The 57,671-nt window shown below is 44.5% G+C and carries 46 protein-coding genes (2 of these 46 cut by a window edge); 17 read left to right on the top strand and 29 right to left on the bottom strand.

Translation table 11 applies throughout. From position 1 onward, the window contains the following. The 5 genes from DP923_RS16395 to DP923_RS16375 form a co-directional block, all read right to left on the bottom strand. Nucleotides 1–193: the 5' portion of a JAB domain-containing protein gene (locus DP923_RS16395; protein WP_025603952.1), read on the bottom strand. It extends 272 nt beyond the left edge of the window; the window shows 193 of its 465 coding nt (coding positions 1–193); it begins with the start codon at nucleotides 191–193; its stop codon lies off the left edge, out of view. Between the two features lie 1,153 nt (nucleotides 194–1,346). Beyond that, complete coding sequence (locus DP923_RS16390; protein WP_112306912.1) at nucleotides 1,347–2,468, bottom strand: hypothetical protein; 1,122 nt, start codon at nucleotides 2,466–2,468, stop codon at nucleotides 1,347–1,349. Nucleotides 2,469–2,614: 146 nt separating this feature from the next. Beyond that, entirely contained in the window at nucleotides 2,615–2,776 is a 162-nt protein-coding gene (locus tag DP923_RS16765) for a hypothetical protein (RefSeq protein WP_165838219.1), read from the bottom strand. A 71-nt stretch (nucleotides 2,777–2,847) separates the two neighbouring features. Continuing rightward, nucleotides 2,848–3,471, bottom strand: coding sequence for a Fic/DOC family protein (locus DP923_RS16380; protein ID WP_112306910.1), 624 nt, complete (start codon nucleotides 3,469–3,471; stop codon nucleotides 2,848–2,850). Next, nucleotides 3,471–3,881, bottom strand: a complete 411-nt coding sequence (locus DP923_RS16375; protein ID WP_112306909.1) for a hypothetical protein — start codon at nucleotides 3,879–3,881, stop codon at nucleotides 3,471–3,473. Before DP923_RS16375 ends, DP923_RS16380 begins: the two co-directional genes overlap by 1 nt. Nucleotides 3,882–4,403: 522 nt before the next feature. Between DP923_RS16375 and DP923_RS16365 the strand changes: the two genes are divergently transcribed. Continuing rightward, nucleotides 4,404–4,658 (top strand): hypothetical protein, encoded by a 255-nt coding sequence (locus DP923_RS16365; RefSeq protein ID WP_125047765.1) that lies wholly within the window; start codon nucleotides 4,404–4,406, stop codon nucleotides 4,656–4,658. A 466-nt stretch (nucleotides 4,659–5,124) separates the two neighbouring features. On the opposite strand, the gene DP923_RS16360 is transcribed toward DP923_RS16365, so the two are convergent. The 9 genes from DP923_RS16360 to DP923_RS16320 form a co-directional block, all read right to left on the bottom strand. Continuing rightward, nucleotides 5,125–6,330: a DUF3800 domain-containing protein gene (locus DP923_RS16360; RefSeq protein ID WP_112306906.1), complete on the bottom strand. Its 1,206-nt coding sequence runs from the start codon at nucleotides 6,328–6,330 to the stop codon at nucleotides 5,125–5,127. 78 nt (nucleotides 6,331–6,408) lie between these two features. Then, entirely contained in the window at nucleotides 6,409–7,098 is a 690-nt protein-coding gene (locus DP923_RS16355) for a recombinase family protein (RefSeq protein WP_112306905.1), read from the bottom strand. A gap of 167 nt (nucleotides 7,099–7,265) precedes the next feature. Beyond that, entirely contained in the window at nucleotides 7,266–8,108 is an 843-nt protein-coding gene (locus tag DP923_RS16350) for a tetratricopeptide repeat protein (protein ID WP_112306904.1), read from the bottom strand. Nucleotides 8,109–8,163: 55 nt separating this feature from the next. Beyond that, complete coding sequence (locus DP923_RS16345; RefSeq protein WP_112306903.1) at nucleotides 8,164–8,799, bottom strand: hypothetical protein; 636 nt, start codon at nucleotides 8,797–8,799, stop codon at nucleotides 8,164–8,166. A 233-nt stretch (nucleotides 8,800–9,032) separates the two neighbouring features. Beyond that, nucleotides 9,033–10,616, bottom strand: a complete 1,584-nt coding sequence (locus DP923_RS16340) for an ATP-binding protein (RefSeq protein WP_112306902.1) — start codon at nucleotides 10,614–10,616, stop codon at nucleotides 9,033–9,035. A gap of 4 nt (nucleotides 10,617–10,620) precedes the next feature. Continuing rightward, nucleotides 10,621–12,618 (bottom strand): AAA family ATPase, encoded by a 1,998-nt coding sequence (locus DP923_RS16335; protein ID WP_112306901.1) that lies wholly within the window; start codon nucleotides 12,616–12,618, stop codon nucleotides 10,621–10,623. Nucleotides 12,619–12,623: 5 nt separating this feature from the next. Further along, the gene (locus tag DP923_RS16330; RefSeq protein WP_112306900.1) at nucleotides 12,624–12,839 is read right to left on the bottom strand and encodes a DNA modification system-associated small protein; all 216 of its coding nucleotides are present in this window, start codon (nucleotides 12,837–12,839) and stop codon (nucleotides 12,624–12,626) included. 10 nt (nucleotides 12,840–12,849) lie between these two features. After that, on the bottom strand, nucleotides 12,850–15,189 hold the full coding sequence (locus DP923_RS16325) for a DEAD/DEAH box helicase (RefSeq protein WP_112306899.1): 2,340 nt from the start codon (nucleotides 15,187–15,189) through the stop codon (nucleotides 12,850–12,852). Nucleotides 15,190–15,191: 2 nt separating this feature from the next. Further along, complete coding sequence (locus tag DP923_RS16320) at nucleotides 15,192–17,165, bottom strand: site-specific DNA-methyltransferase (RefSeq protein ID WP_165838218.1); 1,974 nt, start codon at nucleotides 17,163–17,165, stop codon at nucleotides 15,192–15,194. Nucleotides 17,166–17,524: 359 nt separating this feature from the next. Between DP923_RS16320 and DP923_RS16315 the strand changes: the two genes are divergently transcribed. The 4 genes from DP923_RS16315 to DP923_RS16300 all read left to right on the top strand — a co-directional run bounded on the left by DP923_RS16315 (nucleotide 17,525) and on the right by DP923_RS16300 (nucleotide 23,272). After that, nucleotides 17,525–19,138, top strand: a complete 1,614-nt coding sequence (locus DP923_RS16315; protein ID WP_112306897.1) for a hypothetical protein — start codon at nucleotides 17,525–17,527, stop codon at nucleotides 19,136–19,138. A gap of 94 nt (nucleotides 19,139–19,232) precedes the next feature. Further along, nucleotides 19,233–21,419 carry a TonB-dependent receptor gene (locus tag DP923_RS16310; RefSeq protein WP_165838217.1) on the top strand — a complete coding sequence of 729 codons (2,187 nt, stop codon included), beginning with the start codon at nucleotides 19,233–19,235 and terminating at the stop codon, nucleotides 21,417–21,419. Next, the gene (locus tag DP923_RS16305; protein WP_112306895.1) at nucleotides 21,401–22,186 is read left to right on the top strand and encodes a DUF4249 family protein; all 786 of its coding nucleotides are present in this window, start codon (nucleotides 21,401–21,403) and stop codon (nucleotides 22,184–22,186) included. The genes DP923_RS16310 and DP923_RS16305 overlap by 19 nt, the downstream gene beginning before the upstream one ends. Nucleotides 22,187–22,321: 135 nt before the next feature. Next, nucleotides 22,322–23,272: a hypothetical protein gene (locus DP923_RS16300; protein WP_112306894.1), complete on the top strand. Its 951-nt coding sequence runs from the start codon at nucleotides 22,322–22,324 to the stop codon at nucleotides 23,270–23,272. A gap of 31 nt (nucleotides 23,273–23,303) precedes the next feature. Here the strand turns inward: DP923_RS16300 and DP923_RS16295 are convergent, their stop codons facing one another. The 3 genes from DP923_RS16295 to DP923_RS16280 form a co-directional block, all read right to left on the bottom strand. Continuing rightward, nucleotides 23,304–24,278: a nucleotidyl transferase AbiEii/AbiGii toxin family protein gene (locus DP923_RS16295; RefSeq protein WP_112306893.1), complete on the bottom strand. Its 975-nt coding sequence runs from the start codon at nucleotides 24,276–24,278 to the stop codon at nucleotides 23,304–23,306. After that, on the bottom strand, nucleotides 24,275–24,991 hold the full coding sequence (locus tag DP923_RS16290) for a type IV toxin-antitoxin system AbiEi family antitoxin domain-containing protein (protein WP_125047762.1): 717 nt from the start codon (nucleotides 24,989–24,991) through the stop codon (nucleotides 24,275–24,277). The genes DP923_RS16295 and DP923_RS16290 overlap by 4 nt, the downstream gene beginning before the upstream one ends. A gap of 1,012 nt (nucleotides 24,992–26,003) precedes the next feature. Further along, a complete protein-coding gene (locus DP923_RS16280) occupies nucleotides 26,004–26,390 on the bottom strand; it encodes a Fic/DOC family N-terminal domain-containing protein (RefSeq protein WP_112306890.1) in 387 nt (128 codons plus the stop codon). A 554-nt stretch (nucleotides 26,391–26,944) separates the two neighbouring features. On the opposite strand from DP923_RS16280, the gene DP923_RS16275 reads away from it, so the two are divergent. Both DP923_RS16275 and DP923_RS16270 read left to right on the top strand, forming a co-directional pair. Further along, entirely contained in the window at nucleotides 26,945–27,856 is a 912-nt protein-coding gene (locus tag DP923_RS16275; RefSeq protein ID WP_165838216.1) for a HamA C-terminal domain-containing protein, read from the top strand. Between the two features lie 42 nt (nucleotides 27,857–27,898). Continuing rightward, a complete protein-coding gene (locus tag DP923_RS16270) occupies nucleotides 27,899–30,424 on the top strand; it encodes a DEAD/DEAH box helicase (protein WP_165838215.1) in 2,526 nt (841 codons plus the stop codon). A gap of 157 nt (nucleotides 30,425–30,581) precedes the next feature. Here DP923_RS16270 and DP923_RS16265 read toward each other — a convergent pair whose 3' ends face one another. Beyond that, complete coding sequence (locus tag DP923_RS16265; protein ID WP_112306887.1) at nucleotides 30,582–31,592, bottom strand: helix-turn-helix transcriptional regulator; 1,011 nt, start codon at nucleotides 31,590–31,592, stop codon at nucleotides 30,582–30,584. Between the two features lie 421 nt (nucleotides 31,593–32,013). On the opposite strand from DP923_RS16265, the gene DP923_RS16260 reads away from it, so the two are divergent. The 5 genes from DP923_RS16260 (at nucleotide 32,014) to DP923_RS16240 (ending at nucleotide 40,464) form a co-directional block, all read left to right on the top strand. Beyond that, a complete protein-coding gene (locus DP923_RS16260) occupies nucleotides 32,014–33,231 on the top strand; it encodes a reverse transcriptase domain-containing protein (RefSeq protein ID WP_112306946.1) in 1,218 nt (405 codons plus the stop codon). Then, nucleotides 33,203–35,812, top strand: coding sequence for a sacsin N-terminal ATP-binding-like domain-containing protein (locus DP923_RS16255; RefSeq protein ID WP_112306886.1), 2,610 nt, complete (start codon nucleotides 33,203–33,205; stop codon nucleotides 35,810–35,812). The genes DP923_RS16260 and DP923_RS16255 overlap by 29 nt, the downstream gene beginning before the upstream one ends. 14 nt (nucleotides 35,813–35,826) lie before the next feature. Beyond that, nucleotides 35,827–36,651 carry a hypothetical protein gene (locus tag DP923_RS16250; RefSeq protein WP_112306885.1) on the top strand — a complete coding sequence of 275 codons (825 nt, stop codon included), beginning with the start codon at nucleotides 35,827–35,829 and terminating at the stop codon, nucleotides 36,649–36,651. A 62-nt stretch (nucleotides 36,652–36,713) separates the two neighbouring features. Continuing rightward, nucleotides 36,714–38,960, top strand: a complete 2,247-nt coding sequence (locus DP923_RS16245; protein ID WP_112306884.1) for an ATP-dependent DNA helicase — start codon at nucleotides 36,714–36,716, stop codon at nucleotides 38,958–38,960. Then, complete coding sequence (locus tag DP923_RS16240; protein ID WP_112306883.1) at nucleotides 38,950–40,464, top strand: tetratricopeptide repeat protein; 1,515 nt, start codon at nucleotides 38,950–38,952, stop codon at nucleotides 40,462–40,464. Before DP923_RS16245 ends, DP923_RS16240 begins: the two co-directional genes overlap by 11 nt. A gap of 325 nt (nucleotides 40,465–40,789) precedes the next feature. Here the strand turns inward: DP923_RS16240 and DP923_RS16235 are convergent, their stop codons facing one another. Both DP923_RS16235 and istA read right to left on the bottom strand, forming a co-directional pair. Next, entirely contained in the window at nucleotides 40,790–41,638 is an 849-nt protein-coding gene (locus tag DP923_RS16235; protein WP_112306945.1) for an ATP-binding protein, read from the bottom strand. A gap of 28 nt (nucleotides 41,639–41,666) precedes the next feature. Next, nucleotides 41,667–43,211 (bottom strand): IS21 family transposase, encoded by a 1,545-nt coding sequence (gene istA / locus DP923_RS16230; RefSeq protein WP_239021071.1) that lies wholly within the window; start codon nucleotides 43,209–43,211, stop codon nucleotides 41,667–41,669. Nucleotides 43,212–43,458: 247 nt separating this feature from the next. Between istA and DP923_RS16225 the strand changes: the two genes are divergently transcribed. From DP923_RS16225 to DP923_RS16210, 4 genes are all read left to right on the top strand, one after another. Next, complete coding sequence (locus tag DP923_RS16225) at nucleotides 43,459–43,815, top strand: LexA family protein (RefSeq protein WP_239021070.1); 357 nt, start codon at nucleotides 43,459–43,461, stop codon at nucleotides 43,813–43,815. After that, nucleotides 43,812–45,080: a Y-family DNA polymerase gene (locus DP923_RS16220; RefSeq protein WP_112306943.1), complete on the top strand. Its 1,269-nt coding sequence runs from the start codon at nucleotides 43,812–43,814 to the stop codon at nucleotides 45,078–45,080. The genes DP923_RS16225 and DP923_RS16220 overlap by 4 nt, the downstream gene beginning before the upstream one ends. A gap of 77 nt (nucleotides 45,081–45,157) precedes the next feature. Next, complete coding sequence (locus DP923_RS16215; protein WP_125047769.1) at nucleotides 45,158–45,487, top strand: hypothetical protein; 330 nt, start codon at nucleotides 45,158–45,160, stop codon at nucleotides 45,485–45,487. A gap of 47 nt (nucleotides 45,488–45,534) precedes the next feature. Next, nucleotides 45,535–45,897: a hypothetical protein gene (locus tag DP923_RS16210; RefSeq protein WP_112306941.1), complete on the top strand. Its 363-nt coding sequence runs from the start codon at nucleotides 45,535–45,537 to the stop codon at nucleotides 45,895–45,897. A gap of 110 nt (nucleotides 45,898–46,007) precedes the next feature. Here DP923_RS16210 and DP923_RS16205 read toward each other — a convergent pair whose 3' ends face one another. The 3 genes from DP923_RS16205 to DP923_RS16195 form a co-directional block, all read right to left on the bottom strand. After that, nucleotides 46,008–46,451, bottom strand: coding sequence for a beta-barrel fold lipoprotein (locus tag DP923_RS16205; protein ID WP_112306940.1), 444 nt, complete (start codon nucleotides 46,449–46,451; stop codon nucleotides 46,008–46,010). A 135-nt stretch (nucleotides 46,452–46,586) separates the two neighbouring features. Continuing rightward, complete coding sequence (locus DP923_RS16200; RefSeq protein ID WP_112306939.1) at nucleotides 46,587–47,681, bottom strand: DUF3991 domain-containing protein; 1,095 nt, start codon at nucleotides 47,679–47,681, stop codon at nucleotides 46,587–46,589. A gap of 7 nt (nucleotides 47,682–47,688) precedes the next feature. Then, nucleotides 47,689–48,321 (bottom strand): DUF4099 domain-containing protein, encoded by a 633-nt coding sequence (locus DP923_RS16195; protein ID WP_112306938.1) that lies wholly within the window; start codon nucleotides 48,319–48,321, stop codon nucleotides 47,689–47,691. A gap of 453 nt (nucleotides 48,322–48,774) precedes the next feature. Here DP923_RS16195 and DP923_RS16190 point away from each other — a divergent pair, with 453 nt between their 5' ends. Further along, a complete protein-coding gene (locus DP923_RS16190; protein ID WP_112306937.1) occupies nucleotides 48,775–53,337 on the top strand; it encodes an SBBP repeat-containing protein in 4,563 nt (1,520 codons plus the stop codon). Nucleotides 53,338–53,452: 115 nt separating this feature from the next. Here the strand turns inward: DP923_RS16190 and DP923_RS16185 are convergent, their stop codons facing one another. From DP923_RS16185 to traM, 6 genes are all read right to left on the bottom strand, one after another. Next, nucleotides 53,453–53,686 carry a hypothetical protein gene (locus DP923_RS16185; protein WP_112306936.1) on the bottom strand — a complete coding sequence of 78 codons (234 nt, stop codon included), beginning with the start codon at nucleotides 53,684–53,686 and terminating at the stop codon, nucleotides 53,453–53,455. Between the two features lie 257 nt (nucleotides 53,687–53,943). Next, nucleotides 53,944–54,294, bottom strand: a complete 351-nt coding sequence (locus DP923_RS16180; RefSeq protein ID WP_112306935.1) for a helix-turn-helix domain-containing protein — start codon at nucleotides 54,292–54,294, stop codon at nucleotides 53,944–53,946. Further along, the gene (locus DP923_RS16175) at nucleotides 54,291–56,258 is read right to left on the bottom strand and encodes a type IV secretory system conjugative DNA transfer family protein (protein ID WP_112306934.1); all 1,968 of its coding nucleotides are present in this window, start codon (nucleotides 56,256–56,258) and stop codon (nucleotides 54,291–54,293) included. Before DP923_RS16175 ends, DP923_RS16180 begins: the two co-directional genes overlap by 4 nt. A gap of 104 nt (nucleotides 56,259–56,362) precedes the next feature. Next, nucleotides 56,363–56,821 (bottom strand): hypothetical protein, encoded by a 459-nt coding sequence (locus DP923_RS16170; protein WP_112306933.1) that lies wholly within the window; start codon nucleotides 56,819–56,821, stop codon nucleotides 56,363–56,365. Continuing rightward, nucleotides 56,818–57,606, bottom strand: coding sequence for a conjugative transposon protein TraN (gene traN / locus DP923_RS16165; protein WP_112306932.1), 789 nt, complete (start codon nucleotides 57,604–57,606; stop codon nucleotides 56,818–56,820). The genes DP923_RS16170 and traN overlap by 4 nt, the downstream gene beginning before the upstream one ends. Nucleotide 57,607: 1 nt before the next feature. Continuing rightward, on the bottom strand, nucleotides 57,608–57,671 hold the 3' portion of the coding sequence (gene traM, locus DP923_RS16160) for a conjugative transposon protein TraM (protein WP_112306931.1). 1,118 nt of this gene lie beyond the right edge of the window; only the last 64 of its 1,182 coding nucleotides appear in the window; its start codon lies off the right edge, out of view; its stop codon occupies nucleotides 57,608–57,610.

The following is a 57,671-nucleotide window of genomic DNA, read 5'->3' as shown; positions in this document are numbered from 1 at the left end:
TGTTTGCCCTGCTTAATAACATAACCTTAAATTGCTCGCGGAACTGTATGCTGCCCTCATCCCATAGCTGTAGGAAGAAAGTGTAACTGTCTTTAGAACTCGTAATCTGTGGGCGCTCGGAGGGCTTCACCTGGGGATGGTAGCTGAGCTTTACCTCTGCAATCTGGCTGACGGTTGTTGAAGTCTGTTCCATACACACAAAATTTAAAGGGGTTAATATAAAAGATATATTAATATATACGATATGTATACATAAAGTTACGTTGTGTATACATTATTTTTTATACTTTTAAATTAATTTTGGCAGCCCTGTATATGGAATCTTTAGGCTTCATAGCTAGTCATTAAAGCACTGTATATGTTTTATCCTTTTTTGTGAAGAAATTGTGTAATTTTCGCCGCACAAGTCTCTTTCTCTTCCCTTTTGTTAAATCTTTATTGTTCACGAACCCCTCCGACATTTCAAATTACTATCTATAAGGAAGTATATAGAAGTATATATATTTAGTGGCAATACTTGAACGGCTGCACGGATTAGAGCAAATGGGCTGCATTATGGGTGTGACAATACTTGAATGACCTACTACTACTGAGGCAATACTTGAACAGCTTTGGAAAAGCGTGGCAATACTTGAACGGCTTGAGACAATACTTGAGCAGGTAAAACAGCTATTATTGAGGGAAATAGCCAATTTGTGGCGATACTTGAACGACTTGAGACAATACTTGAATGGGTTGTGGCAATACTTGAACGGTTCCGGCTACTGAGGCAATACTTGAACGGCTCTGAAAGAGTGTGGCAATACTTGAATAGTAGATATTCCTTTGGCTTAAGAAGCCATCCATAAGGTAAAAGATCGATTCGATACATTAAACCCGCGGCTTCATATGGCTTGCAGTAACGCAACCTGTCCAGATACCCTCAGAAAGAACACCTGTAGCATGCTGGAGACATTCGCAAGGAATTTCTATCATCATTATTCAAGTGCCTTCATTAAGTCTCTGTACAGTAGAGACAAATCGTTCCTGCGCATAATGTCGATTCTCTCCACATTGCACGTTATAGAAGAATTGACTGCTCAGCTTGTCATACACTACTCCGATAACACTGCCTCTTTGGTCACCTAATCCTGTGAGCGTACCGCTTACTTCTACATCTTCTCCAAGCTTGTATTTTGCAAAAGTCATATCTCATCCATATATTAGATTGGCTCTTTATGTTTCGTATGCGTGGCAATACTTGAATAACAGGCTGGAACTCTTGCTTAAAGTCCTTCTGAGGACAATGTAGGGAGTTTCCATCCGGACTCTAGCTTTGCCCTGCGTGACAATACTTGAACAGCTTTTTAATTATCGTCGGAGAATAGACCTCCCCGAATAAGCTTTTTCGCCATTGCCAATGTGATATCCTTGTTGTGCACCTTAAAGTATGCTTTGCAAAGCTCATTTGCCTTGTGTGTCAGGTCTGCGTCCGAATTAGTCAGCCAACGCTGAAAAGTATCTTTCTCTCCTGTGATCTGGACATGATTCCCATATGTATGTTGGAAAAGATCCCGCATACGCTCCAGCAGAGCAATGTAAAAGTTATGATCCTCCTTCGCCTCCATCACCTCGTGGTATACGGAGAAGTCCAGACTAACCCAGTAGAGCTCCTGGTACTTTTTCGTTGGATCCCCCTGAACAAAGGTGTAGTCGAAAGGCAGCTTTCCCTTCTCCCGAATGTAGTCCAGCACCCTCTTCACACTTTTCTTCTTGAACCGAGGTTCCTCTGACTCAATATGGGCAACCGAGGCCAACAGATCTATAGGCAACTTCGTGATGCGTTTACCTGAGCTAAGCAGCTGGTGACGCGTCTTGTAAAGGAAAATGTACAGGCTCTTGCGCCCGTCGCCGCCACGCCCTTTTCCTACATGCTTATAGCCGTTGGTGTCGATGGTATAGTACCTGCGGAAAAACCCTTCCATAAGCTCATCCGATATTCGGACATCGTAAATCTTGATGGTGTTGGTATGTCTGTCGATGCTAACCTTAATATCCTTGAGAATGGCAAAGTTCTTCAGCTCTATCACCTTATCCTGATGCTTATACTCGTAGGAACGAGAGAAGATGATGTTATTGCTCAGCATGTGGAATAAGGCATAGTCAAAGGTTGTCTCAAACCTGTGACCGAAATATTCCGGCACTTCCGCTTTGGGGTTATTTTTGAACTTGGGGTGCACCTCACATAAAGTCTGCTTGTTACGTCCAGTCTCTTTGCAGAACTCCGAAAGCGTGAACCTCGTGAAACCGAAAAGGTCCTTTTTCATTTTCCTCGAAATGAAGACGATGAAATCTTTCACAATACCGGCATCTTCATCAAAGGACTTCTCAATGTCTCTGATGTTATCGGCTACGCTCCTGTCAATCCTACTCAGGAAGTAGGTCGGATCGCTTAAAAGGGCCTCAGAGGGTTTGTTCTCGTGTTGCATAAGTTACTAAAATACAGGTACGAATTGGCAACTCAGCCACTGGTACAGTCCTTCCTCGTCCTTATAAGGAACAGGTTGGTAAAAATCTTTGGGTAAGTTAAATTTTTTCAAAGTTAACAATGTACAAAATATAAGTCTTTACAGAACTAACCTTTCTCGATTCGGATGCTGTACCCGACCTTCTGCAGCGTTTCCTGGGCTTTGATAAGCCTTGCCAAAAAGGTTTGCCTATAGCTCCCCTTCCCACGGCCAACGCCCTCATCCAGCTCTGCCAACTTCTCCCAGGTAAGGTTTGTCTCCTTAAACATAGCCTTCACCTCTGCGCTGATGTGGGTCTTAGGATCACACGCTGCGCATGTCTCGCCTTGGTTGTTCTCACTCATAGTTTGAACCTGATAGATTGCTTATTTGATAACTCGACAGGCTCAAGGGCCTCCTTAAACAGCGGGTAAAAAGGGGAGGGGCCTTTGTTTCCTGCGGCAAAAGATGCCTGCTCTGCCTGTTGGTACTGCTGTGCCGAAACCTTGCGCCAGTCTATTTCATACCCCGCCTGTCGGGACAAAAGGGAAAAGAAAACCTTTAGTGTTCTGGTGTTTCCCTCGCGGAAGGGGTGAATGGCATTCAGTTCCTCAAAAAAATAAGATCCCTTCAATAGGAACTGCTCCCTATCCAGTCCCTTTAAATACCCCGCTGCCTTCAGCTCCTGGAGTAAGTGGTTGGCATAGGGCTCAATCATACGTGGCGCGGCATGTACAGCATTGCCTTTGGAGATCATCACACTCCGTAGCTCCCCTGCCCAGGGATAGACGGTGCCAAAGGTTTCCTTGTGGATCAGCTGCCAAAGCACTAAATTAAACTTTAGCTGGCTGGGCAGTTTACCAGGCAAAGCCAATACATTATGCCTCCAATGAGTGAGCTCTAATTTGCTTAACTTAGCTGCGTCCCTGATGTCAAAATGATTGATCAGCACACTGGTGCCGGGATAGCAGTACCTGTCGTTCATTACAGATACTTTAAGTTGAACACCTCATTCATCTCCTCAGGCGTAATTTGCCCGTTGATATACAGTTCGTCCAGCACCTTGTTGAGTTCCTCCTCCTCGTAGCCCTCGCAAGCAGCTATGTGGTTTGTCTGCCCGAGTTGCTCCCTCCGTTCCTGGCGAACCTTTTCCGATACCACAGGCCTGTCTCTGTACTGAGATAAAAGCTGCTGTACTTTCTGCTCCCTGACCTCCTGCTGCACTGTCTCCAGGCTTCTGATCAGTCCGTTGAAGTACTCTGCTATAGTTCTGTGATTGCGTTGGTTCGTGGCTTCTATGGCTTTGATGAAGTACATATCGTCCACGTTGCTCTGGTCATAGTTTTCCAGTATGATCGTGGTCCCGTTCTGTAAAATGCCTTTTACTCTGTTCATGCTAACTCAAGATAATGCCTGTACTGGTATACAAAATAGGCTTATCAAATGTAACATTATATTGTTACTTATACAAATTAAATTATCCTTTCACTTCTGTCTCAAATTCCTACATTTTCATAAGACCGCTAATCACTAACATATCTAAACTAGAGTCATCTAAGGCTGGAAGCAGTTCATCAAAAAAGGCACTTTGTTCATGTAAATAAGTTGATGCAAACTAAAGATAGCGGTAAATTATTCTGTTGTTAAATCTAACAGTGATACCATGAACTGTAATTGCATTAGGGAAATCAAAGAGCAGATAGAGCGGGAACTTACTATGAAAGGCAAGAATGTTGTGAAGGTGACTGTGCCAACAGAACTTCTCATATGCGAGAACGAGAGGGGGGTGCAAGAAGTCAAGGCGGTGACATTCTCAGAGTTACACGTTCATCTCAAGGGGTTGGAACAACATCAGCAAGCCATTTTTATACATTGCTACTGTCCGTATTGTGGTACCAAAATTCTGTGATACCAGAGATGCCAAAGATAAAGTTAGGCAAAAACACCCTACCCAAAGACGGACAGCATGTCAAATGGCTGGTATGGATAAATGACGTAGAGGCTATCTGGAAAGAAGGGGAGTACCTTGCAAAAGAGCAACTGTTCATCAGAGGGCCATTTAATGGGAATTACAGTTCATTATTAACCATAAGCGATGAAGACTTCGATTCCGCTTGGCACGTGCTGAGATGGGAGGCTGTGAACAGCAGCATCACAGTGCGAGGTAAGTAAGAAATATTTTCCAAAGGAGGTTTACGGAGACATTTTTATTCTCAAGGAAATATAAATTACATACCCAAAGAGTTGATCAATGTTCTGAAGGTCCGGCAGACTAACTTTATAATAGCGTTATTGAGTTCATACTAATAAAATTGCTTAAAACAGTTATTAAAAGGCAAGCAGACCTGATAGCTAAGACTCTTTGTCAAACCCTACAGTTCCCAGAAACAATGCGAAGAAAGTCTTCCTAATAACAGGAGGGAATCATTGCACCAATAAATCTTAAGCTATTATTAGACCACTGGCATTATACATTATAGTCAAGCATCTAAATAAAAGAAATAAATAATATTTATTATATATAGTTCAATATTTAATGCGTAATAATTATTATTCATTATCTATTAAATATTACTTATGTGCTTTGTCTCTAGTCTTGATGATAGTCACTGAACATAAGTAATTATATTATTGAGCCTTATCTAAACGAAAGGCTTCGCTGAGCCTCCATTAAAGAAGCATGCTTCTCCTTATCCAGTGTTTTGATCAGCTCATGCAAAAGCGAATAAGCAGAGTTTGATTGAAGCAGATCCACCTCCTGCACACTATTCACCATCAACTTTCGGTTACAGATATTGATGCGGTTAAGCATCGGAACAATGCTGTTGAGGTAACGGTTATAGAAGCCAGCAATATCTTCCACGCCGTCAGGAAGCTTATAGCCTGACTTACCTTGGATACTTGCGATCAGCACCCCGTTGTCGCGCAGGTGTTGGACACAAACCCGCAGCTGCTGCTCCGAAAAAGTCGGAAATCTTCTTTTTAGCTTATCGATGATCTCCCGTTTCTCGATGAGGCGGTCAGGAGCGGTGCGGAACATCAGGTACAGGTACTGCAACACGGCAAGCGCCTCCTCCGAAAGGCTGTTTCTGCCAGAGAGTGCCTCTTGTGCGGACTCCGAGGCTATTCTTCGTATAAGGTGGTTCTTCTGCCGGTCTTCGGGAGTAGGGGAGAGGAGATAGTCTGTTCTTTCAAAAGGGAAAAAATCAATGAACGTACGGTCGTGCAGCAGATCGAACAGGGCGGATGCCTTTTCATGGCTGTGACTGGTGCAGTAAATCTTGCCCAGGCAGCCAGAAAGAAAATCTGCCAGCTGCACCAGGGGCTCCTCTGCCTTATCCTCCACCAGGCGATAAGAGCGCTCCGGTGTAAACAGATCCCGTTGGATAACCTTAGTTTCAATGTAATGGTGCAGGCTGCGCCGAAACTCTGGCCAGCCAAGCTGATCGGCATGAATCGAAAAAGCAGTGAAGTTTTTGGGAAACTGCTTGAGAAAGATTCTGTTGAAGTATTTATAGAACACATCATTATAATCAAAACCTGCTCCCTCCAGCTTGCTCTTGTTGATGACCATCCCCAGCACCACAAAGTCCAACTGGCGCAGCTCCCTTAATACCTCCAATCTTTTTCGGAAGCCCTTCTCATCATTGGGGATACGGCTGGACTTGATGGGTTGGCCTTGGAAGAAGCGTTGGCTGATCGTATCCCTTAGCAGCCGGGCCTGCTCCAGCTTCGTCTCATCCAGGAGAACAGCTGTCAGAACAAAATGGGAGAAGGTACCGGCTTTATCCAGGTTTAGGCTGGCGTTTCCGAATTCGTCCAGAAAAATATGTACATGTTGCATAGGAGGAGGATAGGGTAATAACTCTTATGCCACATAAGATACAAAAGATGAAGCACTTTCAATATAAATATAGTAAGCCTAAACTACGCTGGTGAGGGCATCCGTTTGAAGCTGCCCTTGTCGGATGTGAAGCCGCTGAACGGTGATGGCAAAGAACTTCTTCCCCCTGCGGGTGGTGAAGCCATGGCTGTTAAGCCGGTCAGCAATTTGCTGATAGGTCATATCCTTTTCCCGATACATCTGGATCAGTTCCGTGGCCTGTCGGTTGGCTTTGTGCGATGCTGCGTTCTCCTGCCGTATCTGAAGTCCTTTTGTCCTGGCTCCCTGGGTCAGGTTCTCAGGCGTACCCAAGGCAAAGCCCTGTAGCTTCTTTTGCTGGAGCGCGGCTCTGGTCCTGGAGCTGATTAACTCCCGCTCATGCTGGGCCAATACGGCGAAGATTCCGATGGTCAGGGTATTGGCATCGGGCATATCCACAGCAAGAAAGTCCACGTGGCTGTCACGCAGCTTAAAGATAAACCCGGCGTTACGACTGAGACGATCCAGTTTGGCAATCAGCAATTGGGCCTGCTCCCGCTTGGCCAGGGCGATGGCCGCCTCCAGTTCCGGACGGTCGTTGCGCTTGCCGCTCTCCACCTCAATGTGCTCGGCAAGTAGTGTGTCGCCGGGCTTGAGGAAGCCCTTCACCATCTCGCGCTGTGACTCCAGACCCAGCCCACTCTGGCCTTGCTTCTTTGTGGAGACCCGGTAGTAAGCCACGTACTTCATCTTCGCTACTCCTTATTATATAGGTGAAACTCGGGTCAAAGTTAGTTATAACATTTTACAAACGGACATTTATAAAGTGTTATACACAAAAATTCACATAGATAAATGTGTTTTCATTTAAAAACTTGTGAAGCCCAAGAGGGGAGAAGGAGAGCTGAGATACTTTTTCATTTTTCAAATGACACCCCATACTTCTTCACGTGTTGCTCATTTAAGTGCTTGAAATCTGACATATCTTTACTATAGCCATCTGTATCCCCTAGCTTTTCTTTGGCTCTAGCGCTTAATGCATAGGACAAAGGGTGGCTCGGGAAAAGAGAGATTAATTTCGTGGCACCATCCAATGAGCCCTGAAAGTCATTTACTGCGAATTTTGCTTCTGCACAGCTTTTTAATGCACCAAATAGCATGGGCTTGTATGCTGGATCCCGCTTAGCTTTACTTTCTTCTATTTCGATGGCTTTTTCCAAATCTGCAATGGCTTCCTTAAAGTCATATAACTCGGCTTTGGCCTCTCCTCTAAATTGATAGGCATATGAGCTGTTATCATTTAAGGAAATTGCCTGACTGCAATCTTCTACTACACCGGTGTAGTCTTTGGCTTTCTTCTTGATAAGCGCTCTTGAGACAAAATTATCAGATGTGGGAGCAAGCTCTATCACTTTCGAATAGTCATCAATCTGGCCAATAAGATCCCCCAAAAGCCCTTTACAAAGCCCTCTTCTATAAAAGGCGTCTTCTAGCTTTGGATTGAGCTCGATCACTTTTGTATAGTAGATAATTGCTTCCTGATAGTTCTTAATATTGAGTCTGAGATTCTGGGCGTGATTGTTCAACGCCTCGATGTAATCTGGTCTCAACTGAATCGCCTTCAGGTAAGACTCGCTCGCTGCTGTATAATTCCTCTGCTTATACTGTAAGTCATTCCCTTCCTGGAAGTAGTGCTCTGCTTCCATTACATAGCGGTTGCTATCACCCTCTTTTAAGAGTACAAAATCATATATTCCCATGTTTCCTTCAACTATTTCCTAAAAGCTGGCACCCAGGCAAAAGCCGATCTTGTGCCTAATTATCCTCTACTTTTAAGACCTCCGTTTTTTGCTCTTTACAAGCTTGCTTTATTATATCCACAACCTGCTTATACTGCTCATCCCTAACAAACTCAAGTTTAGTCGATGCCAACAGAAAAAAGCCCAGATGGCGAAGCACCTCTGCTTTCATGATCCGCTGCTCAGGGTCATTATCATCCAAGATACCCTCCAGTAGGGCCAAGTTTGTTTTCCATATCCTCTCCTCCCGAGGTGAGTTCACCAAGGCTTTACCTCGGCGTACACGATCATTGAATCTCCACCACAACTGTCTCCTCAGGTATAGCTCATCTTCCTTACTGCGGCTAAGCTTCCTCCTTAGTGCTTTGTCGTAATCCGTAATGGATAGGAACCGCACTGAGGGAATTTCCTTTTCACCGGGAAGCAGAGGCATAGGAAAGTACTCGCCTACTTCTTCCGCTTCATCTATCCAGAACAATTCTTTACAGGCTGGGCACTTAGTGATCTGCGGGAGCTCCGGGAGCATCGGTGCTTCCATCTTTCCATCAGTATAGTAAGCAGCGCCAAAGGTATTGCCAGAGTAAAGGACCTGCTTTTTCATCTGGTTCCCACACTTGGGGCACCTGATAACAATGGGTAGGGAGGGCATCATAACATTCGCATTTTAACCTGGCAGCCAATACTGCTCCAGCTCCCAAAAACACTCCAGATCAAACCGATGTCTAAGGGAACTGATCAACGTGAAATAATCCGCTTCATTAGTTTTGGCTCGACCAAATAAGGGTAGGCTGTCGTATCCTACTATAAAACCGCTTTTATCTCTACTTCAATAGGAACAGGAAAACCTGTTGGCTGCCACTTGGTTAAATTGAGAAATCAGTATTCTTAAATAAGGTGACTTACTTTAATCTTTTTATACTTTTTGCCCATACCAAGCGCAATGGCAGTTGGGTTTTTCAGTAAGATCTCTCCCTTTTGAAGCCCGGATATGGCTTGCTTTATCTCCTGGAACTCACCACCAGACACCCCGAAAAGATCCTTTATAACCCCATCATTAATGGACTGCTGCTTCATGATGAGCGGGTACTGCGCATTGGCATAGAAGTCAAAGTGCTCGCTCTTAAAGCTATCCATGTTCTGTGTAGCAAGTATAATACTTAGTCCTTTGTTACGGCCAACCGCAATCAGGTCACGGAGAGGTTTGTTATCAAAGCCCAGCATGTAATGTGCCTCATCAATGATAGTGAAATGCCGAAGTTCCACCAGGTCATTCTCTACTGCCTGTTTGGGGAGTTTCTCATAAAGCGTATTAAGCTTCGAGATAATGAAGTAAACTATGGCTTTCGCAATAGGTCCCTCCTTTGGAAAGCCATCCATTTTGATAATCAGGCTTTCCTGCACCAGGTCTAGCCGATCCTCTTTTATGAAAAGGTTACTTCGGATCAGTTGTTTCAGCACAGAGCTGATACTATCATCTTCATCCTGCTTTTTGTCGGGGCGTAGGCTATTGTAGGCTTTCAGTATCTGCTCAAAATCAATAGGCGCATTGCCGTTCAATTTGTATGCTTTGATGATAGCCTCTGCCAGGCGGTTGTTCATATTGGCGCTGATACGAGCGCTATCAATGGCCATCAAGGCATTGGATAGTTCGGTAGAGTAGAGGTTGATCTCATTTTGTGTCTTACCCCTAAAATCTTTAAAAGGGTTGAAGGGTAGGGGAGATACGATAGGGTCCAGGATAGCTGTTCTGTCCACCTCAAAAAGCTGCAGCCAATCGTTGTTGGCCGGATCCGAAAACTCTCCTTTATAGTCGAAGAGCAGGAAATTAACCGGATAAGAAGTATCGATGGAAATAGAGCGGAGCTCGTGGATTAGCACCGCCAGTGTATTGGATTTTCCAGAACCGGTGGTGCCCGCAATCAAAATTTGCGTGTTGGCAATATTAGTTGAGTTAAGGTCCAAATGCGCCTCCAAGTCGTCCTCGTAATGGCCGATGTGTAGGCTTAGGCTTGGGATACTGCCATAGGCGTTCTGGCTATTCTGGTTTACTTGTGCGTTTAGCCAGTTGTTCAGGTTATCTCCGTGAAGCAAGAACTCCGCTCCGCGCTTTACCTCATAGTTCACAATTTTGCGCATCGTGCTGGGGTTCTCAATATCAATATCAGTTTGCTGATACCGCAGCTTGAGCACCGCCGACCACAGGGGTTGTAAGTTGTTACGCTGAAAGACCGTGTCATGCATGGTGCCGTTGGCAGTCAATTTCATGTCCAGTATTTCCTGCTCTTCGCGTTTGTCAGCCATTGAAAGGCCTGCGATGAAGCTGACACGCAGCAACATGTTCTGAGAGATTGACACAGCTTTCTGCTCATGCCACTTCTTTAGGCTAACCTGCTCCTCCACACGCTCTTTTAAGCTGCCTAAAAGCTCATGGATGCCTTCCGCTATTTTGATGTTATTAAATAAGATCATGGCCTTAGTCCTCTATTGTTTTCCCAAAGTAACCCTCTGAAATCTGCGTACACTGCTCTTCCCTGTCCCGCTGCAGCGTAAACACTTTCGAAACATAAGCCTCAATTTTAGCCAGATCCTTTTCAGGACGTATTTCGCTGTCGGAGCTCAGAAGGATTGTCTGGTGTGAAAGCTGTGGGAAGTAATTCTCCAGTAGCGTGGTGCGGCTTGTCTCGTCCAGTACGCCCATCACCGTGTCTATCATCACAGGCGGGTCGTAGTCACCGTATTCGTGCAAAGCTTTGAGTAGTACCTGTACCACTACTTGTTTCGAGGCAGTGTTCAGTTGATTTAGGTATATCTCGTTGCCAGCCTTGTGGTAAATTTTAAAGGTAAGGTCTTTCAGATTTTCCGATAGCTCTACTCTGTCAACCACATCACGGTAAGCGGCCAGGTTAAGGTTCAGGTCGTTTTTCATCTTTGCCTCAATCTGCTGCTTTTTAGCCTTTAGTAACTGGTTAGCCGTATCCTCAAAGAATGGACGTAGCTTTTGCAGGGTATCATATTTAGGGTCAGGCTCATGGCCCGTTTGGATGTCGTATTGGTGCAGGCGCTTTTCTATCTGCTTCAGCTCATCGCTTAGTTGTTTCTGTTGTAGCTCAAGTTGCTTGATACGGCCTTCGTTGTCTTCGTAGTGCTTCAGTAAAGTATAGTCGCTTCCGGCAATCTGCGCCTTCATTTGCTCAGCCTGGGTTTGAAACATTTCTATCTGAGGTATAGAAAGGTTTAGTTCGAGCTGCTGCTGAAATAGCGCGGGAAATGGGTTTTTATAAGGATTGTTAACCAGTTGCTCCAACGACTTAAGCTCTGACTGCTCCAGAAATCCATATTCGTTGTTTTCCGGGCTTACTTTTTCAGATGCCATCACATATCTCACCAAATCGCTGACAGACAGCGAGTGGGCCCATAGCTCCTGTTGCTGCAGGTAGTCGGCTACTTTGGACACAATTTTCTCAACCAGTTCGGGACTCGCCTTTTTACTAGGCTGCTCCGATTCAGTGTTCTTCTTAAAAATAAGCGCTATTTCCTGCTTCAGCGATGCTGCCAGCTTCGGAAGCGCCACATGAGACTCTATGTTTTTGACAAACTCATCTACCTCCGAGTGGTACAGGCTTTCCTTCCGGAGAATGGATTCCACCTGTGCCTTCGCCTGTTCAATTTTGCTTTTAAGCGTTTCTTCCTGGTTCATGCCTGTCTTCAGGCTCTCGTAGAGGTGTTTATTACTCACCGAATACTCCAGGGCCTGCTCCAACTGCTCCTGTAAACGCTGCCCCTCAGCTTCCTTTGCTTTCTTCTGCTCCAGCAGGGTCAGGTATTCCTTTTTCTCGTTCTCTATTTGCAGGCGCTGAGCGGTATACTGCTGTAGCAGGTTTTCAGACGCTCTGGACAGGCTCATGTATTTGTTAAAGCCCATCACGTTTTCGATGTTCTCCCGAATCACCCGGTTTAGCTGATCTTCCTTCAGCAGGTTCCCAGCCTCCATGGCATCAAACAGGAAGTATCGGCTCAGTTCTTTAGGGAGGTTGGCCTTGATGATCTTGTTTACCTGGGCTTCCTGCTCCATACGCTGCGCATAGGGGGTAGCCGTGCCGTATTGGAAAATGCTGCCGTTCATGTTCAACTTCACACTCTCTACTGGCTTCCCTTCGGGATTCAGGGCATAGGTGCGCGTGAGCACATACTGTTGCTCCTGGTTGATTACCAATCCGCTAAAGTGCAGTTCCAACGTAATACGCTCTTCCTCTTTGCCGATAGCACCGGCATTGAGCAGCTGTTTGAACTCTGTGGAGGTATTGATGTGCAGGCCGTACAGGGCACCATAAATAGCCTCGAAAAAAGTGGTTTTACCGCCTCCGTTCGCTCCCCCTATCAATATGATAGGCCTGTCTGGCTGCACAGCTATGTTCAGGTCCAGGTTGAGGTAGGTTTTATAGTTGCGGGCTTTGATACGCTTGATGAGCATGGCTTCTACAATTTAGCTAAGGCTTTCTCAATGATTTTCTCAATGGCTTTTTCGTCCATCTCCTTATTGCTGATCTTGCGATCGTGGAAGCTTTTGAGAACCTCCTCCTTCACCCAATCGAAATCGAGCTGATGCTCAGTACAAAGGGCTTCTATCATGTTTACATCCTCTTTGCGGATGCCGTAGTGCACAAATGTGGTATCTAATCCTTTTCGGGCCATCAGTTTAGGGTTATGCCAGTTCGGCAGGGTTTAAGAAATTCCAACCAGTTAAGTCATTTGTATCTTCTATTCTGTTGGAGCAGTACCGGAAGGTTATCACGCCGCCAAGCTCTTCCCGTATCAGGACACCACCAATAAGCTGGCGAGCTGGGTTGGTGGCATTTTCCTGCTCCATGTACGCCACCAAGGCATTGTGCTTGTTGGGGGCCTCCTGATCAGATCTTCTTGTTTTGGTGTCGAACAGGCCGATCTTACCAGACTTGAACTTGACGATGAAGTCCACATAGAACAGGGCGAGCTCCCCCTGTAGGTTGGTGTAAGGCACCGCAAAGTGCTCTTTCCCCTGGTCACCGTTTTTGTACCACCAGTCTATATTATTAGCATGCTGTGCCAGAAAATCTTTGAATTGCCGCTCCGGATCGGAGGCGTTTATGTACTCAAAGAAAGGCTCCAGGGCATGGTGCACCGCATCCGCGTGCACGTAAACCTCGCTGTAGTAGCGTAGCTCCGGCACTTCCCAGGCTTTAGTTTCCACCCGGCGATGCTCGTTTCCTCGTGCGGCCTGCCAAGCCTCAAAACGTTCGAGCGCCTGCGCAATGAGTGGCACCAGCAGGGCTTTGTTTTGCGGGTACAGGTAAAACTTGCGGGCATCCGTTTCAAAAAGCCCCAGGTAATACTCGGCGAAGTGCAGGAGTGTTTCGCGAAGCTTTTTCCAGCTCTTGGAGCGGTTCAGGCGGGTGATGTTGTCGTAGCAGAAGCGGTCGAACATAGTCTTGAACTCGGCCACGGTAATGGCAAAGCGCTGCACCTGGTTTGTCTCCAGCACAATAGCGTTGACCTCGTAAGGGTCCAGCTCAATATCGGTGGGTATTATGATCTGATGCTCATCTATATCAAACTCCCAGAGGTTCTGCCGGAATGCCTCCCTGTTGAGCAAAGTCTGCTGCTCAATCTGCTCCGCTGCCTGGGGCGTGAACAGGTCTAGGTCGGGAAGTTGCCTTACCCCAAAACGCTGCGCCATCAGGTTAAAGAACACCGTCTCAAAAGCAGAGCTCAGCACACCTTTGGATGGACGGTCGTTGATGATGGTAGCCGAAGCAAGCGTGTCAAAAAGCATATTTTCCTGTTTTACCCGCTCGGCATACTGCGGCAGAAAGAAATCGGCATCTGCAGGCACCAGGTTGATGCGGCTGCTCTCGATGTTGGTGTACACGTAGCCGTAGTTCAGATCGTCGTGCTGGTAATGGCGCTGGTGCGGCATACGCAGGATGCGGCCTACTGTCTGCACCCCAAAATCCGGGCTCTGCACGGTGCGATAGCTTACCAGTACGGCAGCACGCGGACAGTTCCACCCCTGGGCAATTGCTTGCTTAAAGATCAGCACATCCTGAAATCCGTTGGGCTCTTCTAACCCGTCTTTGTCTTTCTCGCCAGACAGCCACACAGCCAGCCTACCGTTGGAGGTACTGATACCATACTCCATGTCGAGCAGCCCCACCAGTGTGTCGCGTATAGATTTGTCTTCTGCGCTGAGGGAGGCGTTGTCGGAGGGGAGCTGAATGAGCAGGAGCGGGTTTAATTTGTTCGGCCCCAACTCGGCTTCATACAGCTCTTTGAGTTCTTCCTTCTTAGCCATAGCAGTGCGCAGCAGATGCACGTGCACGTTCTCGCCATTTTGCTGTTCGGGATCCAGGCCGATATTCAGGCGCACACCCTTTTTAATCATCTGCTCGTTTACCACTTCCTGCCGTGAGATAAACACGCTGCGCTGCGGGCGCGTGGCCGGTGTGGCCGTAACCAAGATTTCTATCTCCGCTTTGATGAGACGGCGCACCTGCACGGCCTGAGCTCCTGTAAAGGCGCTAAGGTGTGCTTCGTCAATCACCAGTATAATTTTAGTGCCGTTGGCACGGGTTTTCTCCAGCAGGGTTTCCAGGTTGGTGCTGGTCTCGTTCTCACGTCGCCATATTTTCTTCAGGCTGTCTACGCTGCTCCAGTTCACGAAGAGCAGGTCTTTGGGGTGGAGCACCGGACTGGCACTCAGGTTGCTCAGGTCGATGCAGTTGAGCTTGCTGGTATCGGCGTAGAGCTGCTGCAGGCTCTGGAAACTCTGGATGTGCAGCGTGTTAGGCGCAAACCAAATAAAGGCTACGTTGTCGTGCAGGCCGGGCTGCAGGGGCAGCTCATCGGTGAGCCGCTCCAGGAAGGAGGCCATCATGACGGTTTTGCCGGAGCCGGTAGGGGCCTCTAAAAGTATAGGGACTTGCCGGGCAGGCTGTCCCAAGGCCTCATAGGTATGGGAAAGCAATTTATCTACGGCCTTCTCCTGAAATTCTTTAAGGATATACATGCTTAGGCTTCGGCTTGGGTGGTGGCAAACAAATCTGCTTCGGCAGCCTCGACTACCGGTGCGGTAGGAGACTTTCTATCCAGCTTCAGTACCCGGAAAGTGGCTTTGTAGGCATTGTAAATAGCCTCTGGTAGCGGCACTGCCTCTATTTTGTCGGCTACCTCCCAGAAGTCTTCGGCCAGTGTTTCTTTCTCAGGACTGAAGGCATAGAGGCGCACAGGCTCAGCCAGGCTTTGCAGGCCTTTGATGTAGCCTATAAGCTGCTCGCATACTTCGGTTTGCTGGCGGCTGTGGTATACCACTGTCAGGTGCTTGCCTTTGCCGTTGCTGAACAGGCGGCATTGTGCCGGGTTAAAGCCGTTGGCCTCCGTTAGATCGATATAGCAGTCTTCTTTGATGCAAAGTAGCTCGGTGCTGTGCTGGGTAAGCATACGTTTATGAGGCTCAGTAACCATGCTTGGTACAAAGCCGCTCTTGTAGTAGCGAAGGTTGTTTTGGGTGAGCCCCGCCACCTCCTGGCCTTTAGAGTTGGTATAGCCTTGTATCACGCGCCTATTACGCTCATAGGTTACCTCCTCGCAAATGTTATTCTCGTTATTTGTAACAAGTATACATTGCCGCTTGCCGCCGTCTTCTGCGTTGAGCTGCATGGTAGCGTGCAATGTGGTGCCAGAACCTGCAAAGAAGTCAAGGATGATTTTGGGATTAGGATGGATTGCCTGTAAAAAGTATTTTGAGGCGCTAACAGGCTTTGGGTATGGAAATTCGATTTCTAAAGTTTTAAATAACTCGTCATCGCTTGAACCATTATTATATATCGAGGGTGTATTCTCGAATAAATTCTCTTCTAATAAATACTTTCTTCTTGGTTGTGTACTTTCATCATCTCCAAAAAGGATAAGATTTCTTTCGAGCAAACTTTCCATTGTCTTTGAAGGATTCCTCCACCCCCTCGAAGGAACAGGACATGCTCTTCTTGTAATTGGATGGGTTAATGGAATGTAATAATCATCTGGGGCTTGTTCTTTATTTGGCCAAGCCATCGACACAGATTGATATACAAAGCCGTTTTCGTCAATAAACTTATATGCTTTCTCACCTCCAGAAAAATCTTGTCGGTTAAGCCAGGATTGAAATTCTTTGTTAACAAGCTCTAAATCATAAGTGACTTTAAAATCATCAAGAGCTTCCTTAGAAAAGTTGAAGGGTTTTATTACTTCTTTTATGGCATCAGGAATTTCAGTTTTGCCAATTTTTGAATATAGTTTCTTCGCTTTATTAAGTATTTGTACAGCGTTAGGTTTTGACCTACTTAAAGCATTTTCAAGCGCAGTAAATGATTGCTTATCTTTTGCATATATGAGGACATATTCGTGCATCGTAGCAACTCCCTTAGCATCACCTTTGGGATTTTGCTTATTCCAGATAACAGCACCTAAAAAATCCTCTTCTGAAAATATCTCTGTCTCCAATAATAAGTTTAGTGCATCAAATTCATTTTCATCAATATGAATTACCATTACACCTGTTTTACTTAGTAACTTCTTGGCAATACTTAATCTTTTGGAGATAAAATTCAGCCATAAAGAATGTTTGAAAGGGTGGTCTTTCAAAATCCACTTATCATTATAGCGAAATTCGTTTTCCTTTCCGGTGTTGTAGGGCGGATCTATATAGATGACGTCTACTTTACCTTCGTGGGTAAAGGTAAGAGCCGTTAGGGCGTGCAGGTTATCGCCTTCTATGAGGATGTGGTTGGGGTGCTCTTCTCCGTTTACAATAGCTTTCGCTGCTACTTCCTCCAGTACAGGCAAGTGCTGGCGTAGCTGTTCCTCCACTGCCTCAGGCTTGTCTTCCCATACCAGTCCGTACTTTTTCTGGTTCAGCAGGTCAATTAGGTAGCTGCGCTCTTCGGTGCTCAAGCTTTCCAGGCTTTTGAGTTTGTTTATCAGCTTGTGTTTCTCTTCTTTTCTCATCAGGTATGTCCAACTTCTCGGTTTCCGGCGGGCTAGCCGGTAGCGGTAAATAAGTTTATGTTTTAGCAAGTATAGCCAGTGCCCAAGGCAGTAGCCCATGTTGCACCATCTGTTGCCAAATATAATGAATTATAAATGTTTTAGGGCTATGGGAGGTTGAAGTGCTTGGCTAAACCTGCAGTAAAGTTCTCCAGAGGCATTTCTTATATAATTACAGCTACTATGTACTAAGATGAGCAGTTTAAAATGAAACAATCAAAATTTTATATATAATAAATATAACATATTTTTGCAGTACAATTTAAATTGGCTGCTACATAGGCTCCATCTGATTGAAAACAAATCTTAATAAATACATAATGGTAACAAGAAAGCTTACGGCACTGGCACTCTGCTGCCTAGCCCTGTTCTCTAGCTGCGACAAAGACGACAGCAGCGCAGAGGTGGAGCAGCTCGAGAAAGAGCTGATCGCGGAGAAAGGGAAAACAGTTGTGGATCTCAGAAAAGAGGGAGACAACCTCATCATCGTTTACAGCAATGGCACAACCAGCACAGTCCCTTACACTGATGCCATGAAAGGCAACATCGGTGGGCAAGATGGTAAAGACGGTGTTGGCATTGAAAGCATCACCTACAACGAAGAAACCGGTATGCTCACCATTAAACTCACGAATGGAGAGGTAACTGCGTTTAAAATTACCGCCAATGGCACTGCATGGGATGCTGTGCTGGTGGGAGACACCAACGGCAGTCTGTTTATTACGGAGGCTTTAATGGGCTCTGTGCCAGTTTTGAAGGCTGAATACAATGACGCTTACCAGCTGACATACCTGGAGAGTAACCGCGCCGTGGATATGCAGACACGCAAAGCGTTTGATCTGACCAAAACTTATACTAACGGCACTCTGGATAAGCTTACGCTTAATAAGTATGCAACAGAAGACATAAAGGATCAACATGCCTACGAGTATGTATCAGAACGTTACAATACTCAGGTAACTTTTGCAGCGTTCAAGCAATACACCTTTAAAGAACAAAACGGAGACGGGACATTTGCATTCTACATGTATGATGGTGAGCGCAACGGGGAGCACCGCTATAGGAAATATGCCAAATGTATTTCCGTTCCGTCAAGTAGCGCAGAATATGATACATATGAGGTAATAAGAAAGCATAGCGACACCGAGTACTATTACTATCAGAGTGCTCACTCATCTTCAGAAGAGAGAATTTATGCCCTTAACCACATCATTACCATCCTGCCAGATGTGGCAGCCGGTGATCTTAGAGCCTCGGTTGTCAGTGATGTGGAAACAGACTCTCAAGGCCGCGTTATCAAAAGTTATGAAGGCAGCGCTGAAGGAAGCCAGTCGACTAAGTACATCAGCTATGAGTACAATGCCGCAGGCCTGGTAAAGACCTCAAAAACCTATCTGAGGAATGCACAGGGCAACTGGAGCACAACTGGGGAGATTGATAGCTATACTTATAATGCCGAGAATCGACTTACCTCAGTTACTCGCACCTTCACAGATGGTTCCACAGCAGAAGTGCAAAAAGCGGTATACGACAGTAATGGCAACCCGACAGCAGTTTGGGCATGGCAGCCAGCGGTGTATGACCATAGCTGGAAACTAGATGTCCCTACCGGACAGTGGGTGCCAACATCCAAACTAATCCGTGCAGCGGGCTTACACAAAGTGGCTGATATCGAGTACGAAACTGCTTATAAAAACTTCTTGGGTAACACCATCACAGCGCTGGTACCTGAGCTGGAAGGCTACAGAATTGTTAATGCTATTAAACGAGTTACTGTACCTAACTCCTACACGTTCGCAAACATAGAGTATAAGGATTTTAATGAGAATGGCTATCCGCGTAGAATGAAGATGGACGCTTCATACATTGAATCTGATGACACCTTCAGTATAAACTATGAGGTAGTGCTGAATTACAAAGTGAAGAGCAAGTAGCAATTAATAAAAGATGCCCTCTGCCATTAGGCAGGGGGCTTTTGTTGTTATGAGGGGTGCGGTATTATTCATTTTTTCTCTGTTCATCCCAGCCTTGCTGTATGGTCAGGTGAAGGGCACTGTTTACGATAGTGACACAAAACAGCCTTTGCCTGAGGTGTTGGTTAGCACCACAGTAGCCCATACAGTCAGTGACTGGAGGGGAAGTTTCTCCCTACCGGCCAGTGTGCCTGCCGATAGCAGCGTACTGCTTCGTTTCAGCCACCCCCGCTATCAAGACACCACTGTACGCGTTCACCAGCCTGCCACACTGAGGCTGTATCTGAAACCGGGGGCGATTAACTTGAACGAAGTTGAGATTGTCGCTGCAGAAGGTGTTGGACTTGAAACCGTTACCCTTGCCAGAAAAGAACTGGAAATCATAAACAAGCCACTCGGCGAAGCAGACCTGATAAGGGCACTACAGTATAAGCCAGGGGTGCTGCAGACGGGTGAGATGCAAACTGGCCTTTTTGTGCGAGGCGGTAAAAATTCTCAGACGGCCATGCTTCTGCAAGGCATCCCTATCTTCAATGCTGCCCACCTCCTGGGCATCAACAGTTCCCTTGATCCGGATGCGTTTGAATCCGTGACCCTCACCTCGGGAGGCTTTGCCGCGAGCGAGGGCGGCTGGCTGTCAGCTTACCTGAAGGCTGTGCCCCGCGCCACGGAGCCTCTTACCCATCAGCTGAAGGTTGGAGCTGGTGTGCTGAGCTCGGAGGTGAGCTATCAACGGCACCTGCCGAAGTATAAGACCAATGTGTTCGCGAAAGCAAAGTCATCTTACTATCAGCTGGTGGCAAAGGCTTATGAGCAACTTCACCGTAAGGACGAGCAAGATAACCCCCTGCCGGACTATGCCTTTCAGGATATGAACCTGCAGGTGCACACCACCTTGCCGAAAGGCAGCCTATCGGTGGCTTTGTTCGGAAGCCAAGACAGGTACGACGGCACTACAGACCGCTTCTCGCTTGCCTCTGACTGGGGCAACCGCCTGCTGACTGCCCGTTGGAAACACAGATTCGGGCCCACCTGGCTGGAGCTCACCCAAGGGTACAGCCAATATGCTTTCTCCATGGAGCACCGGCGACAGGAAACTCAGTTTCTCGACCAGACGACCTCCGGGCATTTCTCCAACCTGCTGTTTGGTCTGCCACTCAGTAGCCAGGGATTTATTGAAATGGGAGCGTTTATGCAGCATATGAAAGCCTCGATGCATTCACTCCAGCAAGACAGGGAAGGCCGCTTGCTGAATGAGACTGCGTTTAGAGAGAAACTGCCCATCAGCGGCCTTTTTGTACAGACGCAGACTACTTTAGGTAAGCTGACATATGCTGCCGGGGCACGTTTGTATCAGCATGAAGAGCAGCTATTGCCAGCACCGCGTTTGAAAATAGGGGTTGCTGAAGACAGTTGGACCGCTAGTTTCTACTATGACCGCACCTACCAGTTCCATCACCAGGTAAATGTGCTAGGCATCAACATGCCCTTTGACTTCTTCCGTTTCACTTCAGGTAAACTGCCTGTGCAGCGATCGGATCAAGTGGGGCTGTCTATCAGTAAACCTGTAAAGCAGCATAAGTTGGCTACAAGTATTTACCACCGTTGGCTTAAAGGCCAGCTCTACTATGCCAACGGAATGGATTTGCTGACTGACTTTGAGCAGCGCTTCCAGCCGCATGCAGGCCGGGCCTATGGTGCCGAACTGGAGCTGCAGGCCCAGTGGTCTCCGCTTGCAATAGATATTAGCTATACCTTAGCCTATGCTAAGATAGCACTTGAAGATAGACACGGTCGTAGGGAGTGGGTGTATCCGGTGCAAGATGTGCGACATCAGCTTTCAACAACGATACAATACAACCTTGGCAAAAGTTGGCAGCTTTCAGGGCAGTGGTTCCTGCAGACAGGCAGCCCCTATACTTTTCCGGTGGGCATCATCCCGGCGCAGGGCATGACGCCCGGAGAAGCGCCTAGAGTACTTCCTGCTTTCGAACGGTTTAATAACATAAGGACACCAATACGACACCGGCTTGATGTAGGGGTGACCTACAAAAAGCAGCATAACAAAAGCACCTCCGAATGGAGCGCCGGGGTGTACAACCTATATAACCGCGCCAACCCTTACTTCCTGTACTTCGACGTAGCCCGAAAGGAGGACGGCACAGGTAAAATCACCGCCAGGCAACGGTCCTTGCTTCCTTTAACACCAACCCTTCGGTATACATGCACATTCGACCTATAGCACTTATTCTATTTCTATTGATGACTTCCTGTGCCTTGAAGGAGGAGGCTGAGCTTGTGATGCCGGCAAGTCCGGCCAGGCTTTTCGTGGAGGGGTACCTTGTGCCTGGAGAGCCCATCAGGCTGAGCCTGATCCGTACCAGCAGCTTTCAGGAGGACCTGTCGCTGCAGCTGGTTTGGAATGCTCATGTAGAGTTGATGCTTCCTGATACAGTTATCCGATTGCAGAACATTTTCTACAAGGATAAAGTCAGCGGAAAAATGGTAAACTATGCCAGCCCTTACCGTTTACCTGCTATCCTTCCGGAAGACTCCGTTCGGCTACGCATCATTACTGTAAACAATGCCGATACACTTTATGCCGCCACTGAAACCGTAGCACCAGTTGTGATTACTGATTGGGTCTTTAACGGCACTCAGATCAGGCTGAGTTTTACAAATGGACCTGATGCCAGGCACCGCTTCTATGGCGTCTATCTGGAATATGAGCTAGCGGGGCAAACTATTAGAAAGTCGGAATATTATGATTATTCACTCTCCAGTGAGCCAGAACTGAGCATCCGTTTGGATGTTCCCGACGGGAAACAACCTTACCGTATTATACTTTACCGCATCACCCCTGACAACTATCATTTTCAGCGGGCGCTGCAGCAGGCTTCCCGCTCAAATGTTGATCCCTTCGAGCCCCCAGTTGTGCTGCCATCAAATGTTCAGGGAGGGCAGGGGATTTTTACCTACAGTACACAAGACACGTTGGTCATAGAATAAATTTATAACTGGTGCTTGATCATCAAGACACACATTGTTCCCTGACAAGACACTAACAGAGGAGATAAGATGAGCTACCCGCCTATCGAATACAGGCGAGAAGGTGTATTGATAAGCTAAACCTACTTTTACTGTATGCATATTATATATCTTGACCAGTTTGCAACAAGTGGAATGTTTGATTCAACAGGAATTCCAGAATGGGAAGAGATTCGAAGCTTGCTACATACTGGGGTAACGATGAATAAGATTATTTGCCCGATGTCAGTTGAGCATTACCTAGAGACATCTCAAAAAGACTCTGCTAGAGCCGCTCACCTTGACACTGAGTTTTATAAACTATCTATGGGCTATGCTTTCAAAGCAGAACCGTTTATTACCTCTCAACTGATGATATCCGCTGTTAGGAAAAACAACATAACAATCAGAACCTTTCTTCATGACAAGATTAAGAAGGGCATCTTAGAAGATGAGGGGAATTACCAGGCATTACACAGGCAAAAGATTGAATTCAATATGAAAGCTGCGGAAGCTACTGTGGTGGCGCATCATATAAGAAAGATTGCTAGACATAAAAAAGTCGACAGCAAAGTAGGTCAGAGCATTCTTGCAGCCTCCAGGTTCATCACCTTAAGTCACTTCCTTGAAAGGCTCAATGCCCTACTGGTGCATGGACATATTATTATTCGTCCTGTTTCCTTCCCTTCAGGCGACATTCCTAATTGGATAGACTCAATTATTTACCAACTAACCAACAGACACAGAATGACTAAAAAAGAGTTGAAGACTCTAATTTCACATTTGAGGAAATTTGAATTCACTAGAATTCCAACACTTGATATTAGAACATCTCTTAGCGGACTCATAGCTGTTAATAATAAGAATGAAAACCCGAATGATCAGATTGATATTGGCAGGATAGCAACGGGACTTGCTTTATCAGATATTCTACTAACCGACAGCCAACGTAAGAGTGAGATTCAAGAACTGGGGCTTGATAGTAAATACAGAACTAAAGTCTTTTCTGGGAAAAAGAAAGATCTGGAGCAGCTTATTGGGGAGCTTAAAAGTATAGTTGCCATGTAGCCGATCCGTTTGGCACTACATTAGGTCTGTTTTAGCTCTCCCTACTCCTAAGTATCTTGAGGCGTGTAGCGACTGTTTCCAAGTCAGCAATTACTGCCTCTGGGTCAGGAAGTGTGCCATACACGAGGGAGCGGAATTCCTGCTGGTAGGCCGTCTCTAAAGAATTCCAGGCTCCTCTTACATTGGCGAATAGCAGGCAGGCATCCAGCGGCTGCATGGCCCAGTCCCCTTGAAACTCGCTGTTGCGGGCATCATCGGCCTGTACAGCCTTGATCATTTGGAAGAAGTTCTCACTGTGCAGGAAAGCAGTCACTACAGGTGATTTTAGCATGGCGTGCAGGTCGTATACATGGCGGATCTTGCTACCTAACTCATCTACCGGTTTTTCGGCATAGGAGGCACGCACCAGGGCCAGTACTTTCTCTGTGAAGGTGCGCTCCAAGCTCACCACATTTACCTCAAAAGGCTCTAGCTCGTATTGTCGGATCATATCCAGCAAGCCACGTTGAGCCATAAACTGGCTGATGTAGGTCTTGATCGGCATCAGCTGGTGCGGATTGGGGCTGGCAAAGGAGTTGATCTCCACCAGGATCTTGTCGGTTGCCTGGCCGTAGTCTCCCTGCACTGAGGCCCCGTAGTCGTGCAGCGTTTTGCGGAAGCGGGAGCCTTTGCTGGTCCTGTGCGGGTCATCTACCTCCACCATGTCCTTTGTGATCTCTTTTGAGATTTTACGGATCAACTGCATGACCTGGTTGTTAGTCATGCCTTCGTCGGCATTGATGGCCAAGTCGATGTCCTCGGAAAAGCGCTCAATCAGGTTGTAGGCCTTGGATAGCGAGGTGCCGCCCTTGAAGATGGCTTGCTCCACGTAGGGGGAGTGGGCCAGGCGGTAAAGCACCAGCGTCACCCAATAGTCTTTCTCCACATATACGTCCCTAATCTGCAGGGCCTCTGCAGTGGCCGTAATGGCATCCCGAAACACCTCCGGGTTTTGGTGCAGGTTCATATAATATTCCAGTCTTTTCTGTTGGGCAAAATGCTCTCGCTAATGCCCAGTTTGTATTTAGTCAGCGGGTTTAGTGACTGCCTTAGTCTGTCTGCTTCCTGTGCGTAGCCCAGCTGCTCCAGTAGAGCTCCCAGCAGGGCACGGGTAGCGGGATTGTAGTCTAGTGCCAGCTCTATGAGCCGATCCATGTCGCGTTCGGCTAACTCTTTGATATACTTAAGCAAAATGAGGATAGTCTTCTCGCTGTTGCGGTCCGGAATCTTCTTGTAACCGCGCATTGCGTCCAGGACCTGAAGCTTGTCGATGTCAGACTCCTTGAAGCTGGTGGGGCTTTGAACATAACGGATTTTGGTTTTCCCGACGTTCGCTACCCGGCGCTGCTTGCGTGTCATCAGCGTCACCTCCTGGGGAACCTGCGTGGTCAGGCCCAGCTGGTTGTAAAGCCCCAAACCGCTCTCGTACCCTTTGACTTTGCCTTTGGAGGTGCTAAGACTCTTGATGATCTCTTTTTCGGATGGTCTCACTTTCCCGAAAACAGTTTCCTTAGGCTTATAGTAGCGGCCTTTTGCCAGCCGGTTGATCACCCCTTGCTTGGCCAGGCGGCTGAGCGCCGCAGCCAAGGCCTCCAGCTGGCTGTCGCTTACCTGAAAGTCGGCATAAGTCAGCAGCTGACCGGGCTGGGCCTGTTCAATTCTTTCCCGGACTTGCTGCATGATGCTCATAATTGTTTCTGCCTTATGCAATTCTTCTATAAAGGTAAATCTTGATGTCTACTTTGTCAAGTTTTTTTGTTATAAAACTTGACAAAGTAGACATCACATTGCAGTTACTTATATTTTAAATTGCAGTTTCTTATAAATGGTCTGAGTTATTGCTTAATTCTTTATTTGCAGTCTCTGTACTTGAACTTTTAGATTAATAATACCTACAGTAACCAGTTTATTGTATAAAGCGAAAGAAGGATGCACAAAAGCAGACACGGAACAAAATCTAACACTAAAGACTGAACAGCCCTGTAGGAGCTGTTGGAGAAAAGCCTGCTTAGTAAAGAAGGAGAGAAAAAAGCAACTATCTCTGTCTACAAAGGCCGGAATGTCGGATAAATGTCTGATATATTGAACATCAGCTTCAAAACACTGATAAATAACCAATTACTTATCTTTGACTACTAATCAAGATATGGGTTAAATAATTGTAAATCAATAATTTAAATACGATTTAATTCCCGAGTTCACGTTATATTAGGAAGATCGTCTACTAGAATGGAAAGCCTATGGGCTTGGTGCGGGACTATTATGCCAAGACAAATGTGCTGCAGTGAAACGGGAAGCTGGTAAGCGAGCGGCCAGACGTGCGGCAGGGCACCAGCATCTCCTATAACGATCAGGGGCAGAAGGTAGAGGAGGCGATTTATAAAGATGGCCAACTGACAGGAAGCGTGCGTTGCTGGGGAGATGACGGGAAGGAGATCCTTAGTAAAAAGATATATAGGACTGTGACGGTGCTAGAGCCGCAGGTGGGTTACCTGGTGAGCTACTATAACCCGGGCAACAGCAGGACCCTTATTCCTGTGACTCTCCCGGAGAACACCGTGCGCTGGTACTATGAGTTCACCGCCTATCGCAACAAGGCGGACGTGGAGGCGATAAGGAACACTTTTCAGCTTGCCTCAGACTATCTATATTCATTGATCAAACTGGCTTCCTGAAGCTGGCTACGGCCGCTCTAACGCCTCCTGCCGGCGGCGACATCTGCAACGTGTCCCTGATAGAGGATATGGCTTAAGCTTAGAATTTTATTTTTGCGCACTGCCTCAAAGCCTTCACGTAGAGCAGTGGCATAGTTCTGCACCTCCTTAGTAGCGGTACTGTAGGCATAGCCTGCCTGCAGTTCGGCTTTAAAGAGTTCATCCTGTGTGGTGATCATGTTCTCAATGGCTGTACTGTCCCGCGCTTCCTGTAGAGTAAGCGTGCTGATTAGTATCTGTTCGTTGGGAATAGTCGCGGTGCCCCCCTTCAGCTCGGCCAGATAGCGATGTGCTGTTGTTGCCTGCTTTACTACAGCTTTTGTCTCTACTTCAATGGGAACAGGTAAATCAGTTGGCTTCCACATGACTAAGTTGAGAAAACAATGTTCTTAAATAAGGGCGAATTACTTTTAACTTTATATACTTTTTGCTCGTGGCAAGTGCAAAATATTATAATAAGGAAAATATTTAGAATCAAATATAGAATTTCAGGTTCGATAAGCTTATAAACAATAACCAATAATTTAAAGATGCATTATCTAAACTAGCAAAACTTATCAAGTCCTATAGTTGAAAGACAAATTCATATTTAACAGTACAAGTATAGCTATGAAATCATATATTGCTCTATTAACACTTAGTGCAAGTGTTGTTGAGAGTAACACTTGGATTGTTAATGTGCACTGAAGTACTTGCCACAAATATGAAGAAGATCGTAGGAAAATCTAAATTCCTATTTTTAAATACAATGCAATAGAGAACATGAGCTTAGTGAGTTTTGAATTCAACATTCATAAACTCAAGGCAAAATAACAAATAACTTAAGCTATTATGGGTGATGATGAGAAAACTCATGCCCCTGGAATATTTACTTCTAAGATCTTTCATTCAGTCTGTTTCTAAATTCACCTTTCTAAATATGCCAATAAAAGAAGATACTATTCACGGATTGTTAGCAAGCACAAAGGCTCTTCTTAATAAGATGTATTTTATTGAAGATTCATTTGATCTGGGAGTTAACAATCGATGTATTGGAACTTGCATTAATTATAGTGACCTATTAGAAATGCAGGATGAGTTTATTGAAGAGCTTGTAGCTACAGTGCTGAGGTACGTTTATTCTAAGAGAAAACAAAATCAGATGAAAGCTCATCTGATTAATAACGAAGAAAGAGATGAAGACAATGCTTTCAGCATTCTACAAGCAAGAGCTAAAAGTAAGTTCAGAAAAGCTGATGTTAAAGGTCAAATCTCCGAGCTCCTAATTTACAACCTACTTCAACATCACTTCAAAGCTGTACCAATCTTAAGAAAAATGCCTCTTACCACCAATCCTGAGCTTGAAAGAAATGGAGCAGATGCAATACACCTAGGCGTTGAAGGTGGTAAAGTAAAAATCTACATTGGTGAATGTAAAACGTCAGATAGGGAAACCGGTGCTTTTAATTATGCTCTTACCGAGTCTATCAAGGATGTAATCTTACATTACAAGAGCCATAGAAACGAAATGAATTTGTATGTATATGAAGACTTTATCCCAGAAGAACTAGAAGACTTCGTTCAAAAATATTTAAATGGAGATATTACTGATGTTCAAGTCAATCTTGTATGTATGGTATCTTATGGAAATAAGGATACCATAACAGGCAATAGTAGAGAAGAGAAACTTGAAGATACTATTGAAAAGGTAAGGAATGCCGTACGTAGTATCAACCGTGACATTCTCCATAAAAAAATTGATTCTGCTCTCAAACCAAGAATTCATGTTTTAATCTTTCCCATAAATGAAATGAATTCATTACTTGAAAAATTTTCAAAAAAAATAGGCTAAATGGTATTGACTGAAAATGAAGTTCGGTTGATCAATCGAATCTTGACACATGACCTTGAGGCTTTCGCAGCAAAACTTAAGCTAATCAATAAAGAAATACCACAACTAGAAGAAAAGCTCGCGGTCCAACTTCTGAACCTTGCAGAAAGACTTTCTAGAAGAGCTATTGGTGATCAAGAAAGAAATATATGTTTAACTATTTGTGGGTTGGTATGGGAGCACAAAAATAAGGCTTGGGATAACTTACCTTCATTTCTTATGCAGGTACTTTCTAGACTTGGTTTAATTCCATCTGCTAGAATGGTTGATCTTAATTATAATATAGAAAATCAAGAATTTAGTAACCTTGGAAGTCTTATTGCACAATTTGCATTTGAATCAAAGCTACTAGAATGTGAAACACAGGTAATAGATGATTACTTTATTACACTCTCAACTTTTCAGAAGAGAATGTGGGACTTAATTGATCAAAAGAATAGAATCGGAATCTCAGCTCCCACTTCAGCCGGAAAATCATATGTATTAGCTAACAAAATTGTTCACCACCTCCATTTGCATGGTGGTAGCTGCATCTATGTTGTCCCAACGATTACTCTGATCAATCAAGTTAGCTCTGATTTAAGGAGGCTTATTAATGAACTAGAGTTAAACATTAATGTAGGGCAAACTTATTCTGAAAAGCATATTAGTAAGCAAAGTTCTAATATCTTAGTTCTTACCCAAGAAAGAGCACTCTCTGCAATAAGTCAAGGAGAAGATTTTTTTAAAAATTTAGAGCTTTTAATTATAGATGAAATACAAAATATTGAAAGGGTAGCAAACGAAGACAATGACAGATCAAGGGATCTTTATAATTTAATCAGAGAGTTTGAAGATAATCTAACTCCCAAAAAAATTGTTGTAGCTGGTCCTAGAATAAAAAACATTGACGAAGTAGTAACAGAACTCTTTGGCAAAGAGGCCCAATCGATAAATAATGATTTACCTCCAGTCCTTAATCTGTCATATTCATTCATATATCAATCTGGCAAAGTACTCTTTCGACAGTATTCAACAATATCAAAAAAACCTAAATCAATAATTGTTGATAATTTCCCTGTTAATCCTTTAAAATTCTTTAATAGTGTTCGATATAATGACTCTTCATTTACATTATTGAACTCTATACTAAATAATCTTGATCCAAACGAAGGGAACATAGTTTTTGCTCCTACAAAAGCATCTGCAAATAGTATTGCAAAAAATATTAATGGAGAGGCAAAACTAACAAAAGAGCTAAATTCATTAATTGAGTACGTCTCTAATAGTATTAGTCCCAACTATTCATTGGTTAGCTGTCTAAAAGGCTCAACCTGCTATCACCATGCTAATGTTCCAGGTTTCTTAAGAACTGTAATTGAAAAAGCTTTTTCAAAAAACATTATCAAAAATATAGTTTGCACCACAACGCTTATGCAGGGTGTTAACCTACCAGCTAAGAATATAATTGCTAGGAATCAAAGTTTAACAACACAATCACGAACTGGCGCTAAACTAACCCCTTATGAGTTCGCAAATTTAAGGGGACGTGCAGGTAGATTGATGAAAGACTTTGTTGGTAGAGCCATTGTGCTTGATGAAAACTCTTATGAAGCCTCCCAAGAAGGAGATGCAGTTCAAACAACTCTCTTTGAATATCCTGAAAAAAAGTTATCTTCTGGATATGGAGAAAGATTTATTGAAAGCAAAGAAGAAATTAAGCAGGCACTTTTAGCCGGCTCAAAGCCAGCCGATGAAAATTCATTTAACGACTTAACTACGCATATCAGGCATATGGTTCTCAGATATGGAGACAAAGTATTTTATATGTTAGAAAAGACCGGAATAACAATTTCATCCCCTGAATTTGACATTGTCAACACTCAATTAAGAGACCTTGCTATTCCTGCACATATTCTTATTAAAAATCCTCATTGGGATCCTCTCGTTTTAAATGATTTATTCCTTAAAATCTCTTCAAGTAACTTCAAACTTCCATCTTCACCTTTTGCTCATGACTTTGTAGATAGCTTAACTGAAGTACTTGAATTAGTAAAAGCTACCACTCCTTATTATTATAACAAATATACCAAGATTAGAAGCGACAAGGTTTTAAGAAAATGTTTGATTATTGCTCAAGATTGGGGCAAAGAAATTCCTATACGTACAATACTTTCATGGAAGGGAGAGCCTTCAGATGAAGATATTGACCATACACTTGACTTGTTAAATACTGAAATAACTTATCGACTTCCTAAGCTGCTGCACCCTACTTTTTCGATGCTAGAACAGGAGAACCCCTTGTTATCATTTATGGAACATGGAGCATATAAGCCCGAAACACGGAGACTAATTGAGTTTGGTATATCTAGGGAATTGGCAATTAAAATATCTTCTTTGCTAAAGATAGAAGGAGCACCAACCCAGAATAGTGAACTTTCAGATTGGTTTGTTAAGAGTGAGCTCGTTAGGATTTATGAAACTAATGCTTTAAACCATTGGGAGAACATTCAAATTGAGCCCCACATTGAAGGTGTTTTTTATCCCTAGATTTACTGATAATGGAAACAAAACGCTAAATTAGAACTGATTGTATTAAGGATGAATAGTCCAATTCGGTATTTTGCTTGAGAGCTCCTGCAAGATCATCTTTACGCCCCATTTAACATAAGGTAAATTATAAGACGACAAATATATAGCATTATTTTTAGCAATAAAGGTCTAATGCAGCTTTCAAGTTATCTGCGGTTTCATTTTTCAGCCACTCAGGGCTTACTACCTTTACGTCTTTGCCATAAGAAAGGATAAGGCGCTTAAACTCAAAGTTAATTACTAGATCTAGCTTCACCTCTAACAACTCAGGATCCAGCCATTTAGTGTGTTGCGATCCATGGATAGGCTTATTCACCACATACATTCCGGCCCTGCCTCTTAAATGCAGCACCACAGGCTCAGTAGTAGCTCCGACAGGTTTCGTTACGCCGATCATTTCATCAAAGTACTCAAACCAATCAATTTCTGTGTTGGGATGATACTTTCCGTCAGTCTCAGTGATGCCTACAATCCTATCAAGTGCGAGATTCCAGTTATAGAGTCCCTCATCAGGATTATAGCCGAACAAGAACCACCTATTGTTATACTGCTTCAGGTAATAAGGATGTAAGATAACATCATAAGGTGCATTATTCTCAAATGGCTGGTAACTCACACACAGCACCTTTTTATAGAAAATCGCATTATGCAGTTCCCCTAAATACTCAATACCTTTTAAATATTGGTTACTGTCAAAGTCAATGATTACTTCTTCTTGATCAGTTGTAATGCCTTGACTTAATTTAGGCAGTATTTCGTGCACAAATTCAAACTGCGGCATACCCTTAAATTGCGCCAAGATGGCCATGGCGCTACGTAGTTGATTTATTTCTACTTCATTTAAGGGCGAGTTGTCTATCGAGAAAGAGGGATTTGCATACCTATAGTATACCCTTTTGTTATCCCTGTGCTTTACTAAGTCTATACTCCATCCCTCTCCGCTTTCCATGAAGGCAACATCCTGAAAAATCTGCCTGCGGCTTATCCCCTTAGATTCTGGGTCAATCTCTAGGAGGACCTTGTTACATTCATCAATGAGATCCTGTATAAAATAGCGTCTGCCAGTATTACGGAAACATTTATCCAGCACTTTGTAACGGATCAATGCATTTTTATTAATAGCCATAGACTTCTGCTTTGAGTGCAGTTCGACTGCACAGGTACCTGTTCTCTTTGTGATGTAAATGTTTTACAAACCATCTGCAAAATAAAAATAAGACATTACATTTGTGCAGTTGTACTGCACAGTTTCATTGTTACTTTACAACATGTTCTTTGAATGCCTGCTCTAAGATTTTGATTTATGCCAGCTGTCGCGTAGGAGCAATCCTACGTGAAAATCGGCTGGTACCCTGTAGCAATATGGGGTGAAAGTTAGAATCGTCATTGTATCAGTCTGCATTGACATTTACTAGCTTTTTGAGTCCACTTATCATGACTTATATTTTATATTTATTATATAGGATTTATAAGCTGTTTTAAGTAGATTGTTAAATCATAAACAAAGAAAATACGAGCAGGCATTCAGGGGCATTTTAGCCAATCAGATGAAATTAGCAGAGGAAAAAAGCCAGCACATCCTTACAGCATTTAGCAACTTAAAATCCAAGGAAGATTTTCTTGAACTTTTAAATTACACAAAAATCATCATCTATGGTGACAAAGCTATTCCTTTCACGCTGAAGCAGGTTAATTACTATAGCAATCCCAGAATAAACATAGAACGTTACGCTGCTTTTACAATCAAAAAAAAATCTGGTGCTACAAGAGTTATCCACGCTCCGACAAAGGGATTGAAGGCTATTCAAAAATGCCTGAACCTAATCCTGCAAATTGTTTATGAACAGCACCAACATAAAGCAGCGACAGGCTTTATACCCTCTAAGTCTATTGTAGATAACGCTCTGCTCCATGTAAGAAGCATTTATGTTTACAATATCGATTTAAAGGACTTTTTCCCTAGTATTGATCAGGCAAGAATATGGGGCAGGTTAAAATTCCCTCCTTTCAATCTTAATGACAAAACCGGTAGGCTTGAAATTGCCAACATAATAGCTTCCTTATGCTGCCACGAGATGGAGGTTGAACGCATCAAACCAGATGGATCATGGCAAAAAGAGAAAAGAAATGTACTTCCACAGGGCGCTCCCACCTCTCCTACCTTAACTAACATAATTTGCCAGCAATTGGATTTCTACTTGACCGCTGTTGCCAAACGCTTCAACTTAAAGTACAGCCGTTATGCTGATGACATCACCTTTAGTTCGCATCACAATGTGTACCAAGAAGGAAGTATATTCTTGCATGAGCTACACCGGATTATAGCGGCCCAAAATTTTCATATAAAGCCTAGTAAGACCCGCCTGCAAAAGCAGGGGTATCGCCAGGAAGTAACAGGCATAGTGGTTAATGAGGATGTGAATGTACCCAAGCGGTTTGTAAAACAGCTGCGCATGTGGCTTTATTACTGGGAACAGTATGGGTATGAAAGAGCTTATACTTACTTTTTACAGCAATATAGTGCAGATAAAGGTCATACCAAGAAGGGAAGGCCTGACATGGCCAATGTCATTCTGGGCAAACTTAAATACCTTAAGATGGTAAGAGGTGCGGATAATCATATGTACCAAAAGCTGGCATATCGATTTGAGCAGCTTTCTAAAGAGAATTTAAATCAAGAGGACAGGCCTGCTCATTTAAATAAGGTACTAAGTATTCTAATTCATAAAGGATTAGATGAAGCAATGGATTTTTACAAAAGATAAACGACTTATGTCCACAGATTTTACTCAGCCGACTATCAAAGACCTAGTTCTGCAGAACCAAGAGGCAATAGCTATAAAGGCTATTTCTGAAAAAATCTATACTCTAATGCAAAACATTAGAAATGGGAGTTCTGATTCTGACTATCAGAGACGCTGGGTATGGGAACTGCTTCAAAACGCTATGGACACAACCAATAGCGAGAGGGATACAGTTGTTGAAATAGAAATTAACAAAGAAGCCTCCACCCTATCATTTAGGCACAATGGTAACCCATTTATGGTTGACAACATTACTTACTTAGTCAATCAACAATCATCAAAGCCTAGGAAGATCAGTGTGCATGAAAAGACAAGAACCATTGGGAAGTTCGGAACAGGTTTTATTACGACCCACCTACTTTCCGAAAGGGTAACATTGAAGAGTACCGTTAAAGCAGGTTCAAGTGGTCATAAAGAGTTCGAATTATTGTTAGACCGTTCTGGCAACAGTGAACAGGAACTCTATGACGGTGTAAAAGCAGCCATGAATGTTTTACTAACATTGGACACACTTCCTGATGTTACTGATTATAACCCGAATAAAACTAACACTGAATTTACCTATCACTTAGATGATAGTGGTACTGCAGTAGCCGAAGTAGGTATCAATGACCTCCGAGTATGTTTGCCTTACACCATGGCTTTTGTTAGAACAATAGCCAAAGTTTCTATCAATGAAGATTTAATCTTTAGCTATGCAGGAGCTATAGAACTAGATGAAGGCATATACCTTCATCAGATTCGTGTTTCTGATAGCGATACACAGAAGCAAATCCTTACCATTGAGAGCAATGAGAAAGATGCTACCATTGCGTTTGAGGTTGCCAAAGACGGTAATAAGATACAATTTATCGCCCCAGCTGAAGAATGCCCTAAGCTATTTTGTAATTACCCGTTTATTGGAACAGAAGAGTTCAACACTCCAGGAATTCTTAACAGCTCTAGCTTTAATATTTATCAGGAGAGAAGAAATGGTATCATTTTGAAAGATGCCGACACCCCTGAAATACACGAAAACAAGGAACTACTTAAAGAGTGTAATATCCTCTTTCTTAAACTCTTAAATTTCATTGACCAAAGCAATTACCAATTTCAGGACACTTTTGTATTAGCAGACTTTCAGCAACCTAAAGATTATGAATGGTTATCGAAAAAATGGTATGATACTGAAATCCTGAAGCCGGCTCATAATGCCTTGCTCAATGCTAATATTGTTGAGATAGAAAGAAACGGACTCGTTGAGAGAACCCCGATTATCAAAGATAAAGCTTATGTAGATTTCCCATACCATAAAGATGCAGAAGTAAGAGAGGCTATCTATGATCTTTGCAATGTTAATCAGTATTTTATTTTACCTTTAAAAGAGAACATTCATCATTGGCACAAGATAAACTGGTGGGAAGAGAAATACGACCTTAGTATAAAAAATCTTGTTAACTGGTTTTCTGCTTGCGGCCATATCAACAGTGTTCAAAAAACTCTTGGTCTCACAGAAGATAAGCTACAATATTGGCTTGACAGATTCTATACTCTAATTAATCGGGAGGAGAGCATCATTAATCTCGTTAACCAGAATAAACTCAAAATATATCCTAACCAAAACGGGGATCTATGTACTAAAAACGCCGTCTTCCTCGATGAAGGAGATATTGATCCGGAGTTGAAAGATATTTTACTTGCATTAGGGTATAATTGCAGAGCCTTCCTATTAGAAGAGAGCTTATTAATTCAAGGCGCTATTGCAATCGATAGAGAGAAGCTAATTGGAGCTAAATTCATTGCACAACAGATAAGAGAAAAGGTTGCAAAATTCAATGCAGATAAAGTAAAAGGGACATTTCTTTCTTCCGAGACTAAGGATGCCTTTAGAAGGCTGTTCACGTGGTTTGTTGAGAATCCTACTCAAGCCAGCGATCTGTTCGAAGACCTCTATCAGAATAAAGAACACAGATTATGTGACGAGAAGGATATCGCTATGTCGATGGAGCTTAGCATGAAAGCAACTAGTTTACTGGAGAAATATGGGGTTTCTAATTTTGAGGAGCTTGAGAAGATGATATCCCCAAAGATTAAGAAAGAGTCCTCGCCACTAAATCCAGACCACTTATTAATTAGTTTGGGAATTACCTCTGCAGAGGACTTAGAAAGGGCCAAACAGGAAAATGCAAATAATAAACCAATTTTAGAAGCTTTACAGCATATATCCGCTGCAGATATAGAGCGGTTTAAAAAGGTGATGGCGATCATAAAGAGAGCAGTTACAAACGTACAAAATCACTTGCAGTCACTTCAAGATTATGACTGTACTAACTGGAGCCAAGATAGCCTTACAACAGTGAGCGGTATAATGAAGAGTGGAAAGGAAATTAATTTAGTTATTCGACCAGCGGACGGAGGTCAGATTATCATTTTCTATCCGGAGGAGGTTCAAGCATTAGAAAAAGCAAACACCGAGCTTTGGTATGATGATGAAAAAGAACAAAATATTTACTCTTTTGGCAGGTTCCTTAAAAGGACTAAAGTAAATAAGTTACCGGTGTAAAGAGTAAATGACTTATGGCTACCAATAAAGATCAGCTACTTCAACTTATTGAATTTGTACAGGAGATTTCTTCTCAACCAGGGAATGAATGGTTTAAAGGTAAACTGATAGAAACTTTAATAGGAAACGCTACTCCCAATAACAACATAGAAAAAGAGGTTATTGCGGCTTTAAGCACGAACATTGAAAGTATTCATAAATATTTACTATTAGACGTTGTACCAATCATAGACTATTCAGCAGTAGAGGACGATATAATAAGGAACCAGTTATACCGTGACTGCTTAGAAATGCTTAAGTACAGATTAGGTAAAATCAATAACCACATTAATTTTGATGAGTTCTGTCGCTACGCACATTTACAAGCTGAAGAATTGATAAATTATTTTTTTTACATGAAAGTAGATGGCGATATAAGCCAAATCACTAAATTAATTAGCATTAATAAGGCTAAACCTGAGCCTCCTGAGCACTTAAGTCATATTGCATATTACACCAAATTGAATGCCTTTGCCAAGCTTAGTAAAATAGATAGTAAAACTAAAAGCACGCTTATCTTTATTAACAACCTACGGAACGAGATGAGTCATAGAAATTCGTTACAAATAGATAATGAAGATCAAATATTATGTGATTTCGAAATGAATAAATTATCTGGCTATGTAAATTTTTCATCCTTATCCCCAGCACAAACTGAATTATATAACAAGGGTAAATTTATTATAAATAAACGCTTACAAGATTACGATTCCATATATGATGCTTTGAGAGTACTGAAGGATAAAGTAGTTGCACTTCTAATTGATCAAAAGCTAAGCAAGAATGCTCAAGTTATCTAGCTAACAAGTATGCACCTCCACAGCACACTTGCTCCGCACTTTTGTTTTGTAATTAATAGAATATGAGCATTTTCCACCACTTCCAGCACCTTACACTTAGCAACGACCAGAGAACAGCCTTAGAGAAAATCAAAGATTTTCTTGATAGCGACACCCAAGTATTCATGCTGAAGGGCTATGCCGGCAGTGGAAAAACAACCATTCTAAAAGGTTTGGTGGAGTACCTCGGCGCAGAGAAGAAAAACTTCGCCTTAATGGCACCAACAGGTAGAGCAGCAAAAGTTATCCGGGAGAAAACTGGCCAGGAAGCCTTTACCATACACAAAAGCATTTACAGCTACGATGAACTGGAAGAGGTACAAGTGAAGGATGAAGACGGTGGACAGTCATTCCGCTACTTCTTTAAAATCAGAAACAACACAGATGTTGCTAATAAGGTCTTCATTGTAGATGAGGCCTCCATGGTGTCAGACGCCAAGAGTGAAGGAGAATTCTTCCGTTTTGGCACAGATCACCTGTTGTCTGACCTAATGACCTACACAGGTGTGGCCTCTAGAACTATCGGTGCAAAGGTTATTTTTGTAGGCGATCCCTGCCAGCTGCCTCCTGTTGGCGACAATAGCTCAAAGGCATTTGACGATGTCTATCTGAAAGATAAATTCAGGGTAAGCATTGATGGTGCTGAAATGAAGGAGGTAAAGCGACAGGGTGGCGATAGTGGTATCCTGAGAGCGGCAACCAAAATCCGCCAAAGCATCTCTTCTCAATTCTTCAATGATTTTAACCTGCAGGAAAACGGATCAGACATCCTTAACCCTACCTATGAGACGTTCCTGAGAACCTACTTCAGCACAGGTAATCCAAAAATTATTATTGTCAGCAAAAACAAGACTTGCTTAAAACTGAACCAGCAGATTAGGAAACACCGGTTTGGCAGCGAAGACTTACCCATACAGCAGGGTGATATTGTAATACTGGGTGCGAATAACTATCGTAAAAGCGTGTTTAACGGGGAATTCGCAGTCGTAAACCAGGTTAGTCCAACTCCTGTTAGCCGTGACCTCACCTTCTACCCTAGCAACAAAAACACAAAGTACCACAAAAGCCCCAAGGGTACCATAACTGTTACGCTCGCCTGGCGGCACGTCGAACTGATTTTTCCTGACGCGGAAAGCTCTAATAAAAATGTTTCGGGCATGGTGCTGGAAAATTTCCTGTACGGAGATAACTACCTTACGCCAGAGGAAACACAGGCACTGTACGTTGACTTCAAGAACCGGAATGCTGGCTTAAAGCCCAAAACCGACGAATTTAAAGAAGCTATTTTAAACGATGAATACTTCAACTGCCTTAAAGTAAAGTATGGTTATGCCGTTACCTGCCACAAAGCACAGGGCGGTGAATGGGATTACGTATTTACTGTATGGGACCACGATAATAGAGAGAACTTTAATTGCTATAGAGATCCTCAGATCAGGGCAGGCAAGTCTAATGAGCAGTTTTACCGCTGGGCTTATACTGCTATTACCCGCGCTTCCAGGAAGCTGTTCGCTGTTAACCCACCTAAGTTTAGTTCATACTCGACCATGGCTATCATGGGATTACCAGCTGTTTCTGCATTGCAGGAGTTAACGAATACCCCGGTAGCAGCAGAAGAAGAGATTGTTCTTGATGGAAGTATGTTGGCTAAACTCCAGCAGTTTAATCTTACCGATCAGCCGTTGCAGGTTCAGGACCACTTCCTGAAAGTGGATCATATTCTTGCTAAATACTTCATTAAGCTGACAGGGTGGCAAAGGAAAAATCTGGAAGTCTTCTACTTATGTGAAAGAGAAGGCAAAACCTGCGGTTTAAAAACATGGGTGAACCAACAACTCCTCTTCAACGGAAAGTATCAAAAACTGCCTGCCTATACCAACGATGAGTCTTTTTATAGTGAGGTAGAAGGTATACTGAAAGTCCTTCCCCCTATCACTGTAAAACGAAATAGTTCCGAGACAATTCTAAAGCGTCTTGAATTTGAATTTGAACTGGAAGAAACGTACCCATTTGTACGCATCCTATTTGAGGACATCGAATCGCTTTTGAAGCCAACCTCTGTTCAAGTAGAACAGATAGAGCATCTGCAATACAAGGAGCGCTATACTTTTAAACGCCAAACAGAAAAGGCAGTGCTTGATTTTGAGTACAATGCCGCCGGCTTTTTCGGCAGAGTAGTTCCCTTACAGAACCGCATCAACAGCCAGCGTCTGCTTCAGGAGATTACCACACTACTGCAATCACTAAAACAAGAGCAACATGCCTGCTAAAGAAATAAAAGAGTTACGCCAAACCGGAAGATTAGAAGAAGCTCATGCCATGGCTAAGGCTGAGTTAGAGGCTGAGCCTGATAATCTATGGGCAAAGCGCAACTTGAGTTGGGTACTGTATAGTCAACTGGACAAGGCTGCCAATAACCTCGACCAATTTCTGGCAAAACTAGAGGAGCTGGAAACACTGGAGCTGCCAGAAAGCGAGGAAATGCTGTATGACAATCTCTCAATTGTGATTGCTAAGGCTGTCCGCCAAATAACCGGGCAACAAAATGTAAATATGAGTAGCTTGGATGCGCTGTTTTCAAAAGTAAGTACACTTCCACTGGTAAAACCTTCCAAATGGTACTCTTCTCTATTCCAGGCATTCCATAAGGGCTACAAGGATACTGACAGATACATTGCTTTTGCTGACTGGTGGGGACTGGAAAACTTCAGAGAAGAAGACTATCAGAAGGAGAAGATGCCTGATGGCAAAGAGATGATGGCAATTGCTGAACAGGCGTATATTGCCTACTCCAAACAACTCTTACCAAAGCATACTATGTTTGGAGAGGTGATCTTTGACAAAGAGAAGGTAGAGGTATTCATGCCCAAACTGGATCAGGTAGTGGAGAGCTATCCAAACTATGTCTACCCTGCTTACTATAAGGCTAAATTACTGCTAGCCTTAGGAGATGAAGAAAACCTGCTTTCTGCTATTCTTCCCTTTGCTAAAAAGAAAAGGAATGACTTTTGGGTGTGGGATGTATTAAGCGAAGCCTTCAAAGACGATGAGGAGAAGGTCCTAGCATGCTACTGCCGTGCTCTGACATGCAATAGCCCCGAAGAAATGCTTGTGAGTCTCCGTCAGAAAATGGCTACCATCTTTATTAATAAAGAGCTTCATAATGAAGCCAGAACCGAGATAGAGAAGATCGTGGCTGCGAGAACTGCGAAAGGCTGGTCTGTTCCTAGTGTACTTACTGGCTGGCAGAATACCGAGTGGTACAAACGAGCTACGATAAAGAAGTCGAACTACGACTTCTACAAGAGGTATGTTGATGTTGCAAACAGCTTACTGTATAGTGATGTTGAGGAAGAAAGCGTGCTTGTATCTTTCGTCAACTCAGATAAAAAGATGCTGAATTTCATAGCCTCCGAGGACAAGCAGGGCTTCTTTAAATATGAACGTCTTTTAGACAAGGTATATGTTGGAGACATCCTAAAAGTACGTTTCCAGGGTGGAAGCAAAGACGGGCTGCACAAAGTACTCACTGCCTCAAAAGGCACTAATGAGAGTCTAAAAAAGAAGTTCTGCAAAAAAGTGGAGGGAGAGGTAAGAATATCAGAGGGTAAGGAGTTTGGCTTTGTAGGAGATGCATTCCTTCACCCTACAGTTGTGAGTAAAAATAAGCTTGCTTCCGGCATGATTATAAAAGGACACGCAATGAAAACCTTCGATTCTAAAAAGGGACAGTGGAGCTGGAAGTTAGTTAATATTGATAAAGATATAGCTTGATAAAAGCTACGTTTCAGCACCTTTAATTACTAATATATTTAGTAATTAATTTTAATTATCGGAATAAAAATCCTAAAGTTGCGTACTAGCTAATAATATTAGTAATTATGCAACATGAATAGAGATTTACTATCACCCTCAGAAAGGATAAGCTTTATTCTGCTTGGCTATGACACTGAAACAAAGTTACCCCTCTTCGGGGCACGTGTCCCGGCGGGCTTTCCCAGTCCGGCAGATAGATATTCCGGTGATGCTGACCCCCAATCCGGTGATACTGACCCCCACGAGATAGGTTTTGTTTTTAGCGTCCGATGGACTGACAATTTTACTGCTTTTTTCTCAGACTTTCACCTCTTAGCTCGATTCTGTAGGAGGAGTGTACCAGGCGGTCGAGAATGGCGTCGGCTATGGTTTCTTCTCCAATCACATCATACCAGCTGGCCACGGGCAGCTGACTGGCAATAATGGTAGAGGCTTTGGCATGGCGGTCTTCGATGATCTCCATCAAATCCAGGCGCTGTTGCTGTTCCAGGCGCGTCAGGCCAAAGTCGTCGAGTAGCAAGAGGTCTGTTTTGGATAGCCGCTCCAGGAACTTGTAAATGGTGCCGGCATGGCGGTCTTCGATGATCTCCATCAAATCCAGGCGCTGTTGCTGTTCCAGGCGCGTCAGGCCAAAGTCGTCGAGTAGCAAGAGGTCTGTTTTGGATAGCCGCTCCAGGAACTTGTAAATGGTGCCGTCCAGGCGGGCCATCTTGGTGCGCAGTAACAGTTTCTGCACGTTGTAGTAGGCTACTTTGTAGCCCTGGGCGCAGGCCTGGTGCCCCAGCGCCGAAGCCAGAAAACTCTTGCCGCAGCCGGTGGCCCCGCTGATGAGTACTGATTCTGCTTTCACCAGGTACTCCCCGGTGGCAAGGCCCAGGATCAGCCCCTTATCCAATCCCCGCGATGCTTCCAGTTGCAGCTCCTCTACCGAGGCCTGGTAGCGGAAGCGGGCATTCTTCTTTAGCTGCTCAAAACGTCTGTTGGCCCGGTCTTCTTCTTCGGCCTGTAAGAGCAGCGCCAATCCTTCGCTTAAGCTCAGCTCGTGGCTTTTACGGGTTTCCTGCAGTGCCTGCCAGCTGCGGTTCATGCCATACAGGCGAAGGCGGGTGAGTTGTGATTCAATCTGCATCATGTTAGTAAGGGTTTAGAGGGTATAGTTATTAAAAGGTACTGGTTGTCTGGGCGTAATAATCCCTGCCCCGGATGTTTTGATGCACCGGCAAAGGTGTATCCTGTTTTGGCTCTTCTATATGGCTGGCCATCTTGTTTTCCAGCACGTTGCGCACAAAGCGGTAGGAGTAGCTCTGGCACTCGATGGCCAGGCGGCAGGCGCTGTCAAAATCCGCTGGAGCCGTTTTCTTCTGCAGACTTAACAGGCCGTCACAGGCGCGGTATACCTGTTCCGGGTGACGCCCCTGCTTGAAGAACAGCTCCATGAGCTGGCAGAGTACCAATGACCTGGCTTCTGCTTTGCTGAGGTAATACGCCGGGCTACGCTCCAGGTAATGCTGGTGGTGCGAACACAAGTGTTCTTTGCTGGTGCTATAGCCACTTGGCTGGTAGCTTCTTACGTGCGCGGCTATCTGCTCTCCCTTGCTGTAGACATGGACCAGGGAACGGGTGTAGATGACTTTTACTTTGGTGCCGATGTAGGTGTAGGGAACGCTGTAGTAGTGCTTATCCTGGGCAAGGTATACATGATTATTCTGCGCCACCTTTAACTCCCGGTAATGCTTGATCTCGAATGCCTGCCGGGGTAAGGGCGAGAGCAGGTGCTTCTCGGCAGAGAGAAAACGCTCCTGCCGGCTCCAGGGCTTTTGCTGCATCCGGGTCTGGTTATGCTCCTTCACCTTCTCTTTGATAGCCTGGTTGAGCGATGCCAGATCAAAGAACTGCCGGTGGCGCAGGCGGGCATAGACGCGGGTGTAGATAAGTTTTACCTGGTTCTCCACCAGTGCCTTATCCTTTGGCTTTCGGGCCCGGGCCGGAATGACGGTGGTCTGGTAGTGATTGGCGAAGTCTTCCATGGCCCGGTTGATGTCGGGCTCGTAGCGGCTGGCTTTGGTGACAGCCGCCTTCAGGTTATCCGGCACGAGTACCTGCGGCACACCTCCCAGCTGCTGCAGACAGCAACCCAGGGCATAAAGGAAGTCGGAGATACACTGGCTCCGGACAGCCAGGGCAAAACTGTAATCAGAGTAAGGCAGACAGGCCGTGAAGATATGGCAGTAGATCACCTCTCCTGTGGTGACATCGGTATAGGAGAGCTTCTTTCCGGCAAAGTCGACAAAGAGCTTCTCTGCCGGCTGGTGATGCAGCACCATCGAGGGCTTGCGGGCCAGCAGGTGCTGGGAGAGGTGGAAGCAGAACTGGGTGTAGCTGTAGCCCTGTGGTTGCTGCTGGCGGTATTCCTGCCAGAGCAGCAGGCGGTTGACACCCACCAGTTTGAGCTGCTGGGTATAGTAGTCCAGGCGACTTTTCAGGTACTCGAACCGCTCGTCTTTGTAGGCGGGATTGCCGGCATGGTAGCGGGCTTCCAGCACCGGATCTTCCAGGGCCAGCAGCACAGGAATGTTTTCCGACAGAGCAGCGGTGCGGGCCAGGTAGGCCTTGACCGTGTTCTTGCTGATGGCAAGGCTGCGGGCAATAAACTTGATGCCCTTTCCCTGCTGGTGGAGTTGGAGAAGTTGTTTTATCTGGCTCATAGGTTTTGGTTTTCCGGCCATCGGTGCGCTCTCTTTTGGTGATACTCACCAAAGAACCAAAACCTATTCAATAAAATAGCAGAAGGGGCAAATGCGCCGGAACTTACACTGGGGGGCAGCTTGCTCCGGAACATATATTACCTTTTACTGCTATCACAGGGGTCAGCATCCGCCGGAATGTCACAAGTTGCTTTATTGAGCAACAGCTAAATCCGACTGCAATTGAGTACCGGTAGGTGGGGTCAACATGGTCCGGATTATCCAGGCAGAAGAGCACATTGAGGATAGAATTAGTCTATCATCTTATTTAAATGGACATCCAGACGCTACGTTCTACGTTCAGCTAGAAGGGGATTCTATGATAGACTACAACCTGCTGGAAGGCGATCTGCTCGTCGTAGACCGTTCACTGCACGTGCGCAGCGGCGACATCGTGCTGGCCAATGTCAACAGCGAATATACGGTAAAGAAGCTGGAGATAACAGAAACTGGAGTCCGGCTTCTCCCTGGTAATAAAAAGTACAACCCTGTAGAGATCACGGAGGATTTGGAGTTTTTGGTCTGGGGCGTAGTGCGGGGTGTAGCCAGGAGGATACGTCAATGACTAGTTTGTTTGCCCTTGTAGACTGCAATAACTTTTACTGCTCTGTGATGCGCGTCTTTCACCCTGAGCTAAACAATGTGCCTGTGGTAGTGCTTTCTAACAACGATGGCTCGATCATCGCTAGAAGCAATGAGGCCAAAGCACTGGGCCTGCAGATGGGGCAGCCCTTTTTCGAAGCCAAGCCAACTATAGACAAATATAATGTAGTCTACTTTAGCTCTAACTACACGCTTATAGGTGACATGTCTGCCAGGGTGCACAGTACCTTGGCCCGCTTCACTCCCAATGTGGAGATTTATTCCATTGACGAGGCTTTTTTGGACCTAGGTGGCTTTAAAGGAATAGTTATACCGGATTATGCACGCACCATCCGGAACACCGTTAAAAAGTGGACAGGCATACCCGTCAGTATAGGTGTCGCGCCCACGAAAACCCTGGCGAAGCTTGCGAACCGGATTGCCAAAAAGTCTGAGAAGGCCAATGGTGTGCTGGTGCTGACGGAAGCTAAGCATTTGGAGGCGGCACTAAAAAGAACCGACGTCGGTGACGTATGGGGCATTGGCTCCCGCTATGCCACAAAACTCCATAGCTTCGGCATAAACAATGCCTGGCAGCTAGCCAATGTCACGGATGCTTTTGCTAAAAAACATTTAACGGTGGTGGGGCTGCGGCTGGTGAAAGAGTTGCGTGGGGAGCCATGTGCTGACTTAGAGATCGAGCCTCCGGCAAAAAAAGGGATCTGCTCCTCTCGCTCATTCGGGAAGCCGGTCACAACGCTCGACGACCTAAAGGAAGCAGTGGCTGTCTACGCCTCCCGGTGCGCCTACAAGCTACGGCAGCAAAAAAGCGCCTGTCGCGTGGTAACCGTGTTCATTCATACTAATCCATTTCGGGAACAGGAGCCGCAATACTACAACACCAAAACCATCAACCTGCCCGTTTCTTCCTCCTCCACTATAGAATTAGTTCAGTACGCTACCATGGCACTGGAACACATCTACCGGGACGGGTTTGCCTACAAGAAAGCCGGCGTGTACATCACGGAGATTGGACCGGCAGACGGCGCACAGATGAATATCTTTGACAGGGTGGATCGGAGTAAGCATGCAAGCCTCATGCTCACATTGGATCAACTTAACAAGTCTATGGGAAAGGGCACGGTAAAGGTAGCCGCTGAGGGGGTGAGCCATATTTGGGAGCCTAAAGCTGAATTCTCTCCTCCATGCTATACCACAAGAATAGAAGATGTCCTGAAAGTGCGATAACGCTCCAGCAAAGGATAGCTATCTTGTATATCAAATTAGATGTGCTAAATTCGATAATGGTTAAACTTGAAAAGTACATGAGATTTAAAGAGGCAATAAAATTTATAGAAGGGAATAAAGACAAAGCAGCAGTCGCAGTGAATAAAGAACAGATGGAAATTTTCATTCTTGATGTCTTTGTAGATGATCTTGAGTCTGATACTAGTGTTGAGGATATCCCTGTGTCTGTTTCTTACGAGCAAGATTTAGGGCCTGGTGCTGGTTCAGAAGACTTCTATGAAATCTCAGAATGTCTGGAGGAGCATCCTCATGTAGAAGCCTTAAAATTCTTTGTCGTTGACAAAGAGCTTGCCGATAGTATCCGAGGGCATGAGTTTTGGTATCAGCTTGAGGCGCTGGGGCTTTAGTAGTAACTTGAAGAGGGTGGATCTAACTAACAAAGGAAGGAAACTATATGATCAAGATGAAACATCCGGTAGAAGAGTGTAATGTCAGTCAGGAAAAATTTCTGGCCACCTGCCCCATCGAGAAGCGCCGCTTTCACGAGCTGATGTTTACGGTGGGTAATATTTCTTATCGTTACCATCACGAGGCCAAGGACTACACTCCTAATAGGAATGATTATCAGGAATGGCTTGAGGGTCTGCCCGATAAGGTGCGCAAAGGAATGGAAGAACAAGGTTTCGAGAATTGTAAAAGCATACTATCATTCACACGCTATGTAATGGAGAAAAATGATGTAGGAATGGAGGAGTATATTCGCCTTCATATGGACCCGCAGGACTATGAAGAGTACCTAAAAATAGCGAAAGGCTAGGTGTAAATAAGTTAAAGATGCCTTCCTTATTTGATGTTGGCGCTGAAGTTCGCTTTATGGCTAACATCTTTCATCTGCTAGAGCATTAAAGGGATACCTAAAATCTTACCTTAGTCATTGGCCTTATAATTCAAATATTCATTTTTCTCTCCTGAAGCCTCATTGTAATTGAAGGACTTCTCATCAATCTGCTTGCCGTTCTTGTAAATAACAAAGCGCATCTGCATGGAAGCAGGACCTTCCTCTACTGCACTAAATTCATTGGCAGCATGAATGGTAAGTTCCCTTACATTATCCGCTTCAAAAGAATAGGACGTCTCCGAAAGGTTCCCATCAAATAACACAGGCGGCATAGCTTCGCTAGTACCCCTCACTTTGAAATCGCCACCTCCGATGGTGATAATCTTAATGAACTTCTCAAAATCTCCAGACTGGCTGTAATCAACCCGATAGGTAGCAGTATCAGGCAGGACAGGGTCCTCGCCTTCGTCATCACAACCAGCAAAAAATAGAACTGTACATAACAGAAGGGAGAAGAGAGATAGCTTTTTCATAGCCTAAAAATTAAATGGTTTATAGTTAGGTGAAAAATATTTTCTACATAGACTTAATTAACCGAAACAGCCATGCGAAACACAGAAACTGCATTTCATCTCCTACAGTCTTTGACTGCTATACTAGATCCCAGCTCATAACTTCACTTTCATAGGGATACGGTTCTCCTGGTCATTTTTGGGATGTATAATGTCGTTATAGTCTTTATGGCCAAGGGGCTTGTGCACCTGAAGTCCGGAACGAATACCGGAGTTCTTCTCAAAGGCAAAAAGGCTCAGCTTGTCTACGGGAATATCAAACTTTTTCTCATCCAAGTTGAAGGTGATACTGTCGGCATTCTTTGTAAAGGTGTAAGGCTTACCTGCTATCGCCGTGGCCAGATAGATATCATAGATCTTTCCCTGGTAATCATTATCGAAAATGGTATGCTTTTGGGCATGCGGCCATGCCTTCAGGGAAAGCTCCACCTGCATTCTCGACATTCCCCCTCCAAACGAGACGAACACTGAGTTGCTGAAGTCCCGCTTATCCTTCTCCAGCTGATAGAAGCTCATGGCATCTATAGGGTTCTCAGCAAAGTAGACATGGCGTGTAAGAACCGGATTCTGCGCAAAGTCGGCTACCCAGACACCGTGCTTGCGGTCGCTGCCCGCTGCCACGCCCTTAAAGCCATAATTGCGCAGGTCGTAGCCTATCGTTTCGCTACTAGTTGGCCTTTGCAGTGGGAAAGCGATATTGGTATAGGCATTATCCTTCTCTGCGTCCCGCACCAGCTTAATGTAAGGCAGGAACAGCTGCACCGTCTCGCTAGAGAGACCTCGTTCCTTGATCAGGTAATGCAGCTTAAAAACAGAGGCCTCCGATTCGACAAACCTGCTTTTATCAAAGGGCTTTGCTTCCGTAACATTGTAGATTGGAGCTTTGGGTTGAGAGGCATAGGCATACTTAGATAGCACCCTATTGATACCGTCGATCTCATTGCGAAAGCTTCCCTGGAAGCGATGCAGCCGGTTGGCCACAAAATCTATCACCGACCCCTTGTCGTTGCTTCCATCCCGGTTGAAGTACATCTGCCGGGAGCTGTCGCCTGGGTTGTTGATAATGATTCTGTCTCCGTCAGGGTGCTTGAACTCAGGGCTCTTTCTGCCCTTCAAGGGGTCAAATACATAACCGAGCGACTCGGCGACCTGAATAATCGATACCTGCTCTCTGTATTCCTGAAAGGTCATAGGCAAGTTAACGTTTGATAGACACAACAGGGGTTTCCTTCACTGCCAAGGTGTGGCTTTCTTTTACTGAGATCTGTCCCTCCACTATCTTTAGTCCTTTAGGTTCATTCAGATCCAGGCGGGCCGAGATCAGCTGATCCTTTGCTTTGGAATAAAGCTCCAGGGTGCCGCCTTGCCGCAGGTGCTCTTTCTGATCAGTACTCAACACGATATCCCTGATAGCGCTAGGCACTTGGATATCCCGCACCCTCACCCTTAGAATCTCGTTAGTCTCCTTATCCAGCTGGAAAACATACAACTCTTTCTCCCCATTAAGCGATTTAAACGGCTTTACCAGCAGCTCCCCGTTTTGCAGTTTCTCCAACTCCTGCTTACTGGCGCCAATCTCGTTCTGTATCTCCCTCCGTATGGGATGAATCAGCAGTGAAAGGGTGTTGTCTGGATTCATCTTCAGACTCAATTTAGCATCCACGGTAAGAGGCTCCAGACTGGTGTCCTTGATAGTAAAGGTATTCAGGCTCGTGCGCCTGCCCGTCAGCAGGCTGACCAAATCGTCAGACTTCATGGAGAGCACGTCTTTCTTGTTCATCCCCAGGCGCTCGAACTGACCGTAAGGCAGGTTTTTTATATCGAAGTTCATAGTTTAATCAAATCATGGATACGCTTGTTTAAATCTACGTTAAAAGCAAGCTTAAAGTATAAAATACTACATAATTATTAAATATTTATACATTTTTTATATAAAAAATTTAATAATATACACAAAATGAGAGAATTGCTATTGCTTTTACTGCTCAAGCTTGATACTAACTCAACCAAGCCTCAGCCTAACACTTAGGAAGTATCTCATAATTTGCTAGGTGATAAGCCCCCGAAAAATTAAGGAAATGAATATAGCAAAATGTAGATTCTCTACTTTTGAGCAATCCCAATTAGGGGAGGAGATTAAGTGAAAATTCGATGTAAAACTTAAAAAGCACCAAATGTTAGACACACATCAAGATTATAAATACTTAAGAATTAAACAATAGGTATATATTATATATTTTATATTTGTGTGCTTTAATACCCGGGTTTTAAACTTTACACGAATATGTCAAAACAAGCTTACATTACTCCAAAGGTAATAGCTATAGTACTAGCTATTCAAATCTTATTTGCTTTTAAAATTCAAGCACAAGTTTTGGATTTCGCATGGGCAAAGCAATCAATAGGATCAAGCGGAATTTTACCCAAGTCTGGACAATCAATTACTAAAGACGCATCAGGGAATATATATGTTGCTGGTAACTCAATGGGAATACTAAGTTTTGATGGTTTAACACCCAGCAATGCTCTTAATAACGGTGCAGAGAATAATGGTGGCATTTTTGTTGTCAAATACAATACTTCAGGTGTCATGGAATGGGCAAAAACATTTTACCCAAGTGGAGGGGGTGAAGTAAGTGATATCGTAACTGATGGCTCAGGAAATATTTATCTTACAGGTGGGAGCGGCGGTGAAATTTTTGTAAGTAAGTTTTCTAATTCAGGAGTCGAGATATGGAATAAAAAATCAAAAAAGAGTGAATACAACAATTCTGGCGAAAGCAAAGCTATTTCAGTTGATGGCCTCGGTAATATTTATGTAACGGGCTATTTTACTGGCACTTATTCTTTTGATAATACAACTCTTACAAGTAGCGGTGGCCAAGATAGATTTGTAGCTAAGTATAATAATTCAGGATCTTTACAATGGGCTAAAAAAGTTGGAGGGTATTATGATGAAAATGGTTATGATATCGTAACAGATAAATCTGGCAACTTTTATCTTACAGGGGAAAACAGTGGTAAAATCTTTATAGCTAAGTATAACGGCTCTGGAACTTTAATATGGCAAAAAGAGGCCAGTGGACTAAATTCTGAAAACAGCTATGGTATCGCTTTGGATAAATCTGATAATGTCTACATAACAGGATCATTCAGTGGATCATACACTTTTGGAGACATTACCCTTGTTAGCAGTGGAGGCTTTGATATCTTTTTGGCAAAGTACGATGCGTCAGGAAACTTGCTATGGGCCCAACGGGCAGGTGGTGCAGGCGAAGACAATAGCTACGGAATCGCATTAGACAACTCCAACAATGTCTACATAACAGGGGCATTTAGCGGCTCAGCTACCTTTAAAAGTACTACTCTTGCAAGTCATGGAAGTCTAGATATCTTCATGGCAAAGTATAATGCTTCGGGAGACTTGCTGTGGGCACAAAGAGCAGGTGGTAACGGGGAGGATAACAGCTACAGCATAGCATTAGACAACTCCAACAATGTCTACATAACAGGATTCTCTACAAGCACAGCAATAACATTTGGAGATTTGGCTGTTACCGGTAGTGGGAGACCTGATGTAATTATCGCAAAATATAGTACCACGGGAGAAGCGGTGTTTGGTCAGAGAGCTGGTGGGTTAAGCAATGTTAGAGGAGAAAAAATTGTAGTTGATGACTTAGGAAATAGTTATGTAACTGGGTCATTTAGAGGCTCGGCTACCTTCGGAACTACGACACTTACAAGTAATCGTACTACTAATGGCAATGGCAGCTCTGAAGGCTTGGATATCTACCTAGCAAAATACGATGCTTCAGGAAGCTTGCTGTGGGCGCAACGAGCAGGTGGTGCAGGCGAAGACAATAGCTACGGAATCGCATTAGACAACTCCAACAATGTCTACATAACAGGGGCATTTAACCGCACTGCTACTTTTGGAAACACTACCCTTACTAGTCATGGAAGCTTAGATATTTTTCTGGCAAAATACGATGCTTCAGGAAGCTTGCTATGGGCGCAAAGAGCAGGTGGTACTGCGGAAGACAAGGGCTATGGCATCGCAGTCGATAATTCTGATAATGTTTACATAACAGGATCTTTTAGTGGTACAGCTTACTTTAAATATTACACGGTTTCTATTAAAAGCTTCTCTGATGAATTTGGTAGTACTGATGCATTTTTTGCTAGATATGATTCTGAAGGCAATGTACAATATGCGCGGACTACCATGGAAAGAGGAAATGATGCAGGTCATGATATTACAATCGGTAAGGATGGTAGTATATTCATAACAGGATACAAAACTTTAGTTAATCCAGATAGTAAACTTTCAGATATTTTCTACAAAGAATTGTTAATAAGAAAATATGATTCATCGACACAAGCACGATGGTCTAAAAGGGTATCAAAAACAGGAAATATTATAGGCTATGGAATCAAACTAGATGAAGAAGGCAATATTTATGTTACTGGCGACTTTGAAGGTAAATCTACTATAAATGGTACAGTTCTAAATAGTAGTGGTTTGAATGATATATTTGTAACTAAGCTAAACAGTTATGGTGACTTTGTATGGGCTAAGAGCGCTGGAGGTTTAGAAAGTGAAAATACTAGAAGCCTTGTTCTGGATAAGCTTGGGAATATTTATATCGTAGGGCAATTTAAAGGTAATGCTACTTTTGGAAATTCCACCTTAACTAGTAATGGCTTAGAGGATGTATTTGTAAGTAAGCTAAATAGCTCCGGTGACTTTCAATGGACACAGAAAGCCGGGGGCTTGTTTAACGACAGTGGACACGGAATTAGCTTGGATAAACATGGAAATGTGTTTATAACAGGTAGGTTTGAAGGCAATGCATTGTTTGGTAACAACGCTTTATATAGTACCCGGCTCACTTCAGTCCTGTATAATCGTGAAGGTGAAATGTTTATTGCTAAGATGATGAGTGGACCCGAAGTTACAGGTGCATCTATCTGTGGCTCAGGGTCAGTTGTATTAACAGCATCAGGAGCGGATGATGGTAACTATAGATGGTATACTGTTGAAACAGGAGGTACAGCAATACCTAACGCACATAATGCTACTTACATAACCCCTGTTTTAACAGCATCAACGACTTACTATGTTTCAGTCCTAAGTGATGGTTCTGAAAGTATAAGAACTGCAGTAAGTGCTATTATTAAATCATTGCCATCTTCCCCTACTACTTCAGCTACAAGCCTGAGCTACTGCCAAGGCGCTGCAGCTTTAACCTTAAAGGCGGCAGGCGCTAACCTTCAGTGGTATACTTCAGCTACAGGCGGCACAGGCTCTGCAACAGCGCCAACACCTTCAACGGCAACAGCAGGTACTACTTCTTATTACGTGTCGCAGACGGTGAACGGCTGCGAGAGCCCAAGAGCCAAGATAGAGGTGACAGTTAATGCGTTGCCAGCCAAGCCCGTGATTACAATCAGCGGCTCTACTTCGCTTTGTGAAGGTGGTTCTGTGGTGTTAACAGCGCCTGATGCTTCTTCTTATTTATGGTCTACTGGAGATATCCGACAGAGTATTACTGTATCAACTGCGGGTTCTTACACGGTAAAGGTAACAAATGCTGGTCGATGTGAAAGTGTTAGTTCTGATGCTGTCGCGATTACCGTAAATGTTCGTCCCTCAGCTCCGGGTGTGACTGCAAGCCTGAGCTACTGCCAGAATGCCACTGCCTCTACGCTAGCAGCAACGGGTGAAAGCCTGAAGTGGTACACGCAGGAAACAGGGGGAACTGGTGCATCAACAGCGCCAACACCTTCAACGGCTACAGCAGGCACTACTTCTTATTACGTGTCGCAGACAGTGAACGGCTGCGAGAGCCCAAGAGCTAAAATAGAAGTAACGGTCAATGCCCTGCCAGCTAAACCCATGATTAAAGTCAGCGGCTCTACTTCACTTTGTGAAGGTGGGTCTGTGGTGTTAACAGCGCCTGTTTCTGCGTCGTATTTGTGGTCTACTGGAGCAACTACACAGAGTATTACTGTATCAACGACGGGTTCTTATTCAGTAAAAGTAAAAACCGATGGCGGCTGCGAGAGTCTCACTTCTGATGCTGTAACTGTAACGGTAAATGCTGTACCAACAGCGCCAACCGTTACAGCGACCTCAACTTACTGCCAGGGCGCTGCAGCTTCTACCTTAACGGCGGCAGGTGCTAATCTTCAATGGTATACTTCAGCTACAGGCGGCACAGGCTCTGCAACAGCGCCAACACCTTCAACAGCAACAGTAGGTACTACATCGTATTATGTATCGCAGACGGTAAACGGATGCGAGAGCCCAAGAGCCAAGATAGAGGTGACAGTTAATGCGTTGCCAGTAGTTACACTAGCTTCTTTTGGCGAAACTATTTGTAGCAGCAACACTAGCTATATACTTACCGGTGGCCAGCCGAGCGGGGGTACCTACTCTGGAGAGGGGGTAAGCAACGGAGTGTTTAGCGCAGCTGCAGTAGGCGCAGGTACTTATGTCATCACCTACTCCTACACTGTCAATGGCTGCACAGTCACGGCGACTCAGAATATTACTGTTTCCACCTGTACGGGTATAAAGGAGAGTAAGCTGGCGTCGGGGCTTTCCCTTTACCCGAATCCGACGAATGATAGGCTACAGGTAACTCTGCCTATGACAGGAAGGATAGGGCTAGAATTGAGGTTGTTTGATGCAAAAGGGCAGACTGTATTAAAGCAAAGCTTTCCTCAGGTGTCAGGTGAATTTAGTCATGTGCTGGATCTTACAGGTAAAGCTCAAGGGGTATACCTGCTACAGCTAATAGCTAACGACGGCGTAATCACAAGGAGAGTGGTAAAGAAATAAGCTGTCAGTAACACCAACGGCCTAATACATGGCTGTTGGTGTTACTGATTTTCCTGCGTCTATTTTTTCCATCCAAAAGCGCTATGTCAAGCATTTCAGAATAGATATGTACTTTTCAGATTTCACTAGTTCCACTTTCTTCATCAAAGAATTTTAGTAATCTATCGATCTTTTCTTTTCTAATAATTGATGATACTTCATCCACAGGATAATCGTCCCATTCTGATGTCATCCAGAAAGATCCAATCAATTTTCCCCCCAGGTAAATCTCAAATCTCATTCCATCAGGCTCTATAACTTGGCAAATTTTACCCCCTGCCATTGTGGGATGATCAATACACTTCTTCATTTTATAAATCTTTAAAAGGTTACTTTTCTATTTTAAGAGATTAATATTAGAGTCCGCAATCAGAATTAAAAAAGTGGTTTGTTTTCTCCTCAAGTATGGGAACTACAAAGAATGAATAGACGAACTGCTCAGAACTTTACATTCGAAGTAGCCTGCTGCGAGAAGGATTTTCGGCATCCGAACCATAAGCAAGTCTTGATATACATAATATATGAAGTCAGTATCCTGCTCCCCGCTATCCAAGTAAAATATGTAACCTAGGGTATATCCAACAACCGTATCACCTCCTCAACCTGGGTGGAAAACTCACTTTGAGCAAGCTTCAGCTTTTCAACGGCAATGCTATTAAGGCTGTGGCTGTTGGATAGCTTTTCATCCTTCTCCAGGATGTCGAAGTTATCAGAAAAAAGAAGGTCCACGTGAAAGTGCTTGCTGTAGAAACTGAACAAAAGCAAAAGCAGCTCAATCGTCCCTCCCACCCCGTTCTCCAGCCGGGAAATCTGGTTTTGGTTCACCCCCATTGACTCTGCGAGGCTCTCCTGCGATAAATCAAGCCGCTTTCGCAGCAGCTTTAGCCTTTGGCCTAACTCCTGTATGCTTACGCTCATACCTGTAACGCTGTGATTAGTGTCTTAACCTCATTTCTAATTTTATTGTAGTTTGCTCTCAGGATTCGGTCTTTTTGGTCGGGGGTACCAAAGTTATAAAATTTTGGCAGGTCAAGATACTGCTTTTCTTCCTGTTGTATGTTATTAAGGTTAAGATTAATTTTACAGTGGTAGGTACTGGCTACATACTTCCCGCTATACGCTTCGCTATCGGAAGCCACCTGCCCTACCAGTTCACCGGCCTGCAAATTGGCTATTTTGGATGCCGGGATAAGCGGTCCCATTTCCTCGTTCATGTTCACCGAAGTACGGTTCTGGTCCACACTGAGCCCCTCCTTTAGCTGCCTCACCCTACCAAACAGTTTCTCCAGCCAGTCAAGCGTTTCTTTATTACGGGCAGAGCCCGAGAGTACATTGGCCGCTACAGAGCAAATAGTGTCGGCTGTTTCCCTGCCATACTGCTGCCGCAGCTGCGGTAATTCCTGCAGGCCCAGCAGCACAGCTATTTTGTTACTCCTGGCGGTAGCGATCAGGTTCTCCACCCGGTGTATGTAAAGCGTGGGAGACTCATCCACGATCAGCCCACAGGGCAAGTTCCCCTTTGTATTGATCAGGCGTGTCATGCGGTTGAGGATAAGCGCATTGCAGGCGCTATTAATGCTCTGTGTAGCCGGGTCATTTGCAATCACCAAAACAGAAGGATATTCCAGGTCTGTTATCTTTAAATTAAAGTCGTCTCCTGATAGTACCCAGAATGTTTCTTTTGTGGCCAGCCGGCCAATATTAATCTTTAAGGTGCCAATCTGCCCTTCCAGCTGCTCAAAGGCTCTGTTCTTATAGGCTGTGGCAAAAGGCGAAAGCAGACTCTCCAACTCAGGTTCGGAAAAGAGCGCCTCGAAAATCTGATCATAGCTTAGGTTAATAAAGGAAAGTACATGCGGAAACGAAGAATACTGCCCCCCTTCGTGGCGGCTCAGAAAGTAGATGCAGCTGGCCAGGAAATTAACGGCTGACTGGTTGAAGAATTGCGCAGTTCCTGAGTCCCTGTCTCCTTTCCGCAGCGCCTCCAGCAGCGCCTCAGCCGTTTCGGTGGCATCAGCCAGCGTAGGCAGGTACTCCGGCTTTAAGGGATTGAACCTTCTGCTGTGCTCCACGCTGTTAAAATTGATGACATGAAACCTATGGTTCTTCAGTATCCCCTTCTTTCTGTTCACCAAGTAATGGTAGTAGGTCGCCTTAGCCAGGTCCGGAAACTTGAAGTCGTATACCATCATAGAGAAGCCTTTCCCCAGAAGCTGCTTGATAAAAGGCAACACCACCGAGAAAGACTTCCCAGAACCAGGCGTACCAATCAGCAGTGTTGCCCGAAAGGGATTTACCACATTTAGCCACCCGCGCTGTATCCGCTTTTGGTAGTAGTAAAGCATTGGGATATTCACCGAGTAAGGCGTATGCACCGGTTTCCTGGACTGCTCAAAAGACTCATTCTCCACGTTAAATTTGTCCTTCATCAATCGGTGCTGTATATGCTTGGAGATATTATCCAAGGCTATATGAATCATCATCGCACCAAAGAAGGAGAGCAGGATGTAAGCCGCATCAGACAGTGACACATCCCAGAAAAGAATACGGCTGCTTTCAAAGAAATAAAAGAAACCCGAGCCAAAGAAAAAGGCACAGCCGATGAGCAAAGGAAGGAAGATATGCCGGAGCGGGTCGAGGTTCAGGTTCTTCTTGGCCTTTGTGCCAATGCTCACGATCAGAATCAACCCGAAGGTAAAAGCTTTGGAAAAGTAGATGTGCTCATAAATAGTCATGCGCTTTACCTTGCGCAGTACAGGCTGCAGCTCATACATACTGCCAGAATCCATAAAGAGGAAAACAGCTACCTCTACTACAATAGTGAAATAGATAAGCCCCTGCAGAAAGGAGTAAAGTTTTTTTATTTCGCTGGATTCTTCCATATCGTTACTGACAAAAGTTATCCAATACTATCAGATAGATGTGAGGGAAAGTCTTAGCAGAATTTCTTTCCTGTGGAAATTTCCGTCGACTAGCCAAATCCTGCTCACAATGGAATTTTGATACCCGCCAGCAAACCAGCTCTGAAGTTGTGGTTTACCCGGAGTACACCCTCGTTCTTCTGTTGGAGCATCAGCACCAAATTTCCCGGCAGCACATAGCCCAGCTCCAGGCCTGCCTGCAGGGCTCCTATGAAGTGCTCGGTGTTAGAGCCAATGCCCGCTCCCAGGCGCAGCTTGAGAAACGTGTTTCTGGAACGGGTAAGCATGGGTTTGTAAGCAACCCCCACTAACCAGTTTTTGCTGTCGTCCACGTTGCTCTTATAGGAATCACCGAAGATTTCATAGGAATTATAGTGGCGTTTGCTGAACTCCAGGACAAGGTTAGCAGTTAAGGCATCCTTGTACATCCAGCCGCCTGCCAGGTTCAGGTGGGTGTAGCCCTCTTGCGCTCGGCACGGCAGCACAACTAAGAGCAGTAAGGAAAGGAGTAACGACTTTCTCATAAGGTGTCTGCATGAAGGATATCGGAATAGTCAATTTTAAGGGAGATGGTGCGTCCAGAAATCTGCTCCTCAGCCACCTCAATATGGAACACCTTTTCCTCTGGGAAAGTAAACTTCCTGAACACAAACACGTTCCGGTACTGGCGCTTGAAGTGACTCGTGTCATAAAGCTGGAAACTGGGCTGTAACTCCACCTGCTGAAAGTTAGTGGCCTTCACGACCTTTTTATCCTCAATCTTAAACCGTATTTGATCGACCGTATAGGGAATGTTGGTGTCATTTCTAAGGGAGAGATCAATAAAGAAATAGTCCCCCACCGTATAGATGTTGTTTAGCCTTGCCCGCATCCCCTGCCCTTTCGTAGTCACACTGTTGAACCGAGGTTTTCGCTGGAGAACCAGCAGCGCAAACCGTGCCATGTCCTCTCTACTCATGGCCACTGCCGGGTTCAGGTAATCATCTACCTGGGTAGGGTCTATACGCACCTCCGTGTCTGCCCGATCCGCCCGGCTGTAGGCCAGCTTATACTGTACAAGGAAGCGCTCTCCAACGATGGTGATAATACCCGGTTTTGCTCCGCCATGCTTGGGTTTGACCCGAAGGATATTGGCAACAGGTATGTCCCCGGCTACATCATCTGTGGAGATATCTACATACTGTATTGGCTCAGGGCTCACAATATGCGTGGAGATACTTTCATGCACGTGCACTACCTGAAGGGAATCCTGTGCCGAGGCTGAAAACAGCAGGGCAAACAACACATATAGAAGGAATAGCTTTTTCATATTACAGGGCTCTGTTATCTATCAAATAAACAATGGTGTTGTACTTCAACTTAGCTTTGTTCTTC

Origin of the sequence: Pontibacter arcticus, from assembly GCF_003284895.1 — a bacterium.
GTDB lineage: Bacteria > Bacteroidota > Bacteroidia > Cytophagales > Hymenobacteraceae > Pontibacter > Pontibacter arcticus.
This window is presented reverse-complemented; position numbering and strand designations above follow the sequence as displayed.

Coding starts and splice junctions, on each gene's coding strand:
- DP923_RS16180 (WP_112306935.1), bottom strand. CDS start 54,294: ATGAGCGTAAGCATACAGGAGTTAGGCCAAAGGCTAAAGCTGCTGCGA.
- DP923_RS16325 (WP_112306899.1), bottom strand. CDS start 15,189: ATGTATATCCTTAAAGAATTTCAGGAGAAGGCCGTAGATAAATTGCTT.
- DP923_RS16240 (WP_112306883.1), top strand. CDS start 38,950: ATGCCTGCTAAAGAAATAAAAGAGTTACGCCAAACCGGAAGATTAGAA.
- DP923_RS16350 (WP_112306904.1), bottom strand. CDS start 8,108: ATGGGAATATATGATTTTGTACTCTTAAAAGAGGGTGATAGCAACCGC.
- DP923_RS16265 (WP_112306887.1), bottom strand. CDS start 31,592: ATGGCTATTAATAAAAATGCATTGATCCGTTACAAAGTGCTGGATAAA.
- DP923_RS16210 (WP_112306941.1), top strand. CDS start 45,535: ATGATCAAGATGAAACATCCGGTAGAAGAGTGTAATGTCAGTCAGGAA.
- DP923_RS16365 (WP_125047765.1), top strand. CDS start 4,404: ATGCCAAAGATAAAGTTAGGCAAAAACACCCTACCCAAAGACGGACAG.
- DP923_RS16260 (WP_112306946.1), top strand. CDS start 32,014: ATGAAATTAGCAGAGGAAAAAAGCCAGCACATCCTTACAGCATTTAGC.
- DP923_RS16200 (WP_112306939.1), bottom strand. CDS start 47,681: ATGACCTTTCAGGAATACAGAGAGCAGGTATCGATTATTCAGGTCGCC.
- DP923_RS16205 (WP_112306940.1), bottom strand. CDS start 46,451: ATGAAAAAGCTATCTCTCTTCTCCCTTCTGTTATGTACAGTTCTATTT.
- DP923_RS16195 (WP_112306938.1), bottom strand. CDS start 48,321: ATGAACTTCGATATAAAAAACCTGCCTTACGGTCAGTTCGAGCGCCTG.
- DP923_RS16380 (WP_112306910.1), bottom strand. CDS start 3,471: ATGAACGACAGGTACTGCTATCCCGGCACCAGTGTGCTGATCAATCAT.
- istA (WP_239021071.1), bottom strand. CDS start 43,211: ATGAGCCAGATAAAACAACTTCTCCAACTCCACCAGCAGGGAAAGGGC.
- DP923_RS16355 (WP_112306905.1), bottom strand. CDS start 7,098: ATGAAGTACGTGGCTTACTACCGGGTCTCCACAAAGAAGCAAGGCCAG.
- DP923_RS16190 (WP_112306937.1), top strand. CDS start 48,775: ATGTCAAAACAAGCTTACATTACTCCAAAGGTAATAGCTATAGTACTA.
- DP923_RS16290 (WP_125047762.1), bottom strand. CDS start 24,991: ATGCAGCAAGTCCGGGAAAGAATTGAACAGGCCCAGCCCGGTCAGCTG.
- DP923_RS16280 (WP_112306890.1), bottom strand. CDS start 26,390: ATGTGGAAGCCAACTGATTTACCTGTTCCCATTGAAGTAGAGACAAAA.
- DP923_RS16345 (WP_112306903.1), bottom strand. CDS start 8,799: ATGATGCCCTCCCTACCCATTGTTATCAGGTGCCCCAAGTGTGGGAAC.
- DP923_RS16215 (WP_125047769.1), top strand. CDS start 45,158: ATGAGATTTAAAGAGGCAATAAAATTTATAGAAGGGAATAAAGACAAA.
- DP923_RS16255 (WP_112306886.1), top strand. CDS start 33,203: ATGAAGCAATGGATTTTTACAAAAGATAAACGACTTATGTCCACAGAT.
- DP923_RS16315 (WP_112306897.1), top strand. CDS start 17,525: ATGGTAACAAGAAAGCTTACGGCACTGGCACTCTGCTGCCTAGCCCTG.
- DP923_RS16305 (WP_112306895.1), top strand. CDS start 21,401: ATGCACATTCGACCTATAGCACTTATTCTATTTCTATTGATGACTTCC.
- DP923_RS16170 (WP_112306933.1), bottom strand. CDS start 56,821: ATGAGAAAGTCGTTACTCCTTTCCTTACTGCTCTTAGTTGTGCTGCCG.
- DP923_RS16360 (WP_112306906.1), bottom strand. CDS start 6,330: ATGCAACATGTACATATTTTTCTGGACGAATTCGGAAACGCCAGCCTA.
- DP923_RS16375 (WP_112306909.1), bottom strand. CDS start 3,881: ATGAACAGAGTAAAAGGCATTTTACAGAACGGGACCACGATCATACTG.
- DP923_RS16235 (WP_112306945.1), bottom strand. CDS start 41,638: ATGATGCAGATTGAATCACAACTCACCCGCCTTCGCCTGTATGGCATG.
- DP923_RS16765 (WP_165838219.1), bottom strand. CDS start 2,776: ATGTTTAAGGAGACAAACCTTACCTGGGAGAAGTTGGCAGAGCTGGAT.
- DP923_RS16390 (WP_112306912.1), bottom strand. CDS start 2,468: ATGCAACACGAGAACAAACCCTCTGAGGCCCTTTTAAGCGATCCGACC.
- traN (WP_112306932.1), bottom strand. CDS start 57,606: ATGAAAAAGCTATTCCTTCTATATGTGTTGTTTGCCCTGCTGTTTTCA.
- DP923_RS16330 (WP_112306900.1), bottom strand. CDS start 12,839: ATGGCCCGAAAAGGATTAGATACCACATTTGTGCACTACGGCATCCGC.
- DP923_RS16275 (WP_165838216.1), top strand. CDS start 26,945: ATGCCAATAAAAGAAGATACTATTCACGGATTGTTAGCAAGCACAAAG.
- DP923_RS16225 (WP_239021070.1), top strand. CDS start 43,459: ATGGTCCGGATTATCCAGGCAGAAGAGCACATTGAGGATAGAATTAGT.
- DP923_RS16335 (WP_112306901.1), bottom strand. CDS start 12,618: ATGCTCATCAAGCGTATCAAAGCCCGCAACTATAAAACCTACCTCAAC.
- DP923_RS16220 (WP_112306943.1), top strand. CDS start 43,812: ATGACTAGTTTGTTTGCCCTTGTAGACTGCAATAACTTTTACTGCTCT.
- DP923_RS16320 (WP_165838218.1), bottom strand. CDS start 17,165: ATGAGAAAAGAAGAGAAACACAAGCTGATAAACAAACTCAAAAGCCTG.
- DP923_RS16175 (WP_112306934.1), bottom strand. CDS start 56,258: ATGGAAGAATCCAGCGAAATAAAAAAACTTTACTCCTTTCTGCAGGGG.
- DP923_RS16295 (WP_112306893.1), bottom strand. CDS start 24,278: ATGAACCTGCACCAAAACCCGGAGGTGTTTCGGGATGCCATTACGGCC.
- DP923_RS16250 (WP_112306885.1), top strand. CDS start 35,827: ATGGCTACCAATAAAGATCAGCTACTTCAACTTATTGAATTTGTACAG.
- DP923_RS16300 (WP_112306894.1), top strand. CDS start 22,322: ATGCATATTATATATCTTGACCAGTTTGCAACAAGTGGAATGTTTGAT.
- DP923_RS16340 (WP_112306902.1), bottom strand. CDS start 10,616: ATGATCTTATTTAATAACATCAAAATAGCGGAAGGCATCCATGAGCTT.
- DP923_RS16185 (WP_112306936.1), bottom strand. CDS start 53,686: ATGAAGAAGTGTATTGATCATCCCACAATGGCAGGGGGTAAAATTTGC.
- DP923_RS16245 (WP_112306884.1), top strand. CDS start 36,714: ATGAGCATTTTCCACCACTTCCAGCACCTTACACTTAGCAACGACCAG.